This window comes from Amaricoccus sp. B4, assembly GCF_043226085.1.
In the GTDB taxonomy this organism is placed as follows: domain Bacteria; phylum Pseudomonadota; class Alphaproteobacteria; order Rhodobacterales; family Rhodobacteraceae; genus Amaricoccus.
Genome location: NZ_CP171225.1, coordinates 2,551,511 through 2,606,070, shown reverse-complemented (window position 1 = coordinate 2,606,070; position 54,560 = coordinate 2,551,511). Strand labels below are relative to the sequence as shown.

Here is a 54,560-nt window from a genome sequence, read left to right as displayed (position 1 = left end):
GTCGCGGGGCGGCGGCCCTTCGGGGTGATGATCGCGCGCGGGGATCTGGCCGCCGAGCTCGGGTTTACCCGCGTGGCGGAGATGCAGGAGGAGATCCTCTGGCTCTGCGAGGCGGCGAGCGTCCCCGCCGTCTGGGCGACGCAGGTGCTCGAGGAGCTGGTGAAGACCGGCCTGCCCTCGCGCGGCGAGATGACGGATGCGGCGATGGCGGCGCGGGCCGAATGCGTGATGCTCAACAAGGGCCCCGCCGTTGCCGAGGCGATCACGCTGCTCGACGAGCTGCTCGGGCGGATGGACGCGCATCTCTTCAAGAAGACGCCGCGGCTCCGCGCGCTCAAGTCGTGGTGAAACCGGATCGCATCGAGCCTGAAAGTTGATTCGAGGCGGACCGCACTGGCGTGGCTAAGGAAGTTCGTTGCTCAGAACTTTCGATTACTGCGCCCAAGTGCAATTGGAGAATGATGAATCTTTTGAGTCACTTACCGGGTATTGCATAACCCCATGATTATGATAAGTTTTTCCCCATGGATGCGACATACAATCTGAATGGCGGTTTCAAGCCAACATTGAAGCGGTTTGCTGATCTGGCCGGACCTGACTTCTATCCCACTCCCGCTTGGGCGACTCATGCGCTTGTCGACAACGAGTGCTTCACCGGTCAAATTTGGGAGAGTGCCTGTGGAAATGGAGCAATGTCTGAGGTTCTCAAGACCGCGAATTCGGATGTCGTAAGTTCTGATCTTTTTGATCGCGGCTACGGAGATGTTGGCGTTGATTTTCTAGCATCGAATACACGCGTTCCAAACATTGTTACAAATCCCCCTTATAATTCAGCAGAAGGATTTGTTAAATCAGGACTTAGGTGTGCGGAGAAAAAATTCGCTCTATTGCTTAGACTAGCTTTTCTAGAGGGAGCAAAACGGCAAAAATCAATATTTTCTATTTCTCCTCCAACAAGAGTTTGGGTTTTTAGTGAGAGAATTACATTTTATCCCATGAACGCCGAGAGAAAAGGCAGCGGGACAACAGCTTATGCTTGGTTTGTTTGGGACAAACAAAAATCCGGCAATACTGAGCTCCGCTGGCTTCCGCCTGGTTATAAAGCTGCGTTCTCTTAACCGAGCGAAGCAATATACTTTCTTCCAGCGTTAGTAATTTGATAGCCAACTTTGGGTATATGGTTCAACCACCCCTCATAGATGGCATTACCCTCGACCTCGTGATGGGATTGCACGTTTCTTACAATCTGATGCCACATTGGCTCGCCATTGCGCGTGGTAGATCCGCGCCAATCATCAGCGGTGAGAGAGACTTCATCTTGCAAACTATTGTAGAGACAATCGAATCTCGCAATTCCATCCTTCTGCTTCATCGCAAATTTCATGATACCTTTTGCAATTTCATCTTCGCCGGTAGTAGCCATATTGTCATTCCCAATTTGAACACAGAATGATGATCCCATAGCGACAAATCTGGCAAGTTTTATTTAGTTGTAAGCGATCTATAACGTTGATAGCTGGCAAGCCCACGAACCCACCATGATCAACCTGTCGATCGCTGAGAGGCCCCGCATGATCATCGGCATCGGATCCGACCTTGCCAATATCGAGCGCATCGAGGCGACGATCGCGCGCTTCGGCAGCCGCTTTCTCGACCGGGTGTTCACCGAGCGCGAGAAGGCGACGGCGGAGCGCCGGGCGCAGCGGGTCGCGACCTATGCCAAGCGGTGGGCGGCGAAGGAAGCCTGCTCCAAGGCGCTCGGCACCGGGCTCCGCATGGGCATCGCCTGGCGCGACATGGGGGTGATCAACCTCGGCACCGGCCAGCCGGAGATGGTGCTGACCGGCTGGGCCGCGGCGCGGCTCGCCGAGCTCATGCCCGCAGGCCACCGCCCGGCGATCCACCTCACCCTCACCGACGATCACCCCTGGGCGCAGGCCTTCGTGGTGATCGAGGCGCTGCCGGAGATCGTGCCGGCGCACCACCGTTCCCGCCGCAAGATCTGACCCCCCGCCGGGCCGAGGGTCAGGGCGTCCCGCCGCGCCCGCCGGATCTTGCCGCGACGGCGGAGGGCAGGCTGCCCCTGAGGCTCGCCAGAAAGGCGAAGGTCTCGCGCCGCAGCGCGCCGATGGCCTCGGCCGAAACGCCCGCCTCGGCCACGGCGGCCTCGAGCCCGGCGCGCCGCGCCTCGTCGGTGATCGAAAGCGGGAGGCTTCCGGCCTCGCGCAGGAGCATCAGGCACTCATGGGCGCGGGTCGCGGTGAGGAAGACGCGCGCCATCGGCTCCAGAAGCGCCGGGTCGTCCTGCCAGCTCCGGCCCTCGAAGATCTCCTGCGTGACGCGCTGCCCGGCGCCGAAGCAGTCGAAGGCGACGCAACCGCCGAATCCCCGGTCCGCGAGGCTCGAATGGATCCGGCAGCGGCCGCAGCGGTCGAGGTTCGGGCAGGGCTCGTTCGCGGCCTTGTCGATGGCGAAGCGGCTCGAGCGGTCGAACGGCAGGGCGACGCAGCAGAGGGCGGCGCAGCGGGTGCAGTCGGGGCGAAGATCGATCGATGTCATGGCAGCCTTCCCGCTCGCGGGCCCGGTCCCTCCCGCCACCATGACGGCAATCGGGGCGGCGCGGCAGGAAAAATCCTCCGGCCGCAGGCAAATCCCGGTTCCCGGCCCGCCCAGGCCGTGCGGCAAGGCGCCCGGAGCTCTCCTTGACAGGACCCGGGCCAGGGGTCACAAGGCAGCCTTGACCCGAGCCAGTGGAACCTCTTCATGGCGACCAAAAGCAAAGCCAAGGCCAAGGGCGGTATCGTCGAACTCATCAAGACGATCGCCTATGCGCTGCTCCTTGCGGGTGTGATCCGCACCCTGTTCTTCCAGCCATTCTGGATTCCTTCGGGTTCCATGAAGCCCACACTGCTGATCGGAGATTTTCTCTTCGTCAACAAGATGGCGTACGGCTATTCGCGTCATTCCTGCCCGTTCTCGATGTGTCCGTTCTCGGGCCGCATCCTCGCGAGCGATCCGAAGCGCGGCGACGTGGTGGTCTTCAAGCATCCGACCAACGGCACGGATTACATCAAGCGGCTGATCGGCCTGCCCGGCGACACGGTGCAGGTGAAGAACGGCCTGCTCTACATCAATGGCACGCTGGCGCCGCAGCAGCCCGACGGCATCTTCACCGAGCCCTATGCGCCGCAGGGGCCGATGCGCTCGATGCCGCGCTGCGAGAACGCTCCGGTGAGCCCCGGCGGCCCCTGCGAGAAGGACCGTGCCATCGAGACCCTGCCCGAAGGGCTGAAGCACGCGGTGCTCAACATCGACGACGACGGTTTCGGCGACAACACCCCCGTCTTCGTCGTGCCCGAGGGCGAGTATTTCTTCATGGGCGACAACCGCGACAACTCGATGGATTCGCGCTTCCCCCGCAGCGCGGGCGGCGTCGGCACCGTGCCGTTCGAGAATCTCGTCGGCCGGGCCGACCGTGTGATCTTCTCCTCCGCCGGGCCTTCGATGCTCGCCTTCTGGACCTGGCGGCCTGATCGTTTCTTCGTGAGGATCGATTGAGACTGAGCCGTTCGATGGCCGAGGCCGCAGCGCGCCTTGGCCATGACTTCACCCGACCCGAACTGCTCATCGAGGCGCTGACGCACCCCTCGATGGGATCGACCCAGAGCAACCAGCGGCTGGAATTCCTCGGCGACCGGGTGCTCGGCCTCGTGATCTCCGAGCTTCTGCTCGAGCAGGACCGGGAGGCCGACGAGGGCAAGCTCGCGCCCCGGCTGAACGCGCTCGTGCGCAAGGAAGCCTGTGCGGAGGTCGCCGCCAGCCTCGGGGTGGGCGATGCGCTCCGGATGGGACGCTCGGAGATGCTGTCGGGCGGGCGGCGCAAGACCGCCATTCTCGGCGATGCGATGGAAGCGGTGATCGCGGCGATCTATCTCGACGGCGGTCTCGAGGCGGCCCGGCATTTCGTCATCACCCATTGGGCCGGGCGGATCGAGAAGGCGCGGGCCCAGGCGATCGATGCCAAGACCGCGCTGCAGGAATGGGCCCAGGCGCGCGCGCTGCGCCCGCCGGCCTATGTCGATCTGGAACGCGAGGGGCCGGACCATGCGCCGGTCTTCACCGTCGAGGTGCGCCTCGACAACGGCCGCGCCGCGCGCGGGCGGGCGAGCTCCAAGCGCGCCGCCCAGCAGATGGCTGCGGAAAAGCTGCTCGGAGAGCTGGAGGCGCACGGATGAGCGAAGATACTGGAACCCGCTGCGGCCTCGTCGCGCTGATCGGCGAGCCGAACGCGGGCAAGTCCACCCTGATGAACCGGATGGTCGGCGCCAAGGTCTCGATCGTGACCCACAAGGTGCAGACGACGCGCGCGCGCATCCGGGGCATCGCGATGGAAGACGCCTCGCAGCTCGTCTTCATCGACACGCCCGGCCTCTTCCGCCCGCGCCGCCGGCTTGACCGGGCGATGGTGCAGGCGGCCTGGGGCGGGGCGGCGGATGCCGATGTCGTGGTGCTGCTCATCGAGGCGCATCGCGGTATCACCGAGGGCGTGCGCACGATCCTCGAGCAGCTCGCCGAGGTGCTGCCCACGGGCAACCGGGTGGCGCTCGCGATCAACAAGATCGACCGGGTGAAGGCCGAGAGGCTGCTCGCGCTCAGCGCCGAGATGAACGAGGCCCGCGATTTCGCCGCGACCTTCATGATCTCGGCCGAGAAGGGCTACGGGGTCGACGACCTCCGGAAGTGGCTTGCCGAAACGGTGCCCGCCGGGCCCTGGCTCTATCCCGAGGACCAGATCGCCGACGCGAATCTCCGCCAGATCGCCGCCGAGATGACGCGCGAGAAGCTCACGCTCCGGCTGCATCAGGAGCTTCCCTACCAGCTCACCGTCGAGACCGAGGGCTGGCAGGAGAAGAAGGACGGCTCGGTGCGGATCGACCAGGTGGTCTATGTCGCGCGCGACGGCCACAAGGGCATCGCGCTCGGGCCGAAGGGCGAGACGATCAAGGCCGTCGGCCAGGCGGCGCGCGCGGACATTCGCGAGTTCCTCGGCCGCGAGGTGCATCTCTTCCTCACCATCAAGGTGCGGCCGAACTGGCTCGAGGAAGCCGAGCGCTACACCGAGATGGGGCTCGATTTCTCCGACGGCGACGGATGAGCGCACGGCTCACCGCGGAATTCTGGGTTCAGGCCTATCTTGCGCGGCTCCGGCTTGCGGGCATCCCGGCCTTCGTCACCGCGAAGGGGGATGCCACGGCGGGTGCGGTGATCGTGAAGCTCAACACGCTCGACGGCGCGGCGCGGGCGTTTTCGCGCAGCTATGACGCCAGCGGCGCGCGCGTCTGGGCGGTGCTGGCCGAGGGGCCGGAGATCGGGGTCGACGCGGCCCTCGCCCGGCAGCGGGGTTTCGACCCCGATCTCTGGATCCTCGAGATCGAGGACCGCGCCGGGCGCACCCTGCTCGAGGAGCCGGGCCTCTCGGACTGAAGCGCCACGTTCCCGCGGCCTCCGCCGCGGCGGCCCGTCCCGGCCGGGGCCGGGGCCGGGATCGGGCGTCGAGGCGCAGCCGGCCGGATCAGACCGGCACGAAATCGCCTGCTGCGGCGTCGTAATACTCGAGGATGCCGCCCTGGATGTCGTTCCAGATGCCGTGAAGCTCGAGGGTGCCCGCCTCGACGGCCGATTTGACGAAGGGGAAGGTCATCAGGTTCTCGAGGCTCAGGAGCACCGCCTGATGCTCGAGCGCCCGCAGCATCTGCTGTTCGCTGAGGCCCTTGCCGAGGACCGTGGGCACGCGCGGCTCGAGCACCTCGAGCCAGTGGGTGACGAAGGCGGTGTTCTCCTCGTGCTTGAGGTCGGGGTTCTGGTGCTGTGCGAGGCAGCCGGCGACGCCGCCGCAGCCGAAATGGCCCATCACGATCAGGTGGCTGATCTTGAGCACGTTCACGGCGTATTCGATGGTTGCCGAGGTGCCGTGCTGCTGGCCGTCGGGCAGGTAGGAGGGCACGAGATTGGCGATGTTGCGGTGGACGAAGAACTCGCCCGCATCCGCGCCGAAGACATCCGAGGCCATCACCCGGCTGTCGCAGCAGGCAACCATCATGGCCGCCGGCGCCTGGCCATCCGCGGCCAGCTTGGAGAGGCGCATGCGCGTCTCCGGGCCGAGATCCTTGCGCCAGGTGTGGTGCCGATCGACAAGGAACTTGGGAAGCGGACGCGCATTCTTCATGGGGGAACCTCAATCCGTAGATCGCACATTTTACCTAAAGGTCTGACGACTTTACCTGCCTTTCCGGGGAGAGAAAATACTCACGTTAACGCTTGTTTCAATGGCAAGTGGCAGTGTCGGCGCGGGTGAATACGGGGGGCTACAATGGGTGCCGAGATCATACCACTTCATGCGCACGAGGATGCCGCGCTCGATACAACGCGTATACTCGTCCTGCGCCAGTCTCTGGGCGATCAGCGCTGCCGCGAGATCGTCGATGAGGTCGTCTATCACCTTACCGACCGGCTGACTCAGCTCGAACTGGCGTTTGCCGAGCAGGACATGGCGCAGCTTCTGGGGCTCGCCTCGCGGCTTGCGGGGCTCAGCGAGCAGGTGGGGCTTGCGGATTTCGCGCGCGTTGCCCGCGATCTGCGCGCCTGCATCGAGGCCGAGGATCCGATCGCGACGGGGGCGGTTGCCGCGCGGCTGCTCCGCCTGGGCGAGGATTCGCTCTTTTCCGTGATGCTCTACGCGGATCAGTCCGCGCTCTGAGGGGACGGCGCCCCTTGTGGGTGCCCTCGGCCCGCCGCTAGGATCGGCCTTCCGATCCAGACAGGGCCCGATCATGCCGCTTGCCTCCGCACCCACCGCTTCCGTCCTTCCACTCCATGTCCTCACGCCGGACGGCCTCACCGCCTGGCTTCAGGGCGCGGAGGCGCCGGTCCGGACCTGGGTCGAGGCACAGGGCTTCCGCGCGGGCCTCGGCGAGACGCTCGCCGTGCCTGCCGCCGACGGGCGCATCGCCTGCGCGCTCGCGGGCTGGGGCGATGCCGCCGCCCGCAAGCGCGACCGCTTCCACCTCGCCCGCGCCGCCGAGAAGCTTCCGCCCGCGATCTATGCGCTCGAACCCCATGACGGGGTCGAGATGGATGCGGAGATCGAGGCGCTCGGCTGGCTGCTCGGCGATTACGTCTTCGACCGCTATCGCGCGCTTCCCTCCACGCGCCCCGCGCTCGTCTGCCCCGAGGGTGTGGAGGCCGCGCGCATCGAGGCCCTGGCCCGCGCCGCGAGGCTCTGCTGCGATCTCATCAACACGCCCGCGCGGGACATGGGCCCCTCGGCGCTCGAGGCGGCCTTCCTCGGCCTCGCCGCCGAGTTCGGCGCGGAGACGCACGTCATCGGCGGGGTCGAGGCGCTGGAGGCGGCGAACTTCCCGATGATCGCCGCGGTCGGCGCCGCCGCTGCCGATGCCCCGCGGCTGCTCGACATGCGCTGGGGCCGGGCCGATGCGCCGAAGGTGACGCTGGTCGGCAAGGGCGTCTGCTTCGACACCGGCGGGCTCGATATCAAGCCGCCGAGCTCCATGGGGCTGATGAAGAAGGACATGGGCGGCGCGGCGACCGCGCTGGGGCTTGCCCGGCTGGTGATGGAACGCGGGCTCGACATCCGGCTTCGGGTGCTGGTGCCGGCGGTCGAGAACGCGATCTCGGGGGCGGCCTTCCGGCCCGGCGACATCCTGCCGAGCCGCAAGGGGCTGAGCGTCGAGGTGAACAACACCGATGCCGAGGGCCGGCTCGTGCTCGCCGATGCGCTGGCGCTCGCCGACGAGGAGGAACCGGATCTGGTCGTGAGCCTCGCCACGCTCACCGGGGCCGCGCGCGTGGCGCTCGGGCCGGATGTGCCGCCCTTCTTCACCGATGACGCGGGGCTGGCGGCCGAGCTTGCCGACGCCGCCGCGCGCGCCGCCGATCCGCTCTGGCGGCTGCCGTTCTGGGAGCCCTACGAGGCGCTGATCGAGCCCGGCATCGCCGATCTCGACAATGCGCCCTCGGGCGGCATGGCTGGCGCGATCACCGCAGCGCTCTTCCTGCGCCGCTTTGTCACCGCAGCCCCGCGCTACGCGCATTTCGACATTTACGGCTGGACGCCGGCGGCGAAGCCCGGCCGGCCCAAGGGCGGCGCGTTCCAGGCCGGGCGGGCGCTCTTCGACATGCTGGAGACGCGCTATTGCGCCCGGAGCTGAAGCCCTTCGCCCGGCGGCTCCTGCCCGCGCGCGAGGATCTTGCCGCGGAGGCGCTTGCCGGCACGGTCGCGGCGGCGCGCTTCGTCCCGGGCACGCATCTCCGCGTCACCGCGCCGCTGCTCGATCTCGCGCTCTCGCCCGACCCCGGTGCGGGCCTCGCGACGCAGCTGCTCCATGGCGAGCCCTTCACCGTCTACGAGACGCGCGAGGACGGGCTCGCCTGGGGGCAGTCGGGCTGGGACGGCTATGTGGGCTATGTCGCGGCCGCGGGGCTCGGCCCGGCGGCGGAGGGCGCGGCGCCGCGCCGGATCACCGCGATCGCGAGCCATATCTATTCGCGGCCCGACATCAAGGCGCCGGTGCGCGCCGCCCTGCCCTGGCTTGCCGCGGTGGAGACGGTGGGGGAAAGCGGTAATTTCCTCGCGCTCGCCGGGGGCGGTTTCGTGCCGCGGGCGCATCTGGCGCCGGGCGCGGGCGATTTCATTGCCGAGGCGCGGCGCCTTGCCGGCACGCCCTATCTCTGGGGCGGGCGGAGCGCGGCGGGTATCGACTGCTCGGGGCTGGTGCAGCTTGCACTGGTGGCCGCCGGGCATGTGGATGTGCCGCGTGATTCGGACATGCAGGCGGCACTTCTCGGTGTTGCGCACGATCCCGGCGCCGCGCCGGAGCCCGGCGATCTGCTGTTCTGGAAGGGACATGTGGGGATCGTGAGCGGCGCAGATCTTCTGCTCCATGCCAACGCCCATCACATGGCGGTGGCGGAAGAGCCGCTCGGGGCGGCCATCGCCCGGATCGCGGCGAGCGGCGGCGGGCCGGTTACCGGCCGCCGCCGTCCGCCTGCGCGTCCGGACCCCGCATGACGACGAGACGGCCGGCGATCAACCACGCGCCACGTTGAGTGGCAGGCGGGAGATCGCCCGCCGCCTGCGCCGGGCAGGGGCCGGCCGCAGAGCCGCGCGGGCGCTCCGGTGCGGGGAGATGGAGCGCCGTGGCGGGGTGGAAATCGTCGCGCAGAAAGGACATGGGCCACCTCCGCCGTGCGGGCCTATTTCGTCAGGATCAGCTTGCCCTGCCGGGTGATGCGCAGCACGTAGCGCATGCCGTCGAGCATCACCTCGGCTTCGCGATTGCCCTGGGTCAGCTTGCGCGCGTCGTGGACCGGGCGCGGCTCCGCGACATGGATGCGGTTGCGGTGGAAGGTATGGGGCTGCACAGGTGCGTTCACGGCTGATCCTCCAGTTCATGCCTTGCGGCAACATGTCTGTCCGGGGGGTCGTGAGGGAGCGGCCGCGGGGCCTCCGCGTTCTGGGCCAATCCCGATCCGGTCAGTCGGTTTCAGGGCTGGCTGGTCGGGGGGACTGGCTGCTGGAATTAAGGTGACCAAAACAGTCGGAATAATCAAGCCCCAATTTCAGGGGCTTGCGAATTTCCTCCATTCCGCGCTTTTCTGCCTCATTCCCATCGTGACAAGGGTAGAGGATTGGCCATGGCCTGGATCGACCCCGCCACCGGCGCAAAGCTCTCGCACCCCGAGGCGATCGAGCGCCTCGCCCGCGGGCGGGTGGCGCTGCTCGGTGAGCAGCATGACAGCGCGGCGGATCACCGGTTTCAGGAGCTCGTCATTGCCGGGCTTGCCGCGCGGGTCGGCGATCTCCACGTCGGCTTCGAGATGTTTCCGCGCCATCTCCAGCCGGTGCTCGATGCCTGGTGCGGCGAGGGGATGAGCGAGGCGGAATTCCTGCGCGAAACGCGCTGGGAGGAGGTCTGGGGCTTCGAGCCCGAGCTCTACCTGCCGCTCTTCCGGCTCTGCCGCGATCTCGGCCTGCCGATGTTTGCGATGAACGTCGCGCGGCCCGTGGTCTCGCTCATCGGGCGCGAGGGCTGGGAGGCGCTGCCCGGCGAATACCGCGACTGGCTGAGCCCCGCCTTACCGGCGAGCGCGGCCTATCGTCGCTATCTTTTCGCGATTACCGGCGGGGTGCGGCCCGGACGCGCGGCGCAGAGCCCGGAAGACCCTGTTTTCGATCGCTTTGTGCGGGCGCAGCAAGTCTGGGACCGCGCGTTTGCCTGTGCGATCGCGCAGACCTGCGTCGGGCATCCGGAGCGGCGCGTGGTCGGGATCATCGGGCGCGGTCACCTCGAATTCGGCCTCGGAACCCCCGCTCAGCTTGCGGATCTGGGCATTCCGGGCGCGGGACTCGCGCTTCGCGGCGATGCGGACGAAATGCCGCCCTGCGAGGGCATCGAAGCTCCAATCGCAAATCTTCTGTTTCGTTCCGGCGCGGATTGCGCGCGTTCCGGAGCGGTTTCGAAGCGCTGAGACGATTTTTGCTGCACTGCGGCTTCCCGATTCGGCGTTCTCCGTTTACCATCACGGCGCTGTAACTAGAGCTATCATGAGGTCTACGATTATGTCCGACACGCCGAACCCCGAAGCGACGAGCTCCGACGAGACCACGGACCAGGTGACCGAAGCGGCGCCGGCCGAGGCCGAAGCGGAATCCGCCGCCGAGAAGCCGAAGCCCCGGCGGACGCGGGCGCGCAAGACCGCTGCCGCAGACGCCTCGCCCGAACCCGAAGTGTCCGAGCCCGTCGCCGAGGTTGCGGCCGCCGATATCTCGGCCACCACGGAAGCCGCGACCGATGCCGCGGCGCAGGCGACCGCGAAGATGAACGAGATCGTTGCCGCCACCGTCAAGGCGAGCGAGGACGCCGTTGCCAAGGCCTCGGAGCAGATCAAGCTCGCCGAAGCCAAGCTCGAGGAGATGACGGCCCAGGCGACCGAGCGCTCGAAGGCCAACATGAAGGCGGCCGAGGAAGCCTTCGCGAAGTTCCAGGATCTGATGGCGAAGCAGATGAAGGCTGCCGAGGAAGCCTCCGAGAAGGCCTCGGGCCAGATCTCGAAGCTCTTCTCCGACCAGATGGCCGCCGCGGAAGCCAATGTCGCCAAGTTCAAGGCCCGCGCCGAGGAACAGGCGAAAGTCGCCTCGAGCCGCGCGACCGAAGTGCAGAAGCAGGCCTACAAGGGCGCGGAAGCCGCCGGCAGCGCGCTCTTCGGCGGGCTCAACAAGGCCCAGACCGAGATCGGCGAATTCGTCTCCGCGCGGATGCGCCGCGACATGGCCGCGCAGAGCAAGCTGATGGCCTGCCGCAACTTCGACGAATTCCGCGCCGTGCAGAAGGAATTCCTCGACGAGGCGATGAAGGACTATGCCGAGATGGGCTCGCGCTTCATGCAGCTCGCGGGCAGCTTCACGCCGAAGGCGCTCGAACAGAAGGACTGATCCGTCCTGCCGCTGCGGCGGCGGCGCCACGCGTGCCGCCGCCAAGCCTGCTGTTGAAAAGCCGTTTCGCTCCTGCCAGTGTGAGCCCCGCACCGGCAGATGCGAACGGAAGGGTTGCGGCGCAGGCATGGCGATATCTCTCGAGAGGGCGGCGCTCGCCGTCATCGACGTCCAGAACGATTTCTGCCCCGGCGGCGCGCTTGCCGTAACCGGGGGCGATGCGGTCGTGGCGCCGATCAACCGCATCCTGCCAGGCTTCGGCGTGCGGGTGCTGACCCAGGACTGGCATCCGGCCGATCACCTGTCCTTCGCGGCGAACCACCCCGGTGCCGCGCCCTTCTCCACCACCGAGATGCCCTATGGCACCCAGGTGCTCTGGCCCACGCATTGCGTGCAGGGAACGGAGGGGGCGGCGTTTCACCCCGCCCTGGCGACGACGCCCGCCGATCTGGTGATCCGCAAGGGCTTCCGGCCGGCGATCGACAGCTATTCGGCCTTTTTCGAGAACGACCGCGAGACCCCGACCGGGCTCGCGGGCTACCTGCGCGAACGCGGCGTCGAGGCGCTCTATCTTGCCGGGCTCGCCACGGATTTCTGCGTCGCCTATTCGGCGCTCGACGCGGTCCGGCTCGGGTTTTCCGCAATCGTGCTGACCGATGCCTGCCGCGGCATCGATCTCGACGGCTCGCTCGCCGCCGCGATGGCCGGCATGGCGGAGGCGGGCGTCGGCTTCGCCGCCGCCGCCGACCTGCCCGGATGACGGCCGCGCCATGACCGATATCGCAAAGCGCGTCTATGACCATGCCTGGCGGATCGACCCGATCGTCCGGTCGCTGCTCGACACCGATTTCTACAAGCTCCTGATGCTGCAGACCGTCTACCGGCGGCACGCGGATGTGGAGGTCGAGTTCAGCCTCATCAACCGCGCCAGGGATGTGCCGCTGGCGCGCCTCATCGACGAGGCCGACCTTCGGGCGCAGCTCGATCATGCCCGCGGCCTGAGCCTCAGCCGCGGCGAAAGCACCTGGCTGCGCGGCAACACCTTCTACGGCAAGCGCTGGATGTTCGGGCCAGACTTCATGGCCTGGCTCGAGGAGTTCCGGCTGCCGGAATACGAGCTCGTCCGCAAGGACGACCAGTACGAGCTCACCTTCCGCGGCTCCTGGCCCGAGGTGATGATGTGGGAGATCCCGGCGCTCGCGATCCTCATGGAGCTGCGCTCGCGGGCGGTGCTGAACGGCATGGGCCGCTTCGAGCTTCAGGTGCTCTATGCCCGCGCCATGGCGCGGGTCTGGGAAAAGATCGAGCGGCTGCGCGAGATGCCCGACCTGCGCATCTCGGATTTCGGCACCCGGCGGCGGCACGGCTTTCTCTGGCAGGACTGGTGCGTGGAGGCGATGATCGAGGGGCTCGGCGAGAAGTTCTCCGGCTCGTCGAACTGCCTCATCGCCATGCGCCACGACATCGAGGCGATCGGCACCAACGCCCATGAGCTGCCGATGATCTATGCCGCGCTCGCGACGAGCGATGCCGCGCTCCGTCAGGCCCCCTATGACGTGCTGGAAAACTGGCACCGGGATTATGACGGCAACCTCAGGATCATCCTGCCCGACACCTACGGCACAAAGGGCTTCCTCGCGCATGCGCCGGACTGGCTCGCCTCCTGGACCGGCATCCGCATCGATTCGGGCGATCCCGCCGAGGGGGCCGAGACCGCCATTGCCTGGTGGAAGAGCCGCGGCCAGGACCCGCGCGAGAAGCTGGTGATCTTCTCCGACGGGCTCGACGTGGCCAAGATCGAGGAGCTCTATGCGCGCTTCAACGACCGGGTGAAGCTCGGCTTCGGCTGGGGCACGCTGCTCACCAACGATTTCCGCGGCCTCACCCCGCAGGACCGGCTCGCCCCGTTCAGCCTCGTCTGCAAGGCGGTGAGCGCGAACGGCCGGCCGACGGTGAAGCTCTCGGACAATCCCGCCAAGGCGATGGGGCCGGCGGACGAGGTGGCGCGCTACCGCCGGGTCTTCGAGGTCGGCGCGCAGGTCGCGCAGCCCGTCATCGTTTGACCCCGCAGCCCATGCCGCTCCCGTTGCGCCTCCTGCGCGCCGCGACCGCGCTCGTGCTGGCCCTCTTGGGCCTTGCCGCGCTGCTCGCAGCGCTCACGCTGTCGACCGCACCGCATGTGCTGGAGCCGCCGGCGCCGGACCCGCGCGCCGCGGCGCTCGATGCCGAGCTGGCCGGCAACCTCGGCGATCTCCTCGGGAACGGCCAGATGACGGTGCGGGCCGAGGCGATCGGCGCGGCGCTCCGGAGCATCGCCTATCTGCAGCCCGCGCTGCGCGGCGAGGCGGAGATCACCGAAGGCCGCCTCGATGCCGCGGCGAGCCTCGCGCTGCCCGGCGGGCTCTGGCTCAATGCGCGGGTCTCGGTGCTGCCGTCGACGGGTGGTCTCGCGCTCGAGGGGATCCGCGTCGGGCGGCTGCCGCTGCCGCCGGGGCTCACGCTCGCCGCGGTCCGCGCCGCCGCGGACCGGCTCGGAGGGCCGGGCACCGGCGCTGCGGCGCTTGGCGCGGTGGGGCCGGTCGCCATCGGGCCCGATACGCTGAGCGTGGCCCTTGCCGGACCGCGCACCAACGATGGCTTCTTCGAGCGGCTCGTCGCCCAGCTTGTCCATGCCGCCGGGGCGCCGAGCACGGCCGAGATCCGGGAGGCGCTTGCCCTGCTCGACGCGGGCTTTGACGACGGGAGCCTGCCTGCGACCGGCTCGTTTCTCCCCCATCTCCGCCTCGTCGCGGAACAGCCTGTGGCCGAGCGCCCGGCCGCGATCGTTGCGCTCGCGATCCGTTGCGGCAATGCGCGGCTCGGCCGCTTCGTCGGGATCGGCCGCAGCGAGGCCGCCGACACCGGGCGCTGCGACGGCGTGACGCTGGCGGGGCGCGACGATCTCAAACGGCACTTCGCGATTTCCGCCGCCCTCGGCACCGGGCTCGATGCCCGCGCGGCCTTCGGCCTCGGCGAGATCAAGGAACTGCTCGACAGCAATCCCGACGGCTCGGGCTTCAACTTCGAGGACATGGCCGCCGACCTGGCCGGGCTCCGCTTCGCGATGGCTCTGGCCCGCGATCCCGGCGCGGCGGCGCGGATCGGGGTGGAGGGCGACGTAATGCCCGACATCTCGGATCTGCCGCACGACCTCTCGGCCGCCGCCTTCCGCGCCCGCTTCGGCGCAATCGGCGATCCGGCCTATCAGGCGGAGGTCGCGCGGATCAGCGCCCGGATCGACGCGCTGCGGCTGCATTCGGGTGCTGCGGAAATTCACGATCCCGCCTCTTGACCTTCCAATGATGGGAAGCCCCATATGAGAGGGCAACCGAGGAGGTTCCCATGCTGGATGAACGAATCGAAAGTTGTGATCTGGTGGTCGAGGGCATGTCCTGCGCGAGCTGCGCGGGGCGGGTCGAGCGCGCGCTTCTGGCCGCGCCCGGCGTCGCGGCTGCCAATGTGAATTTCGCCACCGGGCGGGCGCATGTCGAGGGCGCGCGCGGGGCGGCGGCACTGGCCGCCGCAGAGCTTGCCGAAATCGTGACGAAGGCGGGCTATCCGGCCCGCCCCGCCGATCCCGCGCCGAAGCCGCAGGCGGACAAGAGCCGGGCCGAGGTCGCGGCGCTGCGGCGCCATGTCATTCTGGCGGGCCTGCTGACCTTGCCGGTCTTCGTGATCGAGATGGGCGGGCACATGGTGCCGGCGCTCCACCACGCGCTGGCCGGGACCTTCGGCGCCTTCGGGGTCAACCTGATCCTGTTCCTGCTCACCACGGCGGTGCTCTTCGGGCCGGGGCGGGTCTTCTTCACCAAGGGGCTGCCCGCGCTTTTCCGCGGCGCGCCGGAGATGAACTCGCTGGTGGCGCTCGGCGCGGGCGCGGCCTGGGCCTATTCGAGCGTCGCGACCTTTGCGCCGGGTCTGCTGCCCGCGGGCACCGCGCATGTCTATTACGAATCCGCCGCCCTCATCGTCACGCTGATCCTCGTCGGGCGCTATCTCGAGGCCCGGGCGCGCGGCCGCACCGGCCAGGCGATCGAGAAGCTCGTCGGCCTCCAGCCACGCACCGCCCGGCGCGTCGAGGACGGCCGGGAGATCGAGGTGCCGATCGAGGAGATCCAGCCGGGGGCACTGCTGCGCGTACGCCCCGGCGAGCGCATCCCGCTCGACGGCACGCTCGTCGAGGGCCATTCCTGGGTCGACGAGGCCATGATCACCGGCGAGCCCGATCCGGTCGAGAAGACCGCGGAGGCGCGCGTCATCGGCGGCACGGTCAACGGCACCGGCACCTTCACCTTCCGCGCGACCCATGTCGGCGCAGAGACCGTGCTCGCGCAGATCGTGCGCATGGTCGAGGACGCCCAGGGCGACAAGCTGCCGATCCAGGCGCTGGTCGATCAGGTGACGCGCTGGTTCGTGCCGGGCATCATGGCGATTGCCGCGCTCACCTTCGCGGGCTGGCTGGTCTTCGGCCCCTCGCCCGCGCTGGCCATGGCGGTGGTAAGCGCGGTGACCGTGCTCATCGTCGCCTGCCCCTGCGCCATGGGGCTCGCAACCCCGACCTCGATCCTCGTCGGCACCGGCCGGGCGGCGGAGGCAGGCATCCTCTTTCGCCGCGGCGCCGCGCTGCAGGGGCTCGCGGGCGTCACCACCATCGCCTTCGACAAGACCGGCACGCTCACCGAGGGCAAGCCGCGCCTGACCGATTTCATCGCCGCCGAGGGCCGCGACCGGGCGACAACGCTCGCCCTCGTCGCCGCCGCAGAGACCGGCTCGGAACATCCGACGGCGCGCGCGATCGTTGCCGCGGCCGAGGCCGACGGGCTTGCGCTGCCCGCGGCCTCCGGGTTTGCCGCAACGCCCGGCAAGGGGGTCGAGGCGCATGTGGACGGGCATGTGGTGCTCCTCGGCAACGAGGGCTTTCTCGCCGGGCGCGGCATCGGGACTGAGGCGCTTGCCGCCGCCGCCACCGGGCTCGAGGGCAAGGGCCGGAGCCCGATCTTCGCCGCCATCGACGGCGAGGCCGCAGCGGTGCTCGCGGTTGCCGATGCGATCAAGCCCGAAGCGGCGGCGGCTCTCGCCGCGCTGCGCGCGGCCGGGCTGGAGATCGCGATGATCACCGGCGATGGCGCGGCAACGGCGCGCGCCATCGCGGGCGAGCTCGGCATCACCTCGGTGCGGGCCAATGTGCTGCCCGGCGAGAAGGCCGAAGCGGTGAAGAGCCTTCAGGCCAACGGGCCGGTCGCCTTCGTCGGCGACGGGATCAACGATGCCCCCGCGCTTGCCCAGGCCGATGTCGGCCTTGCAATCGGCACCGGCACGGACATCGCCATTGACGCGGCCGACGCGGTGCTGATGTCGGGTGAGCTCGGCAATGTCGCCATGGCGGTTGAGATCAGCCGGGCGACCATGCGCAACATCCGCCAGAACCTCGTGTGGGCCTTTGGCTACAACGTGGCGCTGGTGCCGGTGGCGGCAGGGCTGCTCTATCCGGCCTTCGGCATCCTCATGTCGCCGATCCTCGCGGCCGGCGCCATGGCCGCCTCGAGCGTCTGTGTGGTCTCGAACGCGCTCCGGCTCCGCCGGATGCGCCTCGGAGGCCGGGCATGAACATCGGCGAAGCGGCAAGGGCCTCGGGCGTCTCGGCCAAGATGATCCGCTACTATGAGGAGATCGGCCTCATCCCCGAGGCGCAGCGCAGCGGCAACGGCTACCGCGTCTACCGGATGGAGGACGTGCACACGCTGGGCTTCATCCGGCGCGCCCGCAAGCTCGGCTTCTCGGTCGCGCAGATCGAGCAGCTCGTCCGCCTCTGGCAGGACAAGGGCCGCGCGAGCGTGGAGGTGAAGGCGATCGCCGAAGGCCATATCGCCGAGCTCACCGCCCGGATCGAGGAGCTCGAGGCGATGCGCCGCACGCTTGAGCACCTGACCCATGCCTGCCACGGCAACGAACGGCCCGACTGCCCGATCCTCGATGACCTTGCGGGCACAGAGGCCCGCACATCCTGACCGCCTCGCCGCCGCCGGCTCGCATCCCGCGCCGGGCATGATATAGCGGGACGGACGGACGGGAGGTAAGGAGGCGCGCGACGATGCTTGGAGCCCACAGCGCGGCCCGGATTCTGGTCGTCGCCTGTGCCGGCGTCGTCATCGGGGCTGTGGCGAGCGTCGCGGCGGTCGGCTTCGTCGATGCGGTCGGCTGGCTCAACACGCTCTTTCTCGTCTCGCTCGATGCCCGGACCGACACCACCGTGCAGCCATATGTGCTGACGGCACTCACCATCCTCGGGCCGGCGGGCGGGGGGCTCGCGACCGGCCTGATCGTCCGCCACGTGATCCGCGAACAGCGCGCGCTCGGCCCCGCCGATGCGATCCTCGCCGTGCAGGGCCGGAACCCGATGCCGAGCCTCCAGAGCGGGCTCGGCGCCACGCTTGCCGCCCTCATCGCGCTCGGAACCGGCGCCTCGATCGGGCAATACGGCCCGCTCGTGGTAATGGGCGCGACGATCGGCGACATCGCGCGGCGGCTCGAGCGGCATTTCCGCGACCTGCGCTCGATCTCGATTGCCTGCGGCGTCGCGGCCGCCATTGCCACGGCCTTTCATGCCCCGATCGCGGGTCTCATCTTTGCCCACGAGGTCGTGCTGCGCCATTACGCGCTCCGGGCCTTCGCACCCGTCGCCGTCGCGGCCGCCATGGGCCATGTGATGGCCACGCGCGTCTTCGGGCAGGACCCGCTGATCGCGGTCAGCTTCGCGGGCATCGCCCATGACTATGAATTCGTGTTCTTCGCCATCGAGGGGATCCTCGCGGCCCTGCTCGCCACGCTCTACATGACGCTGATCCTGCGCTCCGGCCAGCTCGCGAGCCGCCTGCCGATGCCGCCGGCGCTGCGCCCGGCCCTCGCGGGCCTTGTGCTCGGCCTCGTCGCGACGCAGGTGCCGGAGGTGCTCGGCATCGGCCGGGGCGTGCTCCAGCACACGGCCGAGGACGGCGCCTTCACCATGGGCGCGCTCGCCGAGCTGCTCGTCGCCAAGACGGCGATGACCGCGCTCTGCCTTGGCTTCGGGTTTGTCGGCGGCGTGTTCAGCCCGGCGCTGCTGATCGGCGGGGTTGGCGGCGCGCTCTACGGGCTCGTGCTCGCGGCGCTGCTGCCGGGCGCGACCTCCGGCGTCGCGGTCTATGCCATCTGCGGCATGATGGCGATGGCGAGCCCGGTGATCGGCGCGCCGCTCACCACGATCCTCATCGTCTTCGAGATGACCGCGAACTACCAGCTCACTATCGCCGTCATGGCCTCGGTCGCGTTTGCCAACCTGCTCGCCCACCGCGCCTTCGGCCGCTCGCTCTTCGACGTGCAGCTCAAGCGCCGCGGCTTCGATCTCTCGGAGGGGCGCGACCGGGCGATCCTGCACGACCGCCGGGTCTCGGAGCTTCTGACCCAGGATTACCTCGCGCTCCGCCCCTCCGATCCGGTCGGGAAGATGATCGAGCTTTGCGCCGGGCGCCGCCGCGGCGAGGTGCTGCTCATCGACGCCGAGGGCGCCTATCGCGGCCGGGTGCAGCTTCAGGACGCGATCGCGGCCCCCGCCACCGCCCGGCTCGAAAGCCTCGCCGATGGAGGCGGCCTCACCTTCGGCGAGACGACGACGCTCTGGGAGGCGATGGCGCGGCTCCGGGCCTTCAGCGGCGAGGCCGTGCCGCTCGTCACCGCCGAGGGCCAGGTGGCGGGGGTGGTGCCGGAGGGCGCGCTGATCCGGGGCTACATGGATTCGATCCACGACCTCCGCCGCGAGGAGAACGCCGGCGCCTGAGCACCGCTGCACGGCGAGGACAGTTTCGGGCCCAATCCCGGTCGGGAACGGGATTGCGCCCTACCGCGTGATCTGGCGCGCCAGCAGCCAGAAGCCGAGCGCCCAGGCACAGCCCGCGAGCCAGCCCGCCAGCACATCCGTCGGCCAGTGCACGCCCAGCACCACCCGGCTCACGCCGATGAGCAGGGTGAGCGCCATGGTGACCCCGAGCACGAAGATCTTGAGCCGCCGCTGCGACTGGGCGCGCGCCAGCATTGCGCCGAGCGTGAGGTATGTCATCGCCGAAAGCATCGCGTGGCCGCTCGGAAAGCTCATTGTGGAGACATCGACGAGATGCGGCACCACATCGGGCCGGGCCCGGTTGAAGCCGAGCTTCATTGCCGTCTCGACGAGCGCGCCGAGCGAGATCGAGAGCGCGGTGAGGCCCGCCAGCCGCGGGCGCCCTGCCGTGAAGAGATAGGCCACCGAGATCACCGTCAGCAGGGTGATGACGGTGGTGCCGCCGAGGCTCGTGATATCGACGAAGGCCGATTGCAGCCAATGTGGCCCGATGGTGCGCGAGGGATCGTCCGTCACGCGCAGCCAGACGAGGATCGCGCGGTCGACCGCGTGGGTCTCGTTCTCGAGAACCTCGTCGGCCAGGGCCGCAAAGAGCCAGATGAGCCCCGCGACGGCGCCGAGCGGCAGAAAGAACCGCGGCTCGACCGGGCTGCGCCGGATCCAGTTCCCGACAGTTGTCCGCAACATCATGTTTCGCCCCCTGCACGTCGCATCTGCCTGACATAAGGCCTTGGACCGGCAGTGCAAGTGCGCGCGCGAGGGCGGGAAAGGGCGCGGCGGGGACGCCGATTTCCGGCCTCATGCCGCCACCGCATCGGCGGAGTTTCACGCACGGGGCGGAACATAAGAAGCTCCCACCGGAACATAAGAACCTGCCGAGCGTTACTTAGGCAAATCACGGGAGGAAAAAACCATGCACAACATCTTCTATCTGATCGGTGTGATCGTCGTCATCCTCGCAGTGCTCTCTTTTATTGGACTGGCCTGAACAAATGGCCCCATCTCAGCAGGGAGACAATAAATAATGGAGACCACCGAGCACGACCAGACGACAGGCCCCAGAGCTGACACGCTCTCGGGCAGAGAGAACATCAAGGAAACCGGGCGCGAGGCGCTCTCGGCCGCCCGGGAGCGGGTTGACGCGGCAGGCACCGAGGCCCGCTCCATGCTCGACGACGCCGTGGGGGCCGCCCAGCAGCAAACCGAAGCAGCCAAGGGCCATACGGCCCACGAGATCCGCAGGACCGCGGAAGGCCTCGAGGCGGCGGCGCGGGAGTTGCAGGACTCGCCGTTGCAGCACGATCTCCTCAACGAGGCGGCAGAGGGGCTGCAACAGATTTCGCGCGCGGTGGATGGCAAGAGCATCTCGCGCATGTCCGCAGACCTTTCGGATTTCGCACGCTCCAACCCGGTCGCCTTTCTTGGCGGCGCTGCCCTGACGGGATTTGCGCTCGCCCGGTTCGCACGGGCCGGCGATCCCCGGTCGGCCACCAGCGGGTATACCGCCGACGGCCACGCCGCCGGTGCGGCACATGCGGGATATTCGACGTCGCCCCGCGCAACGGAACCGGCCTTCGGAAGCAACCCGGGTCGCGAAAACCCGAGCCGCGGGCCGGAAGCAGCCTCAACGAGCACCCTGCCCGGAGCGGGCGTCTCCGCTCCCAAGCCTGCTCCGAAACCTGACCCGACAATCGGAACCAACGTGCCGGCCGCGTCTTCGGTCGGGATCACCGAGCAGGGCCATCCGCCCGTGAAACCGGGAGTTTGATCGCAGATGTCCAACCTCAATGAACGCTCGACACCGGCACTGATGACCGATCTCGTCGGGCATGTCACCGAACTGGTTCGCAAGGAAATCCAGCTCCTGCGGGCCGAACTCAGCTCCAAATCCACCCAGGTGGTCATGGCGCTCGGCGCACTCGTCGCCGCCCTGGCCTTCTGTCTCACCGCGCTCAACGTGCTGGCGGCCGCTCTGGTCGCCGCCCTGACGGAGGCGGGTGTGCACGGGATCTGGGCCGCCGTCATTGTCGGAGGCCTTGTTGCCGTGGCCGCCTTCGCTCTCGCGGGCAAGGGCATGAACTCTCTCAAGGCAGTCAACCTCGCGCCCGAACGCACCGCCCAGGCGGCATCCCGTGACGCGACCATGCTCAAGGAAAAGATGTGATGTCCGAGACAGTCACGGAGCCTCACGACAAGAGCGTCCGCGAGCTTGAACGCGATGTGAACGAGACACGGGCGAGCGTCTCGCGCACGATCGACGAGCTTCAGAGCCGTGCGAGCATGGGCAACATCGTCGATCAGGTTGTCTCCGCCATTGGCGAGAACGGCGGCGAGATGAGCCGCAATCTCGGCAGAACCCTGCGCGACAATCCCCTGCCCGCACTGCTCACGGGCGTCGGGCTCGCATGGCTCATGGCCGGGGGCGGCGGACCGCGCCTGCATGGCAGGGATACCGGCGAGGACTGGGGCGATCGGAACACCGACCACGCCCTGTCCACCTATGGCCGCGGCTCGACCCTTCGGCCCGCGCGCACACATGTGCCTGATGCCTCGGGCGACCCATCGTATCTCGGATCGCGCGGGGCAGACACAGCGCGCCCCGGCATGGTTCCGCCCGCGGGTGGAGCCGGAGGACAGGACGACACGGCATTTTCGCGCGCGGGCAGCGCGGCGAAGGATGCCGCCTCGCGCGTCGGCAGCGGTGCGTCAGACATGGCGGACAGCATTCGTGCAGGCGCCCGGAACCTCTCGGACGGCGTGAGAGATCAGGTCTCCGGAGCCGGCACTGCCCTGAATGACGCAGGCCTCGCCGCCCAGGCCCGGGCAGGAGAGATGCGCGACCGGGCGATGGCCGCGGGCCGCAGGGACCTGGATCGCGTGAACGACGCGATGCAGGAACAGCCCCTCGTCTTCGGGGCGCTTGCCATGGCGCTTGGTGCCGCGATCGGCGGGGCACTGCCGTCCACGCGCGCGGAAGACCGGTTGCTCGGCGAGAAATCCGACCAGCTCAAGGCCTATGCGCGGCAGGTCGTGGAGACGGAAGGCGCCAAGGCGCAAGCCACCGCCGGGGCGGTCGCGCAGGAAGCGGTCAAGATCGCGGATGAGGCGGCAGGTCGTCTCGACCGGGAGACGCCGGGAGGTCGCGATGCGGTGGAACGCGCGGAAGCCGGATTGCGCTCGACAGCGGGCCGGCTGGCCGATGCCGGCCGCGAGGAGGCCGAGCGCCAGAAGCTTGGCGAAAGCGTCGGCCTCGACGTGAAGAAGGACGTGAAGAAGACCGAGACCTGAGGCACTGCCTTGCGCTCGTCCGGCGCGATGGCGCCGGGCGAACGGGCTCTGTGCATTTCAGCCGGTTCGGGCGATCAGCCCTTCTTGAGCACCCGGCGGCCGAGCAGCTCGGCGATCTGCACCGCGTTGAGCGCGGCGCCCTTCCTGAGGTTGTCGGAGACCACCCACATCACGAGGCCGTTCTCGACCGTCGCATCGGTGCGGATGCGGCTGATGAAGGTCGCGTAATCGCCGACGCATTCGACAGGCGTCGCATAGCCGCCCGGCTCGCGCTTGTCGATCACGAGACAGCCCGGCGCCTCGCGCAGGATCTCGCGGGCCTCGTCCTCGTCGATCGGATCCTCGAACTCCACGTTGATCGCCTCGGAGTGCCCGACGAAGACCGGAACGCGGACGCAGGTTGCGGTGACCTTGATCGCGGGATCCACGATCTTTTTGGTCTCCGCGACCATCTTCCACTCTTCCTTCGTGTAGCCGTCCTCCATGAAGACGTCGATGTGCGGGATCACGTTGAAGGCGATCTGCTTGGGGTAGACCGAAGGCGCGACCTCCTGACCCGGCACATACATGCCCTTGGTCTGGTTCCAGAGCTCGTCCATCGCTTCCTTGCCCGAGCCCGAAACGGACTGGTAGGTCGAGACGACGACGCGCTTGATCTTCGCCCGGTCATGCAGCGGCTTCAGCGCCACCACCATCTGCGCGGTCGAGCAGTTGGGATTCGCGATGATGTTCTTCTTCGAATAGCCCTCGATCGCGTCGGGGTTCACTTCCGGCACGATCAGCGGAATGGCCGGGTCGTAGCGGTAGAGCGAGGAGTTGTCGATCACCACGCAGCCCGCCGCCGCGGCCTTCGGCGCATAGGTCTTCGTCGCGTCCGAGCCGATCGCGAAGAGCGCGATGTCCCAGCCGGTGAAATCGAAGGTGTCGAGGTCCAGGGTCTTGATAGTCTTCTCGCCGAAGGAGCATTCGGTGCCTAGGCTCTTGCGCGAGGCAAGCGCCGCGATCTCGTCAACGGGGAATTCCCGCTCGGCGAGGATGTTCAGCATTTCGCGGCCCACATTGCCCGTGGCACCGACGACGGCGATACGATAACCCATTTCCTTGTCTCCAGATATGGCGACCGCGCTTCTGCACGCTTTGGGTCCGAATGTAAATCGCCGAGTGCGGCCGGTTCAGCCTGCGTCGGGGAACCAGCAGCTCCGCGGCACCCGGAATGCCCCGATCTCGCCCACGAAGAAGCCCTCCGTCGCCTCCCAGGTCTCGATCGGCCGCGCATCGGGGCAGCCCTTGGGCGGGCGGGCCTTGCGGCTCACGTAGAGCACCTCGCCCGGACCGGGGGGCAGCGGATGGGTCTGGGCATAGTGGCTGTCGGGGAAGCCTTCCGGGGGCGGGGCATAGATCTCGAGCCCCGAATCGCGCAGCGTCCAGAACTCGTCGGCCAGCAGCACCCGGCTCGGGCTCACCAGCACCCCGAGCCCCTCGCGCTTGGCGATCGCCTCGGCGCGGGTGCTGATCGCGCCCATGCCGATGTAGCGCGCCATCACCAGATTGCCGCCCATCCGCCAGCTGTCGGCGAAGATCACCGAAACCGGCAGCGCCAGCGCGAGAAAGCCGTTGATCGCGAAGCTCGCGGTCAGCCAGCGCGGGCGCGCGGCGAGCACCGTGATCCCGATCAGCACCGCGCCGAGATGCCCCGCCGCCGCCCAGTTGGCATTCGCCCCCGAGAGGATCGCCTGCACCGAGACGATGGCAAGCGCCGGCAGCGCCATCAGCGCGAGAAACCGGATGCGCCAGTCGCGCCCGATCCCGCCGAGGCCGACGAGGAAGGCGCCGAAGAGCACCGGGCCCGAGACCGCGAACTGCCCGCCCCAGAATTCGAGCAGCTTGCCGAACTCGAGCCGCACCCCGTGCCAGTCGGCGTTGTCGGCGGTGTGATGGAGCGTGGTGAGATCGTGCGAGAGGTTCCAGAAGATGTTGGGCGAGACGGTCACCAGCCCGGCCACCACGGCAATCCCCGCATCGCGCCAGCCGATCCGGGCCTGCCGCACGAAGAGTGCGGCGATGAGGGCCGAGACCGGAAAGTAGATCATCGCGTATTTCGCGAGCAGCCCGAGCCCCACCGCCACGCCCATCACGAGCGCCCACCCCGCCGAGGCGCGCTGGCCAAGCCGCACGAAGGCGTAGAGCGCGAGCGCAAAGAAGAAGAGCATCGGCGTGTCGGTCGAGACCAGCAGGCAGGCGAGCGACACCGCCGGCAGGGTTGCGAAGGCAAGCCCCGCGAGCGCGCCCACCCGGTCTCCGAAAAGCCGCCGCCCGGTCGCGAGCAGCAGAAGGGCCGTGCCTGCGTGGATGAGCGCGAGCGGCGCGTGGATCCAGAAGGGCGAGTTGCCGCCGAGATCGGTGGCGGCGCGCAGGATCCAGGCGATCAGCGGCGGCTTGGAATAGTAGCCCCAGTCGAGCGTCTGGCCCCAGAACCAGTATTGTGCCTCATCAACGAAGAGCTCCGCCGTGGAAAACGGCAGCAGCGCGAGCCGCCAGAGCGTGATCGCGGCAATGCCGGCGAGGCAGAGCGCGACCGCGCGCGCGTCAGGCTGCGCGCTTTTCGGCATAGATCAGATAGAGGTTGCGCAGGTAGATGAAGAGCCCGGTGGCCTGCCCGAGGATGAAGACCGGATCCTTCCGGTAGATCGCGTAGGACAGCAGGATCAACCCTCCCGCGATCGAAAAATACCAGAACGCCACCGGCATCACCGACTTGCGCGCCCGCTCCGAGGAGATCCACTGCACGATGAAGCGCATGGAGAACATGAGCTGGCCCGCGAGGCCGACCACGACCCACCAGAGCTCGGTCAGGCTGTTCACATGCAGGAATTCAAGAACCCGCTCGAAACTCATCACTCGTCCCCCGCCTCGATGCCCCGGACCTTCTTGCGCCGCTTGAGCAGCCATACGACGCCGATGAGGTCATATACACCGACAAGCGCCCGACCGAGATTGGCGTAATTCGAGCTTCCCGCGTGGCGTGGCGCATGGGCCACATCCGCATGCAGCACCGTCCAGCCGTCGCGGATCGCGAGCGCGGGCAGATAGCGGTGCATGTGATCGAAATAGGGAAAGGCGAGGAAGGCATCGCGCCGGAAGAGCTTGAGGCCGCAGCCGGTGTCGCGGGTGCCGTCGTTGAGGAGCTTCTGGCGCAGCGCGTTCGCGGCCTTCGAGGCCCAGCGTTTCGAAGCGGTATCCTTGCGCCCCACCCGCTCGCCCGCAACCACCGCGACGCCCTCGGGGAACGCGCGGCCGTCGAGCCGGGCGAGAAGCTTCGGGATTTCCGAGGGCGGATTCTGGCCGTCCGCATCGAGGGTGCAGATCGCATACCCCCGCGCGGCCAGCACGCCCGTATGCACCGCCGCCGACTGCCCGCCGCTCGCCCCGTGCCGAATCAGCCGCACGAACGGATGGCGCCCCGCCATCTCCAGCACCTTCGCCGCCGTGTCGTCGGTCGATCCGTCATCGACATAGATGATCTCGAACGGGGCATAGGCCGCACAGGCCGACACGATGCCCTCGACGACCAGCTCGATATTGCCGGATTCGTTCTTTGCCGGGATGACGATGGAAAGCCAGGGACCCTCGGATGGCAACTCCATGCTCGCCGCCATGGTCCGCCTCTTTCACACGTTACACTTTTTTCGAAGACCGCCCGCCCCGTATCGCCACAAGCAGGGGGCGCCCCGTCTTCCGCCCGGGCAGCACACCCGTGCGGAGGGCCAATATCCCACCGGCCGCCCGACGAATGCAACCCGGCCCGGTGCGTTTTTTCGCCCTTGCCGCAACGAAACCTGCCGTCGGCGGAGCCGCGCCCGCAGGCTCGCCCGCACGGCCATCGGCCCGGCGCGCGCGACCGATCGCCGGGCAAGCAGGTCATTTCACGCGGCAAGTCAGGCTTTTTTAACGAAAGAAGCAGAGTTCTTACCGCGATAAATCAGACACAGGGATGGACTCCATGGCCGGGTTCGACACACCGATCGACGACCCAAGAGCGCCGCGTGACGATGAACTGATCGCCCTGCGGCAAGAGCTGGCCGCCCTCCGCGAGGCGAAGGCACGATCCGATCTGCTCGACGAGGCCTGCGGAATCGGCCTCTGGGAAGCGGTGATGGTCAATGCCGACGCGCTCCACCCGGCCAGCAAATGGCTCTGGTCTCCCGAGTTCCGCCGCCTCATCGGCTACGAAACCGAGGCGGAGTTTCCGAACGTCGTCCAGTCCTGGGCCGACCGGCTGCATCCCGACGACATCGCGCCGACCTTCGCAGCCTTCAGCGGGCATCTCGAGGACCGGACCGATCGCACGCGCTATGACGTGCAATACCGCCTCAAGGTGCGGGACGGCTCCTACCGCTGGTTCCGCGCCACCGGCGGGTGCCGCCATCTCGACGGCGGGCTCGTCCGCGCCTGCGGCTCGCTCAGCGACATCCACGAGGTGAAATCGCTGCAGCTCCGCATCGAGCGCGAGGCCGCCGAGGATGCCGTGGCCTTTGCCGCGCTGGCCCGCGGGCTCGAGGCGCTCTCCCGCGGTGATCTGCGCGCCGAGATCACAGAGGCGTTTCCCGGCAAGGCCGCCGGTCTCAAATCGGATTTCAATGCCTCCGTCCGCGCCCTTTCCGAAACGATCTCCGATGTGCTCGCCTCTGTCGACATGACCGACCAGAGTGCCGCCGACATCCGCCAGTCCGCCGCCGACCTCGCCAAGCGCAGCCTGCGGCAGGCCTCGGCGGTGGAAGAGACCTCCGCGACGCTCGCCCATATCACCAAGGCGGTGAAGAGCACGGCACAGAACGCCAACGAGGCGCGGGGCGTGGCGCTCCAGAACAAGACGAATTCCGAGAACTGCGGCGCCATCGTGCATGAGGCGATGACGGCGATGGCGGGGATCGAGAAATCCTCGGCGCAGATCGGCAGCATCATCGACACGATCGAGAACATCGCCTTCCAGACCAACCTCCTCGCCCTCAATGCCGCGGTCGAGGCCGCGCGCGCGGGGGATGCGGGCAAGGGCTTTGCGGTGGTGGCGGCCGAGGTTCGCAGCCTCGCGCAGCGGGCCTCGGAAGCGGCAAAGGAGATCGCGGGCCTCATCCGGGCCTCGAACGAGCAGGTCTCCCAGGGCGTCAACCTGGTGAAGCGGAGCGGCGAGTCGATCTCCGGCATCGCCTCGGAGATCGAGCGCATCTCCGAATACATCTCGCAAATCTCCGACTCCGCGAACGAGCAATCCGGCGGCCTCAGCGAGATCGGCACCGCCTTCGCCGATCTCGACGTGATGATCCAGAAGAACAGCGAGATGTCGGACCAGAACCTGCAGTCCGCCAACGAACTCAGCGACGGCGTGCAGGCGCTCACCGACGCCCTGCAGCGCTTCACCCTCGCCGCGGCCGAAGACCCCTACGCCGCCCGACGCAGATCAGCCTGACCGCCGCCGCGCGCGCCTGGATCAGTGCCGGTCCGGGGGCGCGCCGACGCCCGCCTCCGCCAGCAGGCAGTCCCGGAACGCGCGAATGGCAGCGGTCGGGACGCCGGGGCGGCAGGCCAGACAGGTCATGACCGGCCCCAGCGGCCGTTCCTCGACCTGCCCCGGGGGGCCCATCATCGCCGCCACGCTGCGCGGCATGACGCAGAGGCACGCCCCCGCCGCCGCGCAGGCAAACATCGCATGGTAGGAGTTCACCTCCCGGATCTCCAGCCCCGCCGCCAGCCCTTCCCGCGCGAGGGCCTGTTCGGCGAGCAGCCGATAGGTGCAGCCCGGCCCGAAGGCCGCCAGCGCCCGCGGCCGCTCCGCCCCAGCGTGCCCGGGCGGGAGCAGGAGCAGGAGGTCTTCCCGAAACACCGCCGTCAGCTCGAGTGCGCCGGGCTCGAGCCAGAATTCGCCCTCCGGCACGGCGATCAGCGCGCAATCCAGCCGATGGGCCAGAACCCCCTCGGCAAGCTGGCGCGTCGGCCCGGCCTTAAGCTCGATCGCAACCTGCGGCCATTGCGCCGCGAAGCGCGCCAGCGGCCGCGGCAGACGGCTGGCCAGCGCGCATTCCATCGCGCCGATGCGCAACCCGCCCCGGGGCTCCGACGGATTGACCACCTGCTGCGCCTCGTCCGCAAGGTTCAGGATCCGCTCCGCATAATCGAGATAGCGCTCGCCCGAAGCCGTCAGCACCATGCGCCGCACCTCGCGCCGGAACAGGGCGACCCCGACCTCGGCCTCGAGCTGCTGCACACGGGTCGTGACATTGGAGGGCGCCCGGTCGAGCAGCTCCGCCGCGCGGGTGATGCTTTGCTCCCGCGCAACGGTCCGGAAAACGGCCAAGGTCGCCAGATCCATCGCCCCATCTCCCCGGACAGCACCACAAGTGTCTTCACATTCCGAATTTCGGAATTAATGTCAATTTCATTCTCGAATCGGAAATGAAGGCGCACATCCCATGCTGGACCGGATCGGCATCCGACTTCCCATCATCCAGGCGCCGATGGCGGGCGTCTCCACCCCGGCCATGGCCGCCGCCGTTTCGGAGGCGGGCGGGCTCGGCTCCATCGGCATCGGCGCCACGGATGCCGACGGCGGGCGCGGGATGATCGAAGCGCTGCGCGCGCAGACCGCGCGGCCGTTCAACGTCAATGTCTTCGTCCATGCCACGCCCCGCACCGATCCGGCCCGCGCCCAGGCCTGGCTGGAGGCGCTCGCGCCGGCCTTCGCCGAATTCGGCGCCGCGCCACCCGCCGCGCTCCGCTGCATCTACCCGAGCTTCAACGACGCGCCGGAGCTTCTCGCCATGCTGCTGGAAACCCGCCCGCCCGTGGTCAGCTTCCATTTCGGCCTGCCGGGTGCGCAGGCGGTCGCGGCGCTGAAGGAAGCCGGCCTCTTCCTGATGGCGACGGCGACCTCGCTCGACGAGGCGCTTCAGATCCGCGCGGCCGGGCTCGATGCCATCGTCGCCCAGGGAATCGAAGCCGGCGGCCATCGCGGCGTGTTCGATCCCGCCGCCCCGGATGACGCGCTCGGCACCCTGCCGCTCACCCGCCTTCTGGTGCAACGGGCCGGGCTGCCGGTGATCGCGGCGGGCGGTATCATGGACGGCGCGGGCATCGCCGCGGCGCTGGATCTCGGCGCCGCCGCCGCGCAACTCGGCACGGCCTTCATCGCCTGCCCGGAATCGAGCGCCGATCCGGCCTATCGCGCCGCGCTCCACGGCCCCGGCGCCCGGCACACCCGCCTCACCCGGTTGATCTCGGGCCGTCCGGCCCGGGCGCTCGCCAACCGCTTCACCGCGCTCGAGGCGGCCTTCTCCGGCGTCACGCCGCCCGACTACCCGATCGCCTATGACGCCGGAAAGGCGCTGCACGCCGCCGCGATCGCCCGGGGCGAACACGGCTTCGGCGCCCAATGGGCGGGTCAGGGCGCACCGCTCGCCCGCCCGATGCCCGCCGCCGCCCTCATCGGCGTGCTCATGGACGAGCTCGCGCACTGCCGCAGGCAACGGGAACCGTGAGGCCGGGGCGCGGGATGCTGCCCATGGCCTCAACGGTCCTATCGGTGACCGGCAGCGTCTCCCGCGTCCTCCGCCCCGAGCGCCAGCAGCGTATTGAGCGCGTTGATCGTGGCGGGCAGACCGCCATAGAGAGCCATCTGCCAGATGACCTCGGCGATCTCCTCTCGCGTCAGCCCGGTCTTGATCCCGGCCTCGATGTTGATCCGCAGTTGCGGCGCCGTGTGTCCGCCAAGCACGGTCAGGGCGGCGATCGTCGCCAGATAGCGGCTTTTCAGCTCGAGGCCCGGACGGCCATAGAACCGCCCGTAGGACATTTCGACGACCGTGTCGGCCATGCCCGGCAGCAGATGGCCGTAGCGCTGCTCCAGAACCCGGTGCATGCCGGGGTTCATGGCCTCGGCGAGCGCGTATCCCTCCCGCTCCGTCATCGCAGCGCCCCTCCGAGCGTGAAGCCGCCATCCACGATGATGTCCTGTCCTGTGACGAAGGCAGCGTCCTCCGACAGGAGCCAGGCCGCGGTGCCCGCCACATCCTCGGAGCGCCCGTTGCGGCGCAGGGGGGTGTGGTCCGCCAGCCGGGCCGAAATCGCGGGATCGAGCGCATCGTCGGCCATCCGGGTCAGGATGATGCCGGGGCTGATCGCGTTGATGCGGTTGCCCCGCGGGCCTTCCTCCACCGCCCAGGTGCGCATCATCGCCGTCAGCGCCGCCTTGCTCGCCGCATAGGCTCCCGCGCCGGGCATCACTGCGCCCACCGTCCAGGAGGCATTGACCAGAACGGCGCCGCCGGCCATGCGCGGCAGGCTCTGGGCAATCGTCTGCTGCGTGCCGAGCATGTTGATCCGGATCAGCGCATCGAAATCCGCCGGCCCGGTTTCCCGCAGGGGCTTGAAGTCACCCAGGTGCCCGGCATTGGCAAAGACCGCATGCAGGGCGCCGAATTCCGCGATCAGCGCCTCCAGATTGCCGGCGATGTCCCCGGGGCTCGCGATATCGCAGCCTTGCGCCAGGGCCCGCCCGCCCGCGGCCGCGATCTCGTCGGCCACCCTGTCCAGCAATGCCACCCGCCGCCCCCAGAGCGCAACCGCCGCGCCCTCCTCTGCCAGCCGCAGGGCCACGGCACGGCCCATGCCGCTCCCCGCCCCTGTCACCAGAACCGTGCGGTTCTCAAATCGCTTCACCTTGAACCCTCTCGCTCCATTTGCTCTGGCACCGACCGTAACGAGATAGTCATGCTGCGATAATTCGAATACGAATTGGATATTTCAAAAGGAAAACTTTCAAATGAATCTCTTCCTGGCCATGCGCACCTTCGTCGAGGTCGTTCAGTCCGGATCGATGAGCGCCGCCGCGCGCCGGTTGAATGTGACAAGCGCCCTGGTGGGTCAGAGGATTTCCGCGCTGGAAGACCATCTGCAATCGCGGCTGCTGAACCGGACGACCCGCCAGCACACCCTCACCGAGTTCGGCGCTGCCTATCTCGATCAGTGTCGCGACATTCTCGAACTGGTCGCGCGCTCCGAAGGCGCGGCCAGCGACCAGAAACTGCGGCCGCAGGGGCTCCTCAGGATCGCGGCGCCGGTCAGTTTCGGCGCCGAGGCGCTGATGCCCGCGCTCAGGTCATTTTCGGAGCTGGCGCCGGAGGTCGAGATCGACCTCGTGCTGTCCGACGCCAACGAGGATCTGATCGCGGGCGGCATCGACCTGGCGTTCCGGATCGGGCGGCTCGAGGACAGCACGCTGCTGCAAACCCGTCTCGCCCCCTATCGCATGGCGCTCTGTGCCGCGCCGGACTATCTGGCCGCGGTTTCCCCGCCGCGCGATCCCGCCGATCTGAAACGCTTCCGGGCCATCCTCTTCTCCCGAACCGGGCGCCGCCCGTGGCGGTTCGCCAGGGGGGATCAGCGCCGGGAATGGCAGCCGGAGGCCACGATCACCGTCAATTCGGGCCATGCCGTGCGCCGCGCCGCCGAGGCCGGCATGGGCATTGCGATGCTGCCCGAAGTGCTGGTGCAGGAGAGTCTGCGAAGCGGGGCTCTGGAGCGCCTGCTGCCCGACTGGGATCTGCCGGACCAGCCGATGTCGCTTCTCTACCACCGCGACCGCTACATGCCGCTCAGGCTCTCCCATTTCATCAGCTTCGCGAAATCAACCTTCGGCTCGGCGCCCCCCGCAGCCAGCAAGGACACCGCCAGCGCGTCCTGACCACCGGAACGGAAGCCCACGGCTCGGCCCGGAGCCGGCAGGCAACCCACGCCGGGCGGATATGCCCCCTTGCTGTCTGCGTTCGGCAACGGGCCTGGAGCGGTTCCCGCCCCGTCGGTGTCGTCAGTGGAGGACGGTCGCTACGAGTAGAAATAGGCTTCCCAAAGGGAACAGCGGCCAAGTTCGAGCATGCCGCGTCCAAGGCCGCCAAGGGTTTGTCCGCCCAGGTTTCCCTTGTGCCAGGGACCGGCCGAGGGGCGTTCCTGCCACATGTGAAGGACATTGCCTCCGCCGATCGCGAAGACTTCCAGTCGTCCGTCAGCATTCATCGCGATCACCGGAAATCCGCCGACTCCATTCACCTCGCGCGCATGCCAACCTTCAAATCCATTGTTCGGCGCGGTCTGCCAGGCGTTGTAGATCCGGGAATCGCGGCCGATGTGCACGATCTCGATGCGACCGTCCTGGTTCTTGATCGCGGCAGGCCGTGCATCGAGGATGCCCGCAAAGTTTCCGGGCGAAGACCAGTCATGCGTCGCGAGGTGGGTCTGCCATATATGGCGCATCGCGCCCGCGTCCCCTGCGAAGAAGACTTCCATTCGTCCGTCGGTGCTGATCGCCACGGACGCATCCGTCGTGGCAGGCCCGGTAAGCCGCCTGAAGTCGGACCACCTGTCGCTGATGGACGGAGTGAGCTGATGCGCGTAAAGTAGGGTGCGATCGCGACCCCTTACGAACAGCCGAAGCCCGCTTTCAGCCGTATCACGGCCAACCGCAGGATTTCCGACAACGGCGACGTTCATCGGCGCCCAATTGGACCACTGCCGGAACGAGGCGAGCTGCCAGATATGCCAGAGAGTTCCATCCTGGGCCTGAGCGAAGACCTCCAACCGGCGATCATGATTGATTGCGACTGTCGCACTGCCCGTCAGATTGCCGCCCAGGGATTCCCATTCGCTCCATCCACCGGCCTGCTGCCAGATGTGCCACAATGCCCCATCCGAGGCGACAGAGAAGACTTCCAGACCACCGCCGGCATGGATGCCGACCGCCGGACCTCCACGCAGGTCTCCACCCAGCGAATGCCAATCCGACCACCCATTGGGAACTTGCCATTTGTGCCACAGCGCATTATCGCTGCCGCGCGCAAATATTTCCAGAGCACCATTGATGTTGCGGGCAACACTCATCGCCAAAACTCCATCAGAGATTTGTGAGGTTATTTATTCCGCCGATTAAATTTAAGATAATACTTCTTTAATGTTTTATTTTCAACGATCAGTTTTTCTTGCTTGTAAGGTCTTTTATTTTCAATCCTCGCAGCACCTTAATCGCCGCACGATCGCATCGGGGTTTGGCGATCGCCTGTCCCGCAGGCCTCGGGCTGAGTCGGCATCCGCTCCGGGCTCGGTTCGGACCGTCGCCGCAGCGGCCGCCATGAGGCGGCCGCGTGGTATCCTTCCGGGAGACCGACGGGCAGCATCTCGATCATCGCGCAAGGCCGGTCCACCGCCGCGCGAGGCAGCCAGACCGCCGAAGGAAAGGGCCGAGGCCTCTGCTTGTCGATAGTCCGGTGCCGCGAGCAGGCGAATTTGTCCTTTCGGCTTTGCGCACTCATGGAAAACACGCGGTCCGGATTTCACTTCGCAAATGGCACGGTGAGGATCCTGAAGCGAAAACCGCCCCGATGCGGGACACGTCGTCTCACCATGAGCTAAGCCCCGCCGTTGCGGGCCGAGGGATTGTTCAAAGGCCGGTATCTGCGAAGAAACCTGAGAAAGTCCGCCAGTTCCTTCGAGCCGTTGCTTCTTTCCCAGACCGCCGTGATCGGCAGCTTGGCGGGCATGTCCACGAGGTTCCGGACCGCAATTCCCTGACGTGGCAGGTTGCCGATGGCACTCGAATAGATCGCGATGCCCGCCCCCGCGATCACCAGCCCGAAGATGCCGTCGCTGTTGGTCGCCTCCAGCGAGATCTCGGGCAGAAAGCCGCGGGCCGAGCACTCGGCGAAGACCTGGTTGCGAAAGATCATCCAGCTGTCGCCGGCTCCGAAGACGAACTTCTCCCGCCGCAGATCGCCAAGCGTCAGATCATCCCGCTCTGCCAGAGGGTGATCCAGGGGAAGCATGACGACATACTCGTTCTCGTCGAAGCGCAGGCTGTCGATGAGCTGTTGATCCGAAAGACCGAAGAGAAATCCGATATCGACGCGGCGCCGCAGAATGGCCTCGCTCTGATGGATCGTCGGCGTGAAGATCAGGTCCAGGTGTATGTCGGGATGCGCCTCGGTAAAGGCCCGCAGGAAATGCGGCAGCGCGCCGTTGATCGCGAAGTCCGTATAGGCCACGCGCAGCTCGCCGCGGACGCCACGTGCGGCCTTGCGCGCCTTTTCGACGGCGCGATCGATCCTGGCGGCGACATCGGCGGTCTCCGCGAGGAACACCCGGCCAGCCTCGGTCAGCTCGACCCGACGCGTCGAGCGCAGCAGCAGGGGCGTGCCGACATGTTCCTCGAGTTGCTGAATGGTCTTGGTCAGAGCCGGCTGAGCCACGCGCAGGCTCTCCGCCGCGCGGCGGTAATGCAGCTCGCGGCCGAGCACGGCAAAGGCGCGCAGATGCCGAAGATCCAATGTCATGTCGCCGACGCCAGATTATTTCTTCTCTGTTATCAATAAGACGAAAAACGATATTTCACATCAAGACAAATCCGCCTGATCATATGAGGATCGCGGCGCAAGAACCTGCGGAAAAAACCTACAGGGAGTGCTGCCATGATGCGGTTTGCCGCGTCATCTGAGCACTTTCCGGCACCCACATATCGCGAGGCCAGGGTCAGGGCATGCGCCCATGACGGGCGCCTCCAATTCAGAAAGGATCAGATATGACAGCATCTTATCAGGATCACACCTCGGGTCCGGCGCTGCGAAAGGTCATCAGCGCCGCCGCCATGGGCAATTTCGTCGAATGGTTCGATTTCGCCGTCTACGGATTTCTGGCGACCATGATTGCCAGTCAGTTCTTTCCCGGCGACGATGTCAGCCTGGGGCTTCTGAAGACATTCGGGGTCTTCGCCGTCGCCTTCGCGATGCGCCCCCTGGGCGGCATCTTCTTCGGCATCCTGGGCGACAAGCTCGGCCGCAAGGGCGTCCTGTCGCTGACGATCCTGATGATGGCCGGTTCCACCACACTGATCGGCCTTCTGCCGAGCTACGCAGCCTGGGGGGTGGCGGCGCCGATCCTGCTGACGCTGCTGCGCTGCCTTCAGGGCTTCTCGGCCGGCGGGGAGTATGCCGGCTCGATCGCCTATGTGATGGAGCATGCCCCGCATGATCGTCGCGGTTGGTTCGGCAGCTTCATCCCGGTCTCGACCTTCCTGGCCTTCGCCTCTGCCGCGCTCCTGGTCTTCGGGCTGGAAAGCGGCCTGTCGGCCGAGGCGATGGCCGGCTGGGGCTGGCGCGTTCCGTTCCTGCTGGCGGCCCCGCTGGGCCTTGTCGGCCTCTACCTCCGCTGGCGCATGGAAGAGACGCCCGCGTTCAAGGCGATGGCGGCCGAAGAGACCCCGCACGCGCATTCGCCGTTGCGCGAAACGCTGAAAAGCCAGAGCGGCCAGATGCTGCGCCTTGGCGCCTTCATCTCGCTGACCGCGCTGTCGTTCTACATGTTCACGACCTATTTCTCGACCTTCCTGCAGATCGAGGGCGGCTTCTCGCGACCGCGGGCCCTGCTGGTCACGATGATCGCGCTGTTCTTCTCGGCGGCGGCCTGTCCGCTGGCCGGCGCGCTCTCGGACCGGATCGGGCGACGCAACACCATCCGCCTTGTCTGCACCTGGCTTTTCGTGATGGTCCTGCCGGCCTACCTGCTGGCCAGTTCCGGAATGCTGTGGAAGGCGATCCCCGGCGTGCTGCTGCTGGCGACCGGGGCTCTGGTGGCCAATGTCGTCACCGCGGCGCTGCTCTCCGAGACCTTCCCGACCCGGACCCGCTACACCGCCTCGGCCTTCACCTACAACATCTCCTACACGATCTTCGGCGGCACGGCGCCCCTGATGGCGACGTGGCTGATCGACCGGAGCGGCAACAGTCTCGCCCCGGCCTTCTACATGATGGTCATCGCCGCGCTGGCAGCCATCGGCGGCCTGGCGCTGAGGGAAACCTCCCGGATCTCGCTCATCGGCAACGACAGCGCGGCCCCCGAACCCGGCATCGTGCCGGACGCCCTCCTGGCCGCACGCTGACCTGCGGCCTCCGGCGATCGCCCGGGGGCCATTCCCCTTCCAGCAAACCGAGAGAAACGACATGCAGCCTGCCGTTCAGATCGACGTGGACGAAGCCAGCGGGATCTGGCGCACCGACGGCCTCCCGATGGTCTATGTCCCGCGCCATTTCATGGTGAACATGCACAAGGAGATCGAGGAGACCCTGGGCCGCCCCGGCTACGAGGCGATGCTGCGCCGCTCGGGCGCAAAGTCGGCGCGCTTCTGGTGCCATCAGCAGGCGGAACTTCTCGGCCTGCCCGCGCAGGAGATCTTCGCCCATTACCTGAAACGGCTCTCCGAGCGTGGCTGGGGCCGCTTCTCGATCGAGGCTCTGGATTTGCAGACCCTGACCGCAACGATCGTGCTGAAGGATTCGATCTATGTCCTTGAAGCGGGCGACAAGGCCGGGTCCAGCACCTGCTACATGTTCGACGGCTTCCTGATCGGCGCGATGCAGTTCCTCTGCGACGCGCAGGGCATCCCGCCCGGTCCCATCACCTGCCGCGAGACCGCCTGCGCCGCCACGGGGGCGCCGGAATGCCGGTTCGAGGTCACGGGCCAGCCGGCCTGATGACCGCGCCCGCCCGGCCCCCAGAACATCCACACCATCACCGGAGACCATCATGAAAGATAGTGCCAGCACGATCTACGAGGACGCAGTCGTTATCGACGGCCTCATCATCTCGAACTGGAGCGGCGCGCTGTTCCGCGAGATGCAGCAATCGGGCCTCACCGCCGCGAACTGCACCTGCAGCGTCTGGGAGAACTTCACCGATACGGTGGCCAACCTCGTTGCGTGGAACGGCTGGTTCCGGGAGTTCTCGGAGCACATCGTCAAGGCCGAAAGCGTGGCCGATATCCACGCCGCCAAGGCAGCCGGCAAGACAGCGATCGTGCTCGGCATGCAGAACACCTCGGCCTTCGAGGACAAGATCGGCTATGTCCAGATCCTCAAGACCCTCGGGGTCGGCATCGCGCAGATGACCTACAACACACAGAACTGGGTCGGCAGCGGCTGCTACGAGAGCCGCGATGGCGGACTGTCGGATTTCGGCCGCGAAGTCGTCGCCGAGATGAACCGTGTCGGCATGCTGTGCGATCTCAGCCATGTCGGCCCGGTGACCTCGCGCGATGTCATCGACTGCTCCAGCGTGCCGGTGGCCTATTCGCACTGCCTGCCCTCGGGGCTGAAGGCGCATCCACGCAACAAGTCCGACGAGGAACTCCGCTATATCGTGGACAAGGGCGGCTTCGTCGGCGTCACCATGTTCCCGCCGTTCCTCGCCAAGGGCATAGAGGCCACGGTGGCCGACTATATCTCGGCCATGGACTACGTGATCAACCTGGTGGGCGAGGACGCCGTGGGGATCGGCACCGACTTCACCCAAGGCTACGACGGGCCGTTCTTCGACTGGATCACCCACGACAAGGGCTTTGGCCGCCGCCTGACCAAATTCGGTGAGATCGTGAATCCCGCCGGCCTTCGGAAGATCAGCGACTTCCCGAACATCGCCGACGCAATGTCCGCGGCCGGCTGGTCCGAGGCCCGTATCGAGAAGGTGCTGGGCCGGAACTGGCTGAACCTTCTCTCCGAAGTCTGGAAAGACAGCGGCTCGAAGCTCGACGCCGCGTGACGACACCTAAGCCAGCGACAGAGGCCGCCTCCCGTTGCTGGCTTGCTCCCACCGCACCGGACGGCGGCATCGCCCGCGTCGTTGACCTGCGCGAGACGACTGATGCTGCGCGACGTCGCCTTCGGGCCGGCCCGCCCTCGGCTGGTGGCGGCTCTGTGCGGCGCGCACCCGTTCCGGCGCCGCGCTGCATCCGGGCGTTTGGGCACCGGGCCGCCCCTCGGGCATTCAGTCCGCAGAACCAATTGCATTGCGAAAAGCGGCAATGGTCAGTCCGAGGATTTCAGCATGGATCGCTTCCCGGGAGGTGCCGGTGCCATCAGTACAGATCGGATCCTCGATGCCTTCCTCAACGGCAATTTCGGCCGCGTTCGGCTTGCATTCCGGGAACATCGAAGCGTGACTGGCAGCCTTGATCACGTGGTAGGTTGCGCCAGGAATCGCGTCCGCGATCCCTGAGGCCTGAATGGTCTCTGGAATCTCGGACGCCTCGCCCAGGTTCACGATGGAAACCGGAATCGAGACGTCAGCGAAGGATGCAGGGGCGAAGATATCTGCCGGTGCCGGGTCGATGGCCATGGCGAACCGGACCCGGAGGTCCCTGTTGTCTCGTCCGGCGGCCTCCTTGTCCAGCGCGTGGAGATCGACGCCGCTCAGGCGCACCCACTCGCAAAGGGACGCATTGAGGTCGTCGGTGTCGCAATAGCTCGCGAAAAGCTCGGGATCGAGCCTGGCTCCAGCCATGGAAAGCGCGGAATTGCCACCCATGGACAGGCCCAGAACCCCTATCTGATCGCTCGCAACATGCGGATGAAACGTCGGGTCGTTCTCGATCGCGTCGAGCGTCTTCGAAAGATCGGACGGTCTCAGCCAAAGCTTCATGGTGTCTTCGGCCGAACGGTCCCGCCCCGTATTTCCGGGATGTGTGGGTGCCACGACGATGAAGCCGTCTCGAGCCAGCGGTGCCGCGATCCAGCTCATCGCGCCGGCATGACCTGCCAGGCCTGCCCCGTGGGACAACAGGACAAGGGGGAATTTCCCTTCGCGTATCGGCGCACCCTGTCTGGCTGGCGTCCCCTCGAAAAAGATGGTCTCACCCACGGTCACGGTCTCGCCGCCCGCAGCGGCGGGGTACCAGATCATCACCTCCAGATCAGCGTCCCGTTCCTCGGAGGCCACCGACATTCTCCGGACGCCCGCATGGTCGTCAGCAGCAAGCGTTGCCGCGCATGACACGAGCAGAATTGCCCCGGCGATGCTGGCCAATTCCGTCACTTTCTTCATCGTGCGTCTCCTGCTCGCCGGCGAGTTCATTGCCTGCGAACACCGCTAGAACAGTTGGTCATGTCCGCCAAGAGCGCACGTCCGCGGCGTCCCGAGGTTTACCGCAGATCCGAATTCCGTCCGGATGGATAGAATAAATGCAAGGAGACATCGCAATTTCAATCTGGCCCGTAGCGCGTGTTCAGCGCCACTTGGCTGGTCTTTACGGAGTCACGCCAAGATCTCCCCGGTGCGGATCGCGACATGGATGGCTTGGGCCGTCGTGGTCACGCCGAGGCGCTTGCGGATGCGGCGCAGATGGTTCTCGATGGTTCTTTCCGACAATCCGAGCGTGTCGGCGATCTCGACATGGCGCCGGCCGACGGCAATCCATGTCAGAACCTCGCGTTCCCGATCCGTCAGCGCGGTGGCAGCAGGCTTGTTTGCCCCTTCCAGCCGCGCCCGCATCGCGACAAAGGCTGCGCGCGCGATGATCTCCAAGGCCAGCTGGGTATGAAATGACGTGTCGATGCGCAGGCCGCCGAAACTTATCGCTCCTTCCAAACCTGTCGGGCCGAACACTGGCACCTGAAGTCCATGCACTCCCCGCCCACGCGGATGCCGCACGATCCGGTAGCGTTCGCCCTCCGCATCCCTTGTCTTTGTCCAGAAGAACGACTCTCGGACCTCGGTGACATGCCGGTTGACCGGGCAGCGGCGCACATAGGCATCCGCATCGACGAATGAGCCATCCTCAAACCAATCGCCCTCAACCCAGTAGATGCGGTCGATGGGATCCTCGGCATTGGCGGACGCGGAAAATATCAGAAACCGGTCATATCCCATCGGGGCTGCGAAATCCCGGACCAGCACGCACAGCCTGTCCATGCTCTCTGCGCCCGCGAATGCGCGGGCGCAGGTAAATGCATCCTCTGCCGGGGCAGAGCGCAGCATCAACGCGACAACTCACCCAAAAGGGCCTTGGCAGCCAATTGGCCCAGGGCGTTGCCGGCAAGCGGGCTGTCCCCGGTCAGCAGCCTGCCATCCTGGTGAACCGCTCCTGTGATGTCGTCGTTCATCAGCTCGAAACCCTTGGCCTTCAGCTCTTCTCCGAATTTCCAGGTCAGATGGCCCGGCATGTAGCCGATATCCGGCGTCTGCGCGTCAAGCGAATCCGGGAAGGCGCAGATCTTCCGCCCGCGATAAAAATCGTCATCCTCGACAGCCAGGAATGCGGCAGGGCCATGGCACAGGGTGATGACAAAACGGTCCTCGGCCGCGGCCCATTTCAGCACGGCAGAGACATCCTCGCTTTCAGGCAAGCCGATCAGCGCGCCATGGCCGCCCGGGATGAAGATGGCGGCGTAATGCTGCAACCCCTCTGCGATCACGTTCGCAAGCTTCAGCGGCTGTTTGAACCGGGGATGGTATTTCGCAAACAGGCCTTTGATGTCCTCATCCTCGGAGGGCATCGCCCAGAACTCGAACTTGACGGGGTTCCCGGAGATCGTGGCAACATCGAAATCAAACCCGGCCCGGTCGAGATGGAACATCGGCGCGAGCGTTTCGACGGGATGGTTGCCGGTCGAGAAGAAGCTGCCATTGTCGGTCAGCAGATAGCGTTCATCCGCTCCGATCATCAGGATCTTCTTGTTGCCCTCATAGGGGGTCGGGTAATCGGCTCCCGACAGGTCAGATTTCGGAGAGGTAAACTGGCTCAGCGAATAAGCTGATGGGAAGAAGGCGTTTTCTTCCGCGGGATCCGGTTGCGGGGTCTTGTCGTCGCTCATGATACAATCCGTCTTTTTCCACACCCGAGTAGAGTAAGACCGACCCAGAAAGTTATCGATGAGGGATTTCCCTCAATGACGAGAGATACCTCTTGCGGACAGTGCGACCGAGCAGTTGAGGTCGTGACCTGACGCTCAGCGACTTTCCCATACCAGCTCACAGCGAGAAGGTGGCGTAGCTATACCTTCACAGCAAGCAGGTCTTTCTCGCTGCATACTGGGACGACACGGGCACCCGGAACTCTGATCGCAAGTAGGGTCGGTGAGCAGTCTAGGCGACTGGTTCGGGGATGGCAGTGTCCGATCCCCGACTATGAAATCGCCGAGCTTCTCATGCGAGGTCTCAAGGAGCGCATCAGTTTTACAGAGGGCAGCTTGAAGATTCCGTGATTATTGATGGTGCGCGACGGCAGTCTGGCCCCTTAGAGAGGGGACTTCGGTGATTGTAGTGCTGCGCCGCTGACCGTCCGCTTTGGGCAGGCTGACAAGCATGAGAGGCAGACTGCCTGACAGAAAAGGCAGAATTATGTGCAACCGAATACCGGGGAAATGGTCGGAGTGAGAGGATTCGAACCTCCGACCCCCTGCTCCCGAAGCAGGTGCGCTACCAGGCTGCGCTACACTCCGACTAGGGCGGGTCTTTAATCCAACCGTCCGGCCAGTGCAACGCCGATTCGCACCGCTCTTGCCGTGTGGTTACGGGGCCGGCCGGCGGCCGCATGCCACGCGCGGGCCTTGTCTCGTCGCAGGCCGCTGGATAGACCGGGGCATGAGAGAAACGTCGGACCAGGGACGGCGGCCCTACCACCACGGCAATCTGCGCGAGGCGCTGATCGAGGCGACCCTCGGGCTGATCGAGGCGAAGGGACCGCTCGGCTTCACGCTCGCGGAAGCGGCACGCCAGGCCGGCGTGAGCGCCGCCGCGCCCTACCGCCATTTCCGCGGCCGCGACGAGCTCATCGAGGGGGTCGCGCTCAAGGGCTTCGAGATCTTCGCCGACCAGCTCGAGGCGGCCTGGAACGATGGCCACCCGACATTGCTCACCGCCTTCTTCGCCGTCGGCCGCGCCTATCTCGATTTCGCCCGCAGGAATCCCGGCTATTACATCGCGATGTTCGAGAGCGGCGTCTCGATCGCCGGCAACCCGGATCTCGCGCGCGCCGCCGATCGCGCGATGGGGGTGCTGCGCGAGGCCGCCGAACGGCTCGCCGCGCACCTCCCGCCCGGCAAGCGCCCGCCCTCCGGCATGATCGCGAATCACGTCTGGGCGCTCAGCCACGGCGTCGTGGAGCTCTTCACCCGCGGCGCGCCCGGCGCCCGCGCGCCCTATTCCGCCGACGAGATGCTCGAGAGCGGCACGGCGATCTACCTCCGCGGCCTCGGCCTCATCTCCTGAACCCGCCTCAGTTCCGCGGGCCCGCCCGGCGCTCGAGCGGCTTCACGATCAGATACTCGATCGCCAGCATCACCACGACGAAGCTCAGCGAATAGGCGAGCACATGCGCCACCTCGAAGAGCTGGAAATAGAGGTGGATCTGGAACCCCACCCCGCTCGAGCGGCCGAGGAACTCCACCACCAGCACGATCTTCCAGATCACCGCGAGCCCGTTCCGCACGCTCGCCGCGAGGAAGGGCGCGAGCTGCGGCAGCAAAACGTGGCGGAAGCGCGTCCAGCGCGACAGCCGGTAGACCTGCGCCATCTCCGCGATGCCGCGGTCGAGCACCAGCATCCCCTCGCGCACCGTCACCGCCACCATCGCGATCTTGTTGATCGAGACCGAGGTGATCGCCGCGACCTCGTTGAGCCCGATCCAGAGATAGCAGAGCACGATCACCACGAGCGCCGGCAGATTGAGGAAGACCACCACCCAGGGGTCGGCCCAGCGATTGAAGCGCGGCCAGGCCCCAAGCGCCATGCCGAGCGCCGTGCCCAGCAGCATCGAGATGAAGAAGGCCGCCGCGACCCGCAGGAGCGTCACCGAAACGTGGTGCAGCAGCGCGCCCGAAAGGAATTCGGCCTTCGTCACCTGCCAGACCTCGAGCGGCGAGGGCAGCACGGAGGGATCGCCCTTCAGCACCGAAAGCAGGGCCCAGAATGCGATGAGCGCGCCGAGCGACAGCACCATCACTCGCGGATCCGCCCGGTTTTCACGACCCCTGGCCATGCCTTGTCCTCCCGGCCGGCAGTCTTTCACGCCCCCGCGCCGCGAGCCATGGGGAATCCGGCCCCCCCGCTATCAGACCTTCGTAGAATACCTGTGCGCGGCCGCCTCTGGTTAGGTGCGGAAAAAACAGGGAGGAAATGGGAAATGCGCGCGCAGGTCTTCCTGGCCCCGCTGCTCGCCCTGCTGCTGTTCGCGGCAACGGGCGCGATGGCGCTCGAACGCGCGGATCTCGCCCCCTTCGTGAAGCCGCCGATGTCGATCGGCAAGGCCGTGAACGACAAGGGCGTCTACGAGCTGCTGAATTCCGGCGGCGCGCTCGCCGGCTATGTCTTCGAGACCGAACAGCTCGCGCCGCTTCCGGGCTTCTCCGGCGCGCCGATCAACGTCTTTGTCATGCTCGATCTCGACGGCCGCTTCCTTGATGTGAGGCTCATCTCACAAAACGAGCCGATCTTCGTCTCCGGCCTTGGCGAGGCGCCGTTCCGCAGGTTCTTCGAACAGTATCGCGGCCTCTCCATCACCGCGCCCATCGTCGTCGGCACCCAGTATGGCGGGCACGAACGCGGCGGATCGCTCGTCTACATCGATGGCGTCACCAAGGCGACCGCCAGCGTGCGCATCGCCAACGAAACCATCCTCGCCGCCGCCCTCGCCGTCGCCCGCGACAAGATGCAGGGCATCAAGTCCGGCCCCCCGGCGCGCCCCGACCCCGAACATGAGGAAGACCTCACATGGTCGGATCTCGTCGATCAGGGCCTCATTTCGCACCTCGAGGTGACGAATGCCGAGATCGGCGCGGAATTCGCCGGCACCCGCTGGGCCGATGACGATCCGGAGGCCGAAGCCGACCCGGAGGGCGTCTATCTCGACCTCTGGGTGGCCGATCTCGGCCCCGCCTCCATCGCCCGCACGCTGCTCTCCCCCGCCGCCCTGAAGGAGCTCGCGGCCTTCGAGGCGATCAGCCCCGATGACGAGCCGCTGCTGATGATCGACACCGGCCGCCACGGCCTCGTCTCGCCGGATTTCGTGCGCAACACCGCGCCCGACTGGATTTCCGCCACCCAGGACGGCCTGCCGGTGGCGCTCCGCGATGCCGACATCTTCGTGAGCCTCGCCGACGACGTGCCCGCAGAGCTTCACGACGGCGCCGCGATGATCCTGCGCACCGACCGCCGCCTCGGCTTCGATCCCACCCGCGAGTGGCAGGTGGAGGTGAAGGCGGTGCGCGAGCACGGCATCTTCCAGCCCGAGCCGGGCTCCGTCACCCTCACCCTGCCGCACAGGACCGACGAACGCTTCTTCATCCGCGACGCGGCCCCGGTCGCCGCCCCCCCGTGGCTCGAGGCGCTCCGCAACCGCCAGACCGACCTCGTCCTGCTCGGCGCGGGGCTCGTCGGGCTCTTCGGCGTGCAGCTCTTCGGCATGCGGCGGCTCGCGGCCCACCCGCGCTACCCGCTGATCCGGCTCGCGACGCTCGCGGTCGTGCTCGGCTTCATCGGCTGGCATGGCCAGGGCCAGCTCTCCATCGTGACCCCGCTCGCCGCCCTGCGCGCGGCCCTCGAGGGCGGCAGCTTCGCCTTCCTGATCTACGATCCGTTCTCGCTGCTGATCTGGGCCTTCGTGCTGGTGAGCTTCGTGCTCTGGGGCCGCGGCCTCTTCTGCGGCTGGCTCTGCCCCTTCGGCGCGCTGCAGGAATTCGCCGACCGCCTCGGCCGCCTCCTGCGCCTGCCCCGGATCGAGCCCTCGCCGCGCTGGGATGCGCGGCTGAAGAAGCTCAAGTATGTCGTGCTCGCGGCCCTCGTCGCGACGGTCTTCCTCGCCCCCGCCGCGCTCGACAAGGCGGTCGAGGTCGAGCCCTTCAAGACCGCGATCACCGTCTATTTCGTCCGCAACTGGTATTACGTCGCCTATGCCGTCTTCTGGCTGGTGCTCGGCATGATGCTCTTCAAGGGCTTCTGCCGCTATGTCTGCCCGCTCGGCGCGCTGATGGCGCTCGGCGGCCTGCTGCGCGGGCGGAACTGGATCGCGCGGCGCGCGCAATGTGGCGCGCCCTGCCAGCTCTGCAAGGTCCGCTGCCGCTACGGCTCCATCGCGAAATCCGGCCGGGTCGACTATTCCGAATGCTTCCAGTGCCTCGATTGCGTGACGATCCACGACGATCCGGCGCAATGCGTCCCCCTGATCCTCGACGCCCGCGGCCGCCGCCCGGCCAACGCCCGCCCCCCTGGAAGCCCTCGCCCGACCACCCCCTCCGACGCCGGCGCCCTCCCGACCTGAGCGGCGGGTGGGTGCGAAGGTTTTAGGAAGGCCCCTGCTGAACTCCAAGCTCGAAGTGTCAGATCCTGCTCAATGTCGAGACCCACGCCATAGACTTTGAGCTAAAACGCCGTCAGAATTTATGAGACATTGTAAATTTATTAAGCCGCCAAAGGAGTGAATATTGCAGTTTCTGACAACGACAAATGTCTATGGCCCCGGTGACCACTATAAAGAAGCGTTTCTTGAAATAGTTAGGCAACCACCTGAAGGGGTAATCGTTTTAGACGGCAACGCAGGGCTGGGCGCAGACTGGCCCGCTGGAATTTGGAAGAGTATTGAGGGCGCGGCAGTCGCACTTGCTATACTATCGGCGCCGTCCACGATTAAGGACAATTGGCCAATCTGGAGAGATATTTTCGATAATATTGCACAAAAAATAATGCAATTTCATGGTGAATATAGAATTGATCGAGACAGTGCTCAGATCATTGCGATGCATCACGCGGTCGATAACTTCGGAATAGATCCGCATCGCCTCTCCATCCATATGGCAATACGTCATTACTATACGGCAGCAGCTGGATATCAAGATCTACTCCTAGAAGATCGCGTCGATATGGATTGGAGTGAGGACGGTGAGATCGGTTCAGAAGCATTTTCACGTGGTGTGCGCAGCAACGAGGAAGCGGCTCGCCAGGCCCGATGCCGATATATTTTTGGGATAGAAGATCAAGCCAAATGTATCACAATAGTAGTTGAGCAAGACGGAATAATTTCAATGTCAAAAGAGATGAATATGTGTAGTGACTGGAAATGATTTTCTCTTTATTTTTATGTAGACATAAATATTATATGAATAATATTGAGATAAGACGCGGAGAACAGGTAGCAAGGATCTCAAAGATTTGATCTAATCTCCCAGAAGCAATGATGTTTAAGTGGCAGAAAACTCGTGATTCTTCCAAAATTCCGCCGCTCACGAATAGTATAGCGCACACCACTTCCGTCGAACCTTTCCGGGTCAGATGCCAATCGCCCCGACGCAAAAGCCAGATCTGCCCCTCTGCATCGGGCGTAATTCCCCCCGCCCTCAAACGGCCAATGCCGCCCCCTCTCAGGGCGGCATTCATGATATGTTAACTACGAAAATCCAGCAATTTCAAAGGGGATTTCGGATTTTCACGGTGAAAAGGCCGCCTTTCACCGTGAAAATCCCCGCCCGCTTCGCGGCGTCCGGCCCCGGTTTTGCCACCCCGGCCAGGGAGGGGACCCGGGGCGTGCGGGGCCGGAGCTCAGCGCTCCGCGGGCGGTCGATAGCCGAGGCCGTGGGCCTCATAGATTGCCGCGATCCGGCCATCCGCGATCGCCGCGCCGATGGCATCGTCAATCGCGTATCCGAGGTCGCGGTGGCTCGTGTGAACCGCGACCCCGAGCGTCCAGGTTCCGATCGAGAAGGCCGGCAGCGGCGGCGAATGCACCCCGATCGTGTCGGTTGCCGCGGCCTGAAGCTGGCCGAGCGGGCCCATGGCGGCGTTGACCTCGTGATTGGCGAGCGCCTTCATCGCCGCTTCCATGGTCGGATAGCGGTGGATGTTGGGGTTGGCCTGCTGGCCGAGCAGGTTCGTGAGGTAGAAATCCGCGATCGAGTCGTTCTCCACCGCCACCGTGTCGTAGCGGAAATAGGCCGGAACCGGCGGATCGTCGGGATAGTGGTCCTTGTCATAGGCGACCGCGATGCTCTCGGTCGCGTATTGCCCGGTGAAGACGACCTGATCCACCCGGCAGGCGAAATCGCTGTCATAGGGCACGCGCATCATCACGTTGGCGACCTTGCCCCCCACCACCGGGCCCTTCCAGACCCAGTTGCGGAGGTCCGCGTCGAGCGTCTCGCCCGCCTGGACCAGCCGGAAGCGCGCCTCGACCCCGAGATCCTCGGCGATGATCCGGCCGATCTCGACGTCGATCCCCGCGGCCTTGCCGTCCTTCTCGTAGGAATAGGGCGGGAAATCCTCATAGAGCGCGATATCGATCCAGCCGCGCTCGCGGATCTCGTCGAGGGTCTGACCCACATAGTCGCGGCTGGTATTCTGCGGCTTGGGCTCCGGCACGTATCCCTCGCACCGCGCCGCTGCCGGCCCCGCCGCCCCGAGGGCCGCGAAGATCGCGGCCGCAACGGTTGCGGCGGAAAGCCTCTGAAACAGGGACCGCACGGCGGCGCCCCTCTACTGCGCCACGGGCAGGCCGACGGTCAGCGTCTCCGCCGCGGCATGATAGGAGGCGGGCGTGTCGCCGATCTGGTGCGCGGCGCGGAAGGCGATCGAATCCGCGACCGGAGCGCCCGAGAGCGTGTCGATCTGGCTGGCGATCTCGGTGAGCTTCTCCTTGATCGATTCCGCTTCCGGCGAGGGGGTGTCGGCCTTGGCAAGCTCCATCAGCTGGTCGCGGATCTCGTTCAGTTCGGGATAGAACTCTTCGAGCGTGTCGCCGTCGGGGCGGGTCTCGATATAGGTGCGGATCGCCCAGCCCGCCTTCTGGCCGAGGATCTCGCCGAAGGCCGGCATCATCGTCGTGCCGTTCTGGGTGTAGCCGAACTGGAAGCGCTCGGCGAACCACTCGTCGCCGTATTCCTCCGCCTCGAGGAAGCGCAGGTCGGGGGCGAGACCGCCCGAAATCGCCTCGAGCCCGTGGCAGCGCGCGCAGTTCTGGTTGAACGCCGATCCCCCGATGCGCACAGCCGTGGTCCAGACGTCGTCGCCCATGTCGCGATAGGGGTTCTCGGTGAGCCACTCCTCGCCCACGTCGGGCAGCGCGTCGGTGTTGACGGGCTGCGGAGTGACATCGCCATGGGCGAAGGCCAGTCCGGTTGCGGCAATGAGCCCCGCTGCAGCGAGCGACAGGCTGGCGGTGATGATGCGGGGTGCAGGCATTCGCTTCCCTCCCTGTTTCTGGTCGTCACCGGGGTAATATGACGGCTGCACCGGGTGGCGATATTGGACATTCGTTCAAGAGCCGCGGCATCTGGCGCAACGGATGCGGCACCAAGGTCGTATTCGGCGGAATGACGCGCGCAGATACTGTCCGGCCCGGGAGGAATACCATGCGTCTCGATCACCTGTTCGCCGGGCTCTGCTGGCTCTGCGCGGCCCCCGCTCTGGCCGATGTCTCGCTGCATGCGGTCTATCTGCGCCAGGAAACCGTGCCGCCGCCAACGCTCTCCAATCTCGATCCGGTCCCGGAGGATCTCGGGGTCGCCGGCGTCGAGCTCGGGCTTGCCGACAACCAGACCACCGGCCGCTTTCTCGGCCATGACTACACGCTCGAGATCGTCTCCGTCGCGCCCGAGGGCGACTTTCTCGCCGGCGCGCGCGAGGCGCTGGGGAAGAGCGATTTCGTGATCGCCGATGCCCCCGCCAACGCGCTTCTGGCGCTCGCCGACCTGCCCGAAGCCGAAGGCGCGCTCCTCTTCAACGCCACCGCAGAGGACATGGCGCTCCGCGATTCCGACTGCCGGGCAAACCTCCTGCACACCGCCCCTTCCTATGCGATGCGGACCGATGCCCTCGCCCAGTTCCTCGTCTCGCGGCGCTGGACCAAGACCGCGATCGTGAAGGGGACGCAACCTTCCGACGAAGCCTATGCCGCGGCTCTCGAAGCCTCGATGGTGAAGTTCGGGCTCAAGCCCGGCCCGGTGAAGACCTGGGCGTTTGATGCCGACATGCGGCGCAATGCGAGCCAGGAAGTCCCGCTCTTCACCCAGGATTTCGGTGATTACGACGTGTTGCTCGTCGCCGACGAGATCGGCGATTTCGGCCGCTACATCCTCTACAACACCTGGGAGCCGCGCCCTGTCGCGGGCTCGGCCGGGCTGCGCGCCGAAACCTGGGCACCCGTCGTCGAGGCCTGGGGCGCCGCCCAGCTCCAGAGCCGCTTCACGGCGGCCACCGGCCGCGCGATGAAACCCGCGGATTACGGCGCCTGGGCCGCGATGCGCAGCCTCGGCGAAGCCGTCACCCGCACCGGCGCCAGCGATGTCGCCACCTTGCGAGACTTCATCCTGTCCGACGAGTTCGAACTCGCGGGCTTCAAGGGCCGCCCGCTCAGCTTCCGTCCCTGGAATGGACAGCTCCGCCAGCCGATGCCCATCGTCCATGCGGAAGCGCTCGTGGATCAGGCCCCCCTCGAGGGGTTCCTCCACCAGACGAACGAGCTCGATTCTCTCGGGCTCGACCGACCCGAGAGCGCCTGCCGCGCCTTCACGGAGTAACCTATGCCCCGCCTCATCCGAACCGCCCTCGCCGCCACGGCGCTCCTTTCCTCCGCGCCCGCCTGGGCCGAGGAGATCTGGGTCACCAACGAGAAGGACAACACGATCAGCGTGATCGACACCGCAACGCTCGAGGTCACGCGCACCATCCCGACCGGCGAGCGGCCGCGCGGCATCACCTTCTCCAAGGATTATTCGAAGGTCTATATCTGCGCCTCCGACAGCGACACGGTGCAGGTGATGGACCCGGAGTCGGGCGAGATCCTGCACAACCTCCCCTCGGGCGAGGACCCGGAGCAGTTCGTGCTCGCCCCGGATGACCGGCATCTCTACATCGCCAACGAGAACGACGCCGTCACCACCGTGGTCGATACCGAGACGCGCACGGTCGTCGCCCAGATCGACGTCGGCATCGAGCCAGAGGGCATGGCGATCTCGCCCGACGGCAAGGTCGCCATCACCACCTCCGAAACCACCAACATGGCGCACTGGATCGACACCGCGACCCACGAGCTTTTCGCCAACACGCTGGTCGACAGCCGCCCCCGCCACGCGGAATTCGCCAAGGACGGCACCGAGCTCTGGGTGAGCGCGGAGATCGGCGGCACGGTGACGGTCTTTTCGGCGGCCGATCAGACCGAGCTTGCCAAGATCCATTTCGAGATCAAGGGCGTGCACCCCGACCGCATCCAGCCGGTGGGCTTCGAGTTCACCGACGACGAGAAGACCGCCTTCGTCGCGCTCGGGCCAGCAAATCACGTGGCGGTCATCAATGCCGAGACCTACGAGGTCGAGGATTACATCCTTGTCGGGCGCCGGGTCTGGCACATGGCCTTCAACGCCGACAAGTCGCTGCTCTTCACCACCAACGGCGTCTCGGGCGACGTGACGGTGATCGATGTGAAAAGTCGCGAGCCGATCAAGACGATCAAGGTCGGCCGCTTCCCCTGGGGCGCGGCGCTCCGGCCCTGATACCGACCAAGGGATGGCGTGCCGGGGCTTGATCCCCGGCCGCACTGATCCGAGAGTGGCGCTCCGGTGGTGGGTGGCCGGAGAACCGCCCGGAAGGAAAGTCAGCCCCGTGAACGGCCTTGAAATCAGCGATCTCGGCTTCTCCTACGGCCAGAAACGCGCGCTCGACGGCGTGAGCCTTTCGGTCGAGCCCGGCGCGTTCTGCGCGCTGCTCGGGCCGAACGGGGCCGGAAAGAGCACGCTTTTCGGTTTGCTCACCCGGCTTTTCACCACACGGGAGGGCACGATCCGCGTTGCGGGCCACGACATTGCACGCGAGCCGCGGGCGGCCCTCGCGCGCATGGGCGTGGTCTTTCAGCAGCAGACCCTCGATCTCGACCTGAGCGTGCGGCGGAACCTCACCTATTTCGCGGCCCTGCACGGGCTTGGTGGCCGGGAGGCGGCCAGCCGGATCGACGCCGCCCTCGAGAAGCTCGACATGGGCGAACGCGCGAACGAACGGGCGCGCGACCTCAATGGCGGGCACCGACGCCGGACCGAGATTGCGCGCGCGCTGATCCACAAGCCCTCGGTCCTGCTGCTCGACGAGCCGACGGTGGGTCTCGACGTCGCCTCGCGTACCTCCATCGTCGAGCATGTGCACGGGCTTGCGCAGGACGAGGGCCTTACGATCCTCTGGGCCACACATCTCACCGACGAGGTTCGCGGCGGCGACCGGCTGGTGGTGCTTCACCGCGGCAGGGTGCTGGCCGATGGCACCGCGGCGGCGATCGCCGGGGGCGAAACGCTCTCGGACCGCTTCCTCGCCTTGACGGAGAAGGCCGCATGACGGGATGGCTGCTGGCACTTCAGGCGATCGTGACGCGCGAGGCTCTGCGCTTCGTCCAGCAGCGCGGGCGGTTCGTCGCTGCGCTGGTGCGACCGCTCGTCTGGCTTCTGGTCTTCGCGGCGGGTTTCCGCGCCGCCCTCGGGCTCTCGATCATCCCGCCCTACCAGACCTACATCACCTACGAAGTCTACATCGTGCCCGGGCTCTGCGGCATGATCCTGCTCTTCAACGGGATGCAGGGCTCGCTCTCCCTCGTCTATGACCGGGAGATGGGTTCGATGCGGCTCCTGCTCACGAGCCCGCTGCCGCGCGGATGGCTGCTCTTCTGCAAGTTGCTCGGCGGGACGGCGATCTCGATCCTTCAGGCCTATGCCTTTCTCGCCATTGCCGCCCTCTTCGACATCCGGATGCCGGCGATGGGCTATGTCTCGGTGCTGCCGGCGCTGCTGCTGGCGGGACTGATGCTCGGGGCGCTCGGGCTCGCGCTTTCCTCCTTCATCCGGCAGCTCGAGAATTTCGCAGGCGTGATGAACTTCGTGATCTTCCCGATGTTCTTCCTCTCCTCCGCGCTCTATCCCCTCTGGAAGATGGCGGAGAGCTCGCCGCTCCTGCGCGACATCTGCGCCGTCAATCCCTTCACCCACGCCGTCGAGATGATCCGGTTCGCGCTCTACATGCGCTTCGAGCCGCTCTCGATCGCGGTCACGCTCGGCGCAACGGCGGGTTTTCTTGCGCTTGCCCTCTGGGGCTACGATCCGGCGCGGGGCATGATGACGCGGAAGGGCTGAATTCGCCCGGAGGGCGTGCTAGGATCAGCCACTCACTCGAAGGAGCCCGACATGCGTTTTCCGATGCTCTGCCTCGCTGCCTGCCTTCCCGCGTCCGCAGCCCTTGCCGAGTCGGGGGGCGAGCTCAATCCGCCGGAGCTCGGGATGGACCGGGTGATGGAGAACATCCGCAACGGTCAGGCCGACATGATGACCTGCGCCTCGGGCTACTACATCACCAAGAAGGGCGAGCATGCGCTGGCCCGCGAGCTTTTCGAGGTTTGCGCCGAGCAGGGCTGGACGGGGGCGATGACCTGGATGAGCCAGCTTGACGACAACGGGCTCGGGGCGCCGGAGGACCCGGACGCGGCGACGGGCTGGAGCCGGCGGGCCGCGGCGGCCGGGGATCCGGTGGGGCAGTTCAACTACGGTCTCAGCCTGCTGCGCGGCCGGGGAACCCCGAAGGACGAGGCCCGTGGCCGGGCGCTGGTGGACGAGGCGGCGGCCGCCGGGCTTGATGTCGCCAAGCGGCTCAGGGGCGCGGGCTATGACCTCGACGAGGTCACGCCCGACGCCGACAACTGGAAATACGAACCGCGGCTCTATTGAAGGCGCGCCATGGGGGGAGACCCCCATGACGCGGCCGTCTTAGCCTGCGGCCTTCTGCTGGGTGTCGGACGGGGCCGTTGAGGACGATCCGTCGCCCTGTTGCGGGATGCCGTAGAGCGAATAGTCCTGCACCACGACCGAGGCGAGGAGCGCCTGAAGCTCGTGATCGGCCTCGTCGTACTTGCCCTGGTCGACATCGGCCGCCGCCTGCTTCAGGTGCTGTTCCGTCTTGTCGACCGGCAGCATCGCGGCGGAGACGTTCACATCGACCGCGGCGAGCTTGAGCGTATCGGCGGCCTTCTGGATATCGCCCTTCTGGGCCTGATCCTTGGCCTGATCCATTGCCTGCTTGCTGGCATCGGTCGGCTGGAAGTCCTCGGCGATGGACATCGACATGTCGAACGGCACCATTTCGGTGGCGGTGCCGGTCTCGTCCTTGCCCTTCACGACATATTTCGCAAGATCAGCCTTCGAGCTGTCGAATGCCTTCGTCGCGTCGGCGAGGCTGGACTTCGCGGTATCGAAATCCTTGCTGGCAAGTGCTGCCCGGGCGAGCTGGGCCTGCGTCACGGCGACCCGGGCTTCGTCGCTCATCTTCCAGAGCTCGGCCTGGGTCTGGGCATCGGGGGCCTGCGTCGCAGCCGGAGCGGTTGCCGCCGCGGGCGCCGCGGTGTTGTCCGCCGCCGCCGAGGCGATGGCGGCCAGGGAGGAGGCGCCCAGCAGCCCCGCCATCAGGGCTGCGGCCGTCTTGGATCTGAGTCTCATCGGAATGCCTCTTCTGTCTCTTCCGCCTATGGGGCGGTGAGACTGATCTGGGCTGCCGGTGTGAAAAGCGCCTGACTGCAAGCTTAAAGATCTGCAAGAAAAGCCGGGGGGGGCAGGCGCGGCGCAGGCTCAGGCGAAACGCGCCGGGCTCCCCTCGAGGCGCAGCACCCGATCGGCGAGCCGTTCGGCCTCGCGGGCCTCATGGGTGACGAGCAGCGTCGCGACACCGCTTTCGGCGCGAAGGGTGGAGAAGAGCTCCATCATCTCGAGCGCAAGAGCGGGATCGAGCGAGACGAACGGCTCGTCCATGAGCAGCACGGTCGGCCGGATCGCAAAGGCCCGTGCGAGCGCGAGGCGGCGTTGCTGACCGAGCGAGAGTTCGCCCGGATAATGCCCGCCCTTGCCGGCGAGACGGACGCGGGCGAGCGCAGGCTCCACATCCGCAGGCCTGAGGCCGGCCGTCAGGGTGAGGTTCTCGGCAGCGGTGCGCCAGGGCAACAGGCGGGGTTCCTGAAACACCATGGAAAGCCGCCGGGCGGGCCGA

57 protein-coding genes and 1 tRNA gene (2 of these 58 running past the window's edge) are annotated in these 54,560 nt (G+C 66.8%); 35 read left to right on the top strand and 23 right to left on the bottom strand.

Going from position 1 to position 54,560, the window contains the following annotated elements:
- Both ACF66B_RS12560 and ACF66B_RS12555 read left to right on the top strand, forming a co-directional pair.
- Nucleotides 1-348, top strand: the end of a protein-coding gene (locus ACF66B_RS12560) for a pyruvate kinase (protein WP_392662799.1). Its footprint begins 1,140 nt before the window's first position; the window shows 348 of its 1,488 coding nt (coding positions 1,141-1,488); the start codon falls outside the window, past its left edge; it ends in the stop codon at nt 346-348.
- A 176-nt stretch (nt 349-524) separates the two neighbouring features.
- Complete coding sequence (locus tag ACF66B_RS12555; RefSeq protein ID WP_111429350.1) at nt 525-1,118, top strand: hypothetical protein; 594 nt, start codon at nt 525-527, stop codon at nt 1,116-1,118.
- On the opposite strand, the gene ACF66B_RS12550 is transcribed toward ACF66B_RS12555, so the two are convergent.
- A complete protein-coding gene (locus tag ACF66B_RS12550; RefSeq protein WP_162683214.1) occupies nt 1,115-1,423 on the bottom strand; it encodes a hypothetical protein in 309 nt (102 codons plus the stop codon). The genes ACF66B_RS12555 and ACF66B_RS12550 overlap by 4 nt on opposite strands.
- A gap of 148 nt (nt 1,424-1,571) precedes the next feature.
- Here ACF66B_RS12550 and acpS point away from each other — a divergent pair, with 148 nt between their 5' ends.
- Nucleotides 1,572-2,006, top strand: coding sequence for a holo-ACP synthase (gene acpS / locus ACF66B_RS12545; protein WP_111429532.1), 435 nt, complete (start codon nt 1,572-1,574; stop codon nt 2,004-2,006).
- Between the two features lie 19 nt (nt 2,007-2,025).
- On the opposite strand, the gene ACF66B_RS12540 is transcribed toward acpS, so the two are convergent.
- Nucleotides 2,026-2,559 (bottom strand): hypothetical protein, encoded by a 534-nt coding sequence (locus tag ACF66B_RS12540; protein ID WP_111429351.1) that lies wholly within the window; start codon nt 2,557-2,559, stop codon nt 2,026-2,028.
- Between the two features lie 204 nt (nt 2,560-2,763).
- On the opposite strand from ACF66B_RS12540, the gene lepB reads away from it, so the two are divergent.
- The 4 genes from lepB to ACF66B_RS12520 are packed head-to-tail and all read left to right on the top strand — an operon-like array spanning nt 2,764 to nt 5,484.
- Nucleotides 2,764-3,558 carry a signal peptidase I gene (gene lepB / locus ACF66B_RS12535; RefSeq protein ID WP_111429352.1) on the top strand — a complete coding sequence of 265 codons (795 nt, stop codon included), beginning with the start codon at nt 2,764-2,766 and terminating at the stop codon, nt 3,556-3,558.
- Nucleotides 3,555-4,235: a ribonuclease III gene (rnc, locus tag ACF66B_RS12530; protein WP_392662795.1), complete on the top strand. Its 681-nt coding sequence runs from the start codon at nt 3,555-3,557 to the stop codon at nt 4,233-4,235. The genes lepB and rnc overlap by 4 nt, the downstream gene beginning before the upstream one ends.
- Nucleotides 4,232-5,155 carry a GTPase Era gene (era, locus tag ACF66B_RS12525; protein ID WP_111429354.1) on the top strand — a complete coding sequence of 308 codons (924 nt, stop codon included), beginning with the start codon at nt 4,232-4,234 and terminating at the stop codon, nt 5,153-5,155. Before rnc ends, era begins: the two co-directional genes overlap by 4 nt.
- On the top strand, nt 5,152-5,484 hold the full coding sequence (locus ACF66B_RS12520) for a DUF1491 family protein (RefSeq protein WP_111429355.1): 333 nt from the start codon (nt 5,152-5,154) through the stop codon (nt 5,482-5,484). Before era ends, ACF66B_RS12520 begins: the two co-directional genes overlap by 4 nt.
- Before the next feature lie 88 nt (nt 5,485-5,572).
- Here the strand turns inward: ACF66B_RS12520 and ACF66B_RS12515 are convergent, their stop codons facing one another.
- Nucleotides 5,573-6,226 carry a carbonic anhydrase gene (locus ACF66B_RS12515; RefSeq protein ID WP_111429356.1) on the bottom strand — a complete coding sequence of 218 codons (654 nt, stop codon included), beginning with the start codon at nt 6,224-6,226 and terminating at the stop codon, nt 5,573-5,575.
- Between the two features lie 144 nt (nt 6,227-6,370).
- On the opposite strand from ACF66B_RS12515, the gene ACF66B_RS12510 reads away from it, so the two are divergent.
- From ACF66B_RS12510 to ACF66B_RS12500, 3 genes are all read left to right on the top strand, one after another.
- The gene (locus ACF66B_RS12510; RefSeq protein ID WP_111429357.1) at nt 6,371-6,757 is read left to right on the top strand and encodes a hypothetical protein; all 387 of its coding nucleotides are present in this window, start codon (nt 6,371-6,373) and stop codon (nt 6,755-6,757) included.
- A gap of 73 nt (nt 6,758-6,830) precedes the next feature.
- Nucleotides 6,831-8,228: a leucyl aminopeptidase family protein gene (locus ACF66B_RS12505; RefSeq protein WP_111429358.1), complete on the top strand. Its 1,398-nt coding sequence runs from the start codon at nt 6,831-6,833 to the stop codon at nt 8,226-8,228.
- Nucleotides 8,213-9,088 (top strand): NlpC/P60 family protein, encoded by an 876-nt coding sequence (locus tag ACF66B_RS12500; RefSeq protein WP_392662789.1) that lies wholly within the window; start codon nt 8,213-8,215, stop codon nt 9,086-9,088. The genes ACF66B_RS12505 and ACF66B_RS12500 overlap by 16 nt, the downstream gene beginning before the upstream one ends.
- A gap of 185 nt (nt 9,089-9,273) precedes the next feature.
- Here the strand turns inward: ACF66B_RS12500 and hemP are convergent, their stop codons facing one another.
- A complete protein-coding gene (gene hemP / locus ACF66B_RS12495) occupies nt 9,274-9,411 on the bottom strand; it encodes a hemin uptake protein HemP (protein WP_162683234.1) in 138 nt (45 codons plus the stop codon).
- 303 nt (nt 9,412-9,714) lie between these two features.
- Here hemP and ACF66B_RS12490 point away from each other — a divergent pair, with 303 nt between their 5' ends.
- From ACF66B_RS12490 to ACF66B_RS12455, 8 genes are all read left to right on the top strand, one after another.
- Nucleotides 9,715-10,548: a ChaN family lipoprotein gene (locus tag ACF66B_RS12490; RefSeq protein WP_111429361.1), complete on the top strand. Its 834-nt coding sequence runs from the start codon at nt 9,715-9,717 to the stop codon at nt 10,546-10,548.
- Nucleotides 10,549-10,624: 76 nt separating this feature from the next.
- Complete coding sequence (locus ACF66B_RS12485) at nt 10,625-11,512, top strand: phasin family protein (protein WP_162683215.1); 888 nt, start codon at nt 10,625-10,627, stop codon at nt 11,510-11,512.
- Nucleotides 11,513-11,639: 127 nt separating this feature from the next.
- Nucleotides 11,640-12,272 (top strand): bifunctional nicotinamidase/pyrazinamidase, encoded by a 633-nt coding sequence (pncA, locus tag ACF66B_RS12480; protein ID WP_111429363.1) that lies wholly within the window; start codon nt 11,640-11,642, stop codon nt 12,270-12,272.
- A gap of 10 nt (nt 12,273-12,282) precedes the next feature.
- On the top strand, nt 12,283-13,575 hold the full coding sequence (gene pncB / locus ACF66B_RS12475) for a nicotinate phosphoribosyltransferase (protein WP_111429364.1): 1,293 nt from the start codon (nt 12,283-12,285) through the stop codon (nt 13,573-13,575).
- 11 nt (nt 13,576-13,586) lie between these two features.
- Entirely contained in the window at nt 13,587-14,843 is a 1,257-nt protein-coding gene (locus ACF66B_RS12470; protein WP_111429365.1) for a hypothetical protein, read from the top strand.
- Nucleotides 14,844-14,893: 50 nt separating this feature from the next.
- On the top strand, nt 14,894-17,158 hold the full coding sequence (locus tag ACF66B_RS12465; protein ID WP_111429366.1) for a heavy metal translocating P-type ATPase: 2,265 nt from the start codon (nt 14,894-14,896) through the stop codon (nt 17,156-17,158).
- On the top strand, nt 17,155-17,559 hold the full coding sequence (cueR, locus tag ACF66B_RS12460) for a Cu(I)-responsive transcriptional regulator (RefSeq protein ID WP_111429367.1): 405 nt from the start codon (nt 17,155-17,157) through the stop codon (nt 17,557-17,559). The genes ACF66B_RS12465 and cueR overlap by 4 nt, the downstream gene beginning before the upstream one ends.
- Nucleotides 17,560-17,642: 83 nt before the next feature.
- The gene (locus tag ACF66B_RS12455; RefSeq protein WP_111429368.1) at nt 17,643-19,364 is read left to right on the top strand and encodes a chloride channel protein; all 1,722 of its coding nucleotides are present in this window, start codon (nt 17,643-17,645) and stop codon (nt 19,362-19,364) included.
- A gap of 60 nt (nt 19,365-19,424) precedes the next feature.
- Here ACF66B_RS12455 and ACF66B_RS12450 read toward each other — a convergent pair whose 3' ends face one another.
- Nucleotides 19,425-20,114, bottom strand: a complete 690-nt coding sequence (locus tag ACF66B_RS12450; protein ID WP_392662782.1) for a phosphatase PAP2 family protein — start codon at nt 20,112-20,114, stop codon at nt 19,425-19,427.
- Between the two features lie 334 nt (nt 20,115-20,448).
- Here ACF66B_RS12450 and ACF66B_RS12445 point away from each other — a divergent pair, with 334 nt between their 5' ends.
- The 3 genes from ACF66B_RS12445 to ACF66B_RS12435 are packed head-to-tail and all read left to right on the top strand — an operon-like array spanning nt 20,449 to nt 22,712.
- A complete protein-coding gene (locus ACF66B_RS12445) occupies nt 20,449-21,192 on the top strand; it encodes a hypothetical protein (protein WP_111429370.1) in 744 nt (247 codons plus the stop codon).
- Nucleotides 21,193-21,198: 6 nt separating this feature from the next.
- On the top strand, nt 21,199-21,588 hold the full coding sequence (locus ACF66B_RS12440; protein WP_111429371.1) for a phage holin family protein: 390 nt from the start codon (nt 21,199-21,201) through the stop codon (nt 21,586-21,588).
- Nucleotides 21,588-22,712, top strand: a complete 1,125-nt coding sequence (locus ACF66B_RS12435) for a DUF3618 domain-containing protein (RefSeq protein ID WP_111429372.1) — start codon at nt 21,588-21,590, stop codon at nt 22,710-22,712. The genes ACF66B_RS12440 and ACF66B_RS12435 overlap by 1 nt, the downstream gene beginning before the upstream one ends.
- A gap of 74 nt (nt 22,713-22,786) precedes the next feature.
- Here ACF66B_RS12435 and ACF66B_RS12430 read toward each other — a convergent pair whose 3' ends face one another.
- From ACF66B_RS12430 to ACF66B_RS12415, 4 genes are all read right to left on the bottom strand, one after another.
- Complete coding sequence (locus ACF66B_RS12430) at nt 22,787-23,809, bottom strand: aspartate-semialdehyde dehydrogenase (RefSeq protein WP_111429373.1); 1,023 nt, start codon at nt 23,807-23,809, stop codon at nt 22,787-22,789.
- Between the two features lie 75 nt (nt 23,810-23,884).
- The gene (locus ACF66B_RS12425; RefSeq protein WP_111429374.1) at nt 23,885-25,321 is read right to left on the bottom strand and encodes a glycosyltransferase family 39 protein; all 1,437 of its coding nucleotides are present in this window, start codon (nt 25,319-25,321) and stop codon (nt 23,885-23,887) included.
- The gene (locus tag ACF66B_RS12420; protein ID WP_111429375.1) at nt 25,299-25,607 is read right to left on the bottom strand and encodes a lipid-A-disaccharide synthase N-terminal domain-containing protein; all 309 of its coding nucleotides are present in this window, start codon (nt 25,605-25,607) and stop codon (nt 25,299-25,301) included. Before ACF66B_RS12420 ends, ACF66B_RS12425 begins: the two co-directional genes overlap by 23 nt.
- Nucleotides 25,607-26,368, bottom strand: a complete 762-nt coding sequence (locus tag ACF66B_RS12415) for a glycosyltransferase family 2 protein (RefSeq protein WP_392662775.1) — start codon at nt 26,366-26,368, stop codon at nt 25,607-25,609. The genes ACF66B_RS12420 and ACF66B_RS12415 overlap by 1 nt, the downstream gene beginning before the upstream one ends.
- Nucleotides 26,369-26,712: 344 nt before the next feature.
- Here ACF66B_RS12415 and ACF66B_RS12410 point away from each other — a divergent pair, with 344 nt between their 5' ends.
- Nucleotides 26,713-28,176, top strand: coding sequence for a PAS domain-containing methyl-accepting chemotaxis protein (locus ACF66B_RS12410; RefSeq protein ID WP_162683216.1), 1,464 nt, complete (start codon nt 26,713-26,715; stop codon nt 28,174-28,176).
- 21 nt (nt 28,177-28,197) lie between these two features.
- Here the strand turns inward: ACF66B_RS12410 and ACF66B_RS12405 are convergent, their stop codons facing one another.
- Nucleotides 28,198-29,076, bottom strand: coding sequence for a LysR substrate-binding domain-containing protein (locus ACF66B_RS12405; RefSeq protein ID WP_111429377.1), 879 nt, complete (start codon nt 29,074-29,076; stop codon nt 28,198-28,200).
- A 100-nt stretch (nt 29,077-29,176) separates the two neighbouring features.
- Between ACF66B_RS12405 and ACF66B_RS12400 the strand changes: the two genes are divergently transcribed.
- The gene (locus ACF66B_RS12400; RefSeq protein ID WP_111429378.1) at nt 29,177-30,241 is read left to right on the top strand and encodes a nitronate monooxygenase; all 1,065 of its coding nucleotides are present in this window, start codon (nt 29,177-29,179) and stop codon (nt 30,239-30,241) included.
- Nucleotides 30,242-30,279: 38 nt separating this feature from the next.
- On the opposite strand, the gene ACF66B_RS12395 is transcribed toward ACF66B_RS12400, so the two are convergent.
- A complete protein-coding gene (locus ACF66B_RS12395; protein WP_111429379.1) occupies nt 30,280-30,669 on the bottom strand; it encodes a carboxymuconolactone decarboxylase family protein in 390 nt (129 codons plus the stop codon).
- Nucleotides 30,666-31,421: an SDR family NAD(P)-dependent oxidoreductase gene (locus ACF66B_RS12390; protein ID WP_392662770.1), complete on the bottom strand. Its 756-nt coding sequence runs from the start codon at nt 31,419-31,421 to the stop codon at nt 30,666-30,668. Before ACF66B_RS12390 ends, ACF66B_RS12395 begins: the two co-directional genes overlap by 4 nt.
- Nucleotides 31,422-31,524: 103 nt before the next feature.
- Between ACF66B_RS12390 and ACF66B_RS12385 the strand changes: the two genes are divergently transcribed.
- A complete protein-coding gene (locus ACF66B_RS12385) occupies nt 31,525-32,445 on the top strand; it encodes a LysR family transcriptional regulator (protein ID WP_111429381.1) in 921 nt (306 codons plus the stop codon).
- 140 nt (nt 32,446-32,585) lie between these two features.
- Here the strand turns inward: ACF66B_RS12385 and ACF66B_RS12380 are convergent, their stop codons facing one another.
- Nucleotides 32,586-33,635 carry a DUF346 domain-containing protein gene (locus ACF66B_RS12380; RefSeq protein ID WP_111429382.1) on the bottom strand — a complete coding sequence of 350 codons (1,050 nt, stop codon included), beginning with the start codon at nt 33,633-33,635 and terminating at the stop codon, nt 32,586-32,588.
- 524 nt (nt 33,636-34,159) lie between these two features.
- The gene (locus ACF66B_RS12375; RefSeq protein ID WP_111429383.1) at nt 34,160-35,080 is read right to left on the bottom strand and encodes a LysR substrate-binding domain-containing protein; all 921 of its coding nucleotides are present in this window, start codon (nt 35,078-35,080) and stop codon (nt 34,160-34,162) included.
- Between the two features lie 245 nt (nt 35,081-35,325).
- On the opposite strand from ACF66B_RS12375, the gene ACF66B_RS12370 reads away from it, so the two are divergent.
- The 3 genes from ACF66B_RS12370 (at nt 35,326) to ACF66B_RS12360 (ending at nt 38,336) form a co-directional block, all read left to right on the top strand.
- On the top strand, nt 35,326-36,681 hold the full coding sequence (locus tag ACF66B_RS12370) for an MFS transporter (protein ID WP_111429384.1): 1,356 nt from the start codon (nt 35,326-35,328) through the stop codon (nt 36,679-36,681).
- 61 nt (nt 36,682-36,742) lie between these two features.
- Nucleotides 36,743-37,273 (top strand): 4-vinyl reductase, encoded by a 531-nt coding sequence (locus ACF66B_RS12365; RefSeq protein ID WP_111429385.1) that lies wholly within the window; start codon nt 36,743-36,745, stop codon nt 37,271-37,273.
- A 52-nt stretch (nt 37,274-37,325) separates the two neighbouring features.
- The gene (locus ACF66B_RS12360; RefSeq protein WP_111429386.1) at nt 37,326-38,336 is read left to right on the top strand and encodes a dipeptidase; all 1,011 of its coding nucleotides are present in this window, start codon (nt 37,326-37,328) and stop codon (nt 38,334-38,336) included.
- A 225-nt stretch (nt 38,337-38,561) separates the two neighbouring features.
- Here ACF66B_RS12360 and ACF66B_RS12355 read toward each other — a convergent pair whose 3' ends face one another.
- From ACF66B_RS12355 to ACF66B_RS12340, 4 genes are all read right to left on the bottom strand, one after another.
- A complete protein-coding gene (locus ACF66B_RS12355; protein ID WP_111429387.1) occupies nt 38,562-39,617 on the bottom strand; it encodes an alpha/beta fold hydrolase in 1,056 nt (351 codons plus the stop codon).
- 210 nt (nt 39,618-39,827) lie between these two features.
- Nucleotides 39,828-40,550, bottom strand: coding sequence for a PA1136 family autoinducer-binding transcriptional regulator (locus tag ACF66B_RS12350; RefSeq protein ID WP_392662764.1), 723 nt, complete (start codon nt 40,548-40,550; stop codon nt 39,828-39,830).
- A complete protein-coding gene (gene hchA, locus ACF66B_RS12345; protein WP_111429388.1) occupies nt 40,550-41,386 on the bottom strand; it encodes a glyoxalase III HchA in 837 nt (278 codons plus the stop codon). The genes ACF66B_RS12350 and hchA overlap by 1 nt, the downstream gene beginning before the upstream one ends.
- A 550-nt stretch (nt 41,387-41,936) precedes the next feature.
- A tRNA-Pro gene (locus tag ACF66B_RS12340) sits at nt 41,937-42,013 on the bottom strand.
- Nucleotides 42,014-42,155: 142 nt separating this feature from the next.
- Here ACF66B_RS12340 and ACF66B_RS12335 point away from each other — a divergent pair.
- Complete coding sequence (locus tag ACF66B_RS12335) at nt 42,156-42,782, top strand: TetR/AcrR family transcriptional regulator (RefSeq protein WP_111429389.1); 627 nt, start codon at nt 42,156-42,158, stop codon at nt 42,780-42,782.
- Between the two features lie 7 nt (nt 42,783-42,789).
- Here the strand turns inward: ACF66B_RS12335 and ACF66B_RS12330 are convergent, their stop codons facing one another.
- A complete protein-coding gene (locus ACF66B_RS12330) occupies nt 42,790-43,551 on the bottom strand; it encodes an ABC transporter permease (RefSeq protein ID WP_111429390.1) in 762 nt (253 codons plus the stop codon).
- A 144-nt stretch (nt 43,552-43,695) separates the two neighbouring features.
- Here ACF66B_RS12330 and ACF66B_RS12325 point away from each other — a divergent pair, with 144 nt between their 5' ends.
- Complete coding sequence (locus ACF66B_RS12325) at nt 43,696-45,828, top strand: 4Fe-4S binding protein (RefSeq protein WP_111429391.1); 2,133 nt, start codon at nt 43,696-43,698, stop codon at nt 45,826-45,828.
- A gap of 163 nt (nt 45,829-45,991) precedes the next feature.
- Complete coding sequence (locus ACF66B_RS12320) at nt 45,992-46,627, top strand: hypothetical protein (protein ID WP_162683217.1); 636 nt, start codon at nt 45,992-45,994, stop codon at nt 46,625-46,627.
- A gap of 475 nt (nt 46,628-47,102) precedes the next feature.
- Here the strand turns inward: ACF66B_RS12320 and ACF66B_RS12315 are convergent, their stop codons facing one another.
- On the bottom strand, nt 47,103-48,011 hold the full coding sequence (locus tag ACF66B_RS12315; RefSeq protein WP_111429536.1) for a transporter substrate-binding domain-containing protein: 909 nt from the start codon (nt 48,009-48,011) through the stop codon (nt 47,103-47,105).
- 21 nt (nt 48,012-48,032) lie between these two features.
- Nucleotides 48,033-48,737, bottom strand: a complete 705-nt coding sequence (pedF, locus tag ACF66B_RS12310; protein ID WP_111429392.1) for a cytochrome c-550 PedF — start codon at nt 48,735-48,737, stop codon at nt 48,033-48,035.
- Between the two features lie 170 nt (nt 48,738-48,907).
- On the opposite strand from pedF, the gene ACF66B_RS12305 reads away from it, so the two are divergent.
- From ACF66B_RS12305 to ACF66B_RS12285, 5 genes are all read left to right on the top strand, one after another.
- A complete protein-coding gene (locus tag ACF66B_RS12305) occupies nt 48,908-50,074 on the top strand; it encodes an ABC transporter substrate-binding protein (RefSeq protein ID WP_111429393.1) in 1,167 nt (388 codons plus the stop codon).
- 3 nt (nt 50,075-50,077) lie between these two features.
- Complete coding sequence (locus tag ACF66B_RS12300; RefSeq protein WP_111429394.1) at nt 50,078-51,046, top strand: YVTN family beta-propeller repeat protein; 969 nt, start codon at nt 50,078-50,080, stop codon at nt 51,044-51,046.
- Between the two features lie 109 nt (nt 51,047-51,155).
- Nucleotides 51,156-51,875 (top strand): ABC transporter ATP-binding protein, encoded by a 720-nt coding sequence (locus tag ACF66B_RS12295; protein WP_111429395.1) that lies wholly within the window; start codon nt 51,156-51,158, stop codon nt 51,873-51,875.
- Entirely contained in the window at nt 51,872-52,663 is a 792-nt protein-coding gene (locus tag ACF66B_RS12290) for an ABC transporter permease (RefSeq protein ID WP_111429396.1), read from the top strand. Before ACF66B_RS12295 ends, ACF66B_RS12290 begins: the two co-directional genes overlap by 4 nt.
- Before the next feature lie 51 nt (nt 52,664-52,714).
- Nucleotides 52,715-53,251 (top strand): tetratricopeptide repeat protein, encoded by a 537-nt coding sequence (locus tag ACF66B_RS12285; RefSeq protein WP_111429397.1) that lies wholly within the window; start codon nt 52,715-52,717, stop codon nt 53,249-53,251.
- A 39-nt stretch (nt 53,252-53,290) separates the two neighbouring features.
- On the opposite strand, the gene ACF66B_RS12280 is transcribed toward ACF66B_RS12285, so the two are convergent.
- Together ACF66B_RS12280 and ACF66B_RS12275 are read right to left on the bottom strand one after the other, a co-directional pair.
- Entirely contained in the window at nt 53,291-54,016 is a 726-nt protein-coding gene (locus ACF66B_RS12280; protein ID WP_111429398.1) for a YfdX family protein, read from the bottom strand.
- Nucleotides 54,017-54,145: 129 nt separating this feature from the next.
- Nucleotides 54,146-54,560: the 3' portion of an ABC transporter ATP-binding protein gene (locus tag ACF66B_RS12275; RefSeq protein ID WP_111429399.1), read on the bottom strand. Its footprint extends 233 nt past the window's final position; 415 of the gene's 648 nt are visible here — the last part of the coding sequence; the start codon falls outside the window, past its right edge; its stop codon occupies nt 54,146-54,148.

Coding starts and splice junctions, on each gene's coding strand:
- ACF66B_RS12555 (WP_111429350.1), top strand. CDS start 525: ATGGATGCGACATACAATCTGAATGGCGGTTTCAAGCCAACATTGAAG.
- ACF66B_RS12550 (WP_162683214.1), bottom strand. CDS start 1,423: ATGGCTACTACCGGCGAAGATGAAATTGCAAAAGGTATCATGAAATTT.
- acpS (WP_111429532.1), top strand. CDS start 1,572: ATGATCATCGGCATCGGATCCGACCTTGCCAATATCGAGCGCATCGAG.
- ACF66B_RS12540 (WP_111429351.1), bottom strand. CDS start 2,559: ATGACATCGATCGATCTTCGCCCCGACTGCACCCGCTGCGCCGCCCTC.
- lepB (WP_111429352.1), top strand. CDS start 2,764: ATGGCGACCAAAAGCAAAGCCAAGGCCAAGGGCGGTATCGTCGAACTC.
- era (WP_111429354.1), top strand. CDS start 4,232: ATGAGCGAAGATACTGGAACCCGCTGCGGCCTCGTCGCGCTGATCGGC.
- ACF66B_RS12520 (WP_111429355.1), top strand. CDS start 5,152: ATGAGCGCACGGCTCACCGCGGAATTCTGGGTTCAGGCCTATCTTGCG.
- ACF66B_RS12515 (WP_111429356.1), bottom strand. CDS start 6,226: ATGAAGAATGCGCGTCCGCTTCCCAAGTTCCTTGTCGATCGGCACCAC.
- ACF66B_RS12510 (WP_111429357.1), top strand. CDS start 6,371: ATGGGTGCCGAGATCATACCACTTCATGCGCACGAGGATGCCGCGCTC.
- ACF66B_RS12505 (WP_111429358.1), top strand. CDS start 6,831: ATGCCGCTTGCCTCCGCACCCACCGCTTCCGTCCTTCCACTCCATGTC.
- ACF66B_RS12490 (WP_111429361.1), top strand. CDS start 9,715: ATGGCCTGGATCGACCCCGCCACCGGCGCAAAGCTCTCGCACCCCGAG.
- ACF66B_RS12485 (WP_162683215.1), top strand. CDS start 10,625: ATGAGGTCTACGATTATGTCCGACACGCCGAACCCCGAAGCGACGAGC.
- pncA (WP_111429363.1), top strand. CDS start 11,640: ATGGCGATATCTCTCGAGAGGGCGGCGCTCGCCGTCATCGACGTCCAG.
- pncB (WP_111429364.1), top strand. CDS start 12,283: ATGACCGATATCGCAAAGCGCGTCTATGACCATGCCTGGCGGATCGAC.
- ACF66B_RS12470 (WP_111429365.1), top strand. CDS start 13,587: ATGCCGCTCCCGTTGCGCCTCCTGCGCGCCGCGACCGCGCTCGTGCTG.
- ACF66B_RS12465 (WP_111429366.1), top strand. CDS start 14,894: ATGCTGGATGAACGAATCGAAAGTTGTGATCTGGTGGTCGAGGGCATG.
- cueR (WP_111429367.1), top strand. CDS start 17,155: ATGAACATCGGCGAAGCGGCAAGGGCCTCGGGCGTCTCGGCCAAGATG.
- ACF66B_RS12455 (WP_111429368.1), top strand. CDS start 17,643: ATGCTTGGAGCCCACAGCGCGGCCCGGATTCTGGTCGTCGCCTGTGCC.
- ACF66B_RS12450 (WP_392662782.1), bottom strand. CDS start 20,114: ATGATGTTGCGGACAACTGTCGGGAACTGGATCCGGCGCAGCCCGGTC.
- ACF66B_RS12445 (WP_111429370.1), top strand. CDS start 20,449: ATGGAGACCACCGAGCACGACCAGACGACAGGCCCCAGAGCTGACACG.
- ACF66B_RS12440 (WP_111429371.1), top strand. CDS start 21,199: ATGTCCAACCTCAATGAACGCTCGACACCGGCACTGATGACCGATCTC.
- ACF66B_RS12435 (WP_111429372.1), top strand. CDS start 21,588: ATGTCCGAGACAGTCACGGAGCCTCACGACAAGAGCGTCCGCGAGCTT.
- ACF66B_RS12430 (WP_111429373.1), bottom strand. CDS start 23,809: ATGGGTTATCGTATCGCCGTCGTCGGTGCCACGGGCAATGTGGGCCGC.
- ACF66B_RS12425 (WP_111429374.1), bottom strand. CDS start 25,321: ATGCCGAAAAGCGCGCAGCCTGACGCGCGCGCGGTCGCGCTCTGCCTC.
- ACF66B_RS12420 (WP_111429375.1), bottom strand. CDS start 25,607: ATGAGTTTCGAGCGGGTTCTTGAATTCCTGCATGTGAACAGCCTGACC.
- ACF66B_RS12415 (WP_392662775.1), bottom strand. CDS start 26,368: ATGGCGGCGAGCATGGAGTTGCCATCCGAGGGTCCCTGGCTTTCCATC.
- ACF66B_RS12410 (WP_162683216.1), top strand. CDS start 26,713: ATGGCCGGGTTCGACACACCGATCGACGACCCAAGAGCGCCGCGTGAC.
- ACF66B_RS12405 (WP_111429377.1), bottom strand. CDS start 29,076: ATGGATCTGGCGACCTTGGCCGTTTTCCGGACCGTTGCGCGGGAGCAA.
- ACF66B_RS12400 (WP_111429378.1), top strand. CDS start 29,177: ATGCTGGACCGGATCGGCATCCGACTTCCCATCATCCAGGCGCCGATG.
- ACF66B_RS12395 (WP_111429379.1), bottom strand. CDS start 30,669: ATGACGGAGCGGGAGGGATACGCGCTCGCCGAGGCCATGAACCCCGGC.
- ACF66B_RS12385 (WP_111429381.1), top strand. CDS start 31,525: ATGAATCTCTTCCTGGCCATGCGCACCTTCGTCGAGGTCGTTCAGTCC.
- ACF66B_RS12380 (WP_111429382.1), bottom strand. CDS start 33,635: ATGAGTGTTGCCCGCAACATCAATGGTGCTCTGGAAATATTTGCGCGC.
- ACF66B_RS12375 (WP_111429383.1), bottom strand. CDS start 35,080: ATGACATTGGATCTTCGGCATCTGCGCGCCTTTGCCGTGCTCGGCCGC.
- ACF66B_RS12370 (WP_111429384.1), top strand. CDS start 35,326: ATGACAGCATCTTATCAGGATCACACCTCGGGTCCGGCGCTGCGAAAG.
- ACF66B_RS12365 (WP_111429385.1), top strand. CDS start 36,743: ATGCAGCCTGCCGTTCAGATCGACGTGGACGAAGCCAGCGGGATCTGG.
- ACF66B_RS12360 (WP_111429386.1), top strand. CDS start 37,326: ATGAAAGATAGTGCCAGCACGATCTACGAGGACGCAGTCGTTATCGAC.
- ACF66B_RS12355 (WP_111429387.1), bottom strand. CDS start 39,617: ATGAAGAAAGTGACGGAATTGGCCAGCATCGCCGGGGCAATTCTGCTC.
- ACF66B_RS12350 (WP_392662764.1), bottom strand. CDS start 40,550: ATGCTGCGCTCTGCCCCGGCAGAGGATGCATTTACCTGCGCCCGCGCA.
- hchA (WP_111429388.1), bottom strand. CDS start 41,386: ATGAGCGACGACAAGACCCCGCAACCGGATCCCGCGGAAGAAAACGCC.
- ACF66B_RS12335 (WP_111429389.1), top strand. CDS start 42,156: ATGAGAGAAACGTCGGACCAGGGACGGCGGCCCTACCACCACGGCAAT.
- ACF66B_RS12330 (WP_111429390.1), bottom strand. CDS start 43,551: ATGGCCAGGGGTCGTGAAAACCGGGCGGATCCGCGAGTGATGGTGCTG.
- ACF66B_RS12325 (WP_111429391.1), top strand. CDS start 43,696: ATGCGCGCGCAGGTCTTCCTGGCCCCGCTGCTCGCCCTGCTGCTGTTC.
- pedF (WP_111429392.1), bottom strand. CDS start 48,737: ATGCCTGCACCCCGCATCATCACCGCCAGCCTGTCGCTCGCTGCAGCG.
- ACF66B_RS12305 (WP_111429393.1), top strand. CDS start 48,908: ATGCGTCTCGATCACCTGTTCGCCGGGCTCTGCTGGCTCTGCGCGGCC.
- ACF66B_RS12300 (WP_111429394.1), top strand. CDS start 50,078: ATGCCCCGCCTCATCCGAACCGCCCTCGCCGCCACGGCGCTCCTTTCC.
- ACF66B_RS12290 (WP_111429396.1), top strand. CDS start 51,872: ATGACGGGATGGCTGCTGGCACTTCAGGCGATCGTGACGCGCGAGGCT.
- ACF66B_RS12285 (WP_111429397.1), top strand. CDS start 52,715: ATGCGTTTTCCGATGCTCTGCCTCGCTGCCTGCCTTCCCGCGTCCGCA.
- ACF66B_RS12280 (WP_111429398.1), bottom strand. CDS start 54,016: ATGAGACTCAGATCCAAGACGGCCGCAGCCCTGATGGCGGGGCTGCTG.